Genomic DNA, 43,759 nt, shown 5'->3' on the forward strand with positions numbered 1-43,759 from the left:
GTCTGTTCCAGCCCCAAGTACAGCCTTTTATGGGACGGTATGTCCTTGCTGCCTTTCCGTAAACATTATCCGGAGCCCGGGGGCGGCCGCCGAACGATACGACCGCATTTTATTGCAGCTCTTGGGCAGAGACCCCCACTGGCGTCCATAGGTGAAACCTGTTTGGTTGCGGCAGTCAGGCCGCCTTAGGAGGTCATGGGATCTGAGGATTCTGTTCGTTCAGGTCCCCGCCGGATCAGCATGCCGGCATAATCCTCCTTCTGTTCCCAACGGATAATGCGATCCGCGGTTCGCTCCAGGACCCGAGGAAAGTTTTTCTGAACACCGGGGTCGGTAAACAGGACCTCCAACACCTGGCCCGGCTTCATGCGCACCAGCCAGCTCTTTGCCTTGAGAATGCACCAGGGGCAACTCCACCCCCGTAAATCGAGAACTCTGTCGGACGGTCTTTTACCCATGGATGCCATCGCACAAAAAGAAATGCCTGTCTTCCTCTTTGCAAAGCCGGTGCCAATCGCATTGGGAAGGATCTACTTGTTAACTAATGGATATTATATATAATCATCTAATGCGTTTTTTTATTGACTTCCCGATGCCAATCGTTAACCTTAACAGGTGTTAACATTGATTTACGAATGATCAATCTGCAATTCACAATACTTGATGCGGAGAAGATAATGGAAGGGGCGCTTGATCAGGAATACAGCCAATACTGGGAGACCGTGGTACAGACCATGCTGGACGGTCTCATGATCGTGGATCCGGAGGGGGTCATCCTTTCCGTCAACAATGCCATGGAACAGCTGACCGGATACAGGCAGGAGGAACTCATCGGTCAGTCGTGTAAAATACTGAACTGCGACAGCTGCTTTGGGGCCCTGGCCCGCGGGGGCGACAAACATTGCGCCCTGTTCAAGGACGAAGTGGTTCGAAACAGAAAATGCACCCTGAGCAGAAAGGACGGGAGACCTGTTTATGTGATCAAGAATGCGGCGATTCTCAGAGATAAAGACGGGATTGTGGTGGGAGGGGTGGAGACATTGGCCGATTGCACGGAACTGGTGGCCAAAGAGGAGGTCATCAGCTCACTCCGAAAAGAACTCAGCATCGAAGACAGCTTTGAAGGGATCATCGGCAAGTCGATGGCCATGCAGCAGGTGTTCGATCTCATCCGGAGCGCTGCTCAGTCCGATGCACCCGTAATCGTATACGGTGAGAGCGGTACGGGTAAGGAGCTGGTGGCTGCAGCCATTCATAGGCTCGGATCCCGATCCAAGGGGCCATTTATAAAAGTCAATTGCGCGGCCCTCAGTGAATCATTGCTGGAAAGTGAGCTGTTCGGCCATGTGAAGGGGGCATTTACCGGCGCGGACCGCACGAGGGTGGGGAGATTCGAGGCGGCCAGCCATGGGGATATTTTCTTGGATGAGATCGGGGACCTCCCCCTTTCTACACAGGCAAAGCTGCTGAGGGTGCTCCAGGAAAAAGAGATAGAAAAGGTGGGGGACCACACCCCCGTCCGGGTGGATGTCAGGATCCTGTCCGCCACCAACAAGGACCTCAACAGACTGATGGAAGAGGAACGGTTCCGGGATGACCTCTATTATCGTATCGGTGTGATCCCGATCCATCTCCCCCCTTTGAGGGATCGGCCCGAGGATATTCCATTGCTGGTCCATGCCTTTATCCAGCGCATCCATATCAAAACCCAAAAGCCAATTCAGGGGATTGACAGGGATGCGCTCGGCGTGCTCTCCCAATATGACTGGCCCGGCAATGTCAGGGAGTTGATCAATGTAATCGAATACGCCTTTGTGCTCTGCACCGGAGAAGAAATCCTGCCGAGCCATTTGCCGGCCAGCATCACCGGCGGATCTCGATCCTTTTCCGCGGTCACGCCGGCGGACCGGCCCCGGCGCGACAGCGAGAGCCGGGAGGTTTTGCTGGAGGCCTTGAAACAGAGTCACGGAAACAAATCCGACGCGGCCCGGTTGCTCGGGATCAGCAGGGTAACCCTCTGGAAGCGGCTCAAGGCATTCGGTATTCACGTGGAAAAGACGGTCCAGACATAGGCGTCATGAAAAGGCCATGGGAATTGACATCGTTAACAGTTAACAAAAGTATAATTAACATCCGTTAATAAGTATCCGAACGGAAACCCGGAAAATCAAGAAACAGTGAAATATGAGAAGAGGTTCTGTTAATGTAAATTTTGTTCCATCAATTTTCAATTTTTCAATTCTTGGATATTCAATTGTGCCTGAATCACGCCAAGGCGTGATTTTCGTTCAGTCACTGATTATGAACATGGATATTCCCCGAGCAGCGCATCCGCCATGCACCCTGTAAATTCAAGAAAGACGATGAACATGGTCCTGAATCCGCTGAAATTGCGCGGCAAGACCCAGAAAATCTTTTCCGGCCCTGACATGCGGCATGAATTATGCTTATTCTATAATCAAGGGCATCAAACTTGGCATAACCTCCTTTTGCTGATTGCCCCCTTCAACATGCAATTGGCCCCCGTGGTTGACCACGGGGGCCAATTGCATATGGAGGGCCCGCAAAGGCACTTGAATCCCGACGCATGCCAGGAAAGCCCTGAAATAATGACCGCCCTATCCGGACTGTGTTGCGAGTCTCGCCGGGGAATCGGGGCCAGGGTCGGTGAGGGGATCTGAATCGTCTGATCGCAAATCATGGTTGCGAACGAGGAAAGGTAGATCGGGCGGGAAGTGAAACCTTTTTTGCCGGCCGGTCTCTTGAACCAATAACACATAAAGGAGACGAAACCATGAAACACGCCATATCGCGAAGAATGTTTCTCAAAGGGAGCCTGGCTGCGGCAGGCGCTGTGGCGGCTTCCTCTATTCCCCTTCCGACCGCTGTCAGGGGAGAGACCGGCGACGAACTGGCCACCCTTATCGACATCCGCAAATGCATCGGGTGCGAGGCATGCGTGGAGGCCTGCAAAGAGGTCAATGCGCCCAAGTTTCCCGAACCCAAGAAACCCTTTCCAAAAATGTATCCCAGCCGGGTCAAGGTCTCTGACTGGTCCGACAAGAGGAATGACATGGACCGGCTGACGCCTTATAATTGGGTGTTTATCCAAGAAGCCACCGTAACGGTGGACGGGAGGGAAGAGACCTATACCTTTCCCCGTCGCTGTATGCACTGCCAGAACCCGCCCTGTGCGGATCTCTGCCCGTGGGGCGCCGCCCGAAAACTGAAAAACGGGATCACGCGGATTGACGCGGATATCTGTCTCGGCGGGGCAAAATGTGAAAAGGTATGCCCGTGGCATATCCCCCAGCGTCAGACGGGCGTCGGGCTCTACCTGGAGGTCCTCCCCGCGCTTGCCGGGAACGGCGTCATGTACAAGTGCGATCGCTGTTACAACCGGCTGGAAGAGGGAAAGCTTCCCGCGTGCATCGAGGCATGCCCGGAAAATGTGCAAAAGATCGGCCCTCGGGATGAGATCATTAAAGAGGCCCATGCCATTGCAAAGGAGATCAACGGCTATATCTACGGAGAGAAGGAAAACGGCGGGACCAATACCCTATACGTGTCGCCGGTCCCTTTTGAAAAACTGAATGCGTCCGTGGAAAAGGGCCCTGGCAGGCCTGGACTGCAGCCGGTGAAGGACGCCATGGCCCATGCCGACAACCTGGCAAAGGCGATGGTCATCGCCCCGATCGCCGGCATCGCTGCAGCGGCGGGAAAATTTTTTGCCGCATCCAAAAGGGCGACCCGACATGAGGAGGGAAAGAAATGACATCACATGTCTATGAACCAACAATGGGTAGGAAAAGGCTTAAATGGGCCTACATCGGGATCTTTATTGTCATGGCCTTTACCGGATTCGGGCAGATGCCCATCTTTAAACGCTACTATATCTCCGATATCCCGGGCCTGGGATGGTCTGCCGACTTCTATGCGACCCACTATATCCATTATCTGGGGGCGATCCTTCTGTTGGGGCTTTTGGCCTACTGGATTGCCGATTACTTTCTAGGGGGGAGGCGTGAATTCCATCTGACCGCTTCCGCCTATGTAAGGATCGTTCTGCTGGGCGGGATTGTCGTCACCGGGATCTTCAGGGTCCTTAAGAATCTGCCGGATGTCACCTTTTCACCGGGGTTTACCCTGCTGATCGATATTGCCCATCTGGGCTTCATGATGGCATATCTTCTGGCAGCGCTTATTTTCGTGATCCTCAAATCCGGATGGACCCAGGGGATTGATGATTGACGATGGTTGATCGTTGATTGGGAAAACCACACATAGGATAAGGCGCAATATGGACTGCAAATATCATCAGGGACGCCGGGCCGTTGTTCAGTGCCAGAAAATGATGATCGGCTACTGCCAGGAGTGTCTTGAAAACTGTGAGGCCTGTACCGATCCCTGTACCTACTGCAAATTCCGGGGTCAGTGCATTATCTGGGAGATGTGCCGCAAGAGTGAAAAAAGATACCGGCTCGAAAGAGCGGCAAAAGGAGAGACTATCTGAGCTCCGGTCCGGTTTTCAAATCACCCATTGTCCAGGGCGCCGGAACCGGATTCTCCAGGTTCCTCTATGAGGCGTCCCTCAAGAGGGAGTAGATCCGCAGCGGGGTGTCGATTCCCTTGAGAAGGACCTGTCCCCGGTCAAACACCGGCCACAGGCCCTCGATCAGCCCTTTGGTGGTTTCCCCGATGAGGATATCGCCTCCCGTTGCATAATCCGCCAGGCGGGCGGCCAGGTTCGTCACCGGCCCGCTGGCGGTATAGGTCATCCGGGTATCCAGAGACCCCTTGAATGTGGTCATGCCCAGAAGGGCAACCCCCGAATTGATCCCCATGTTAACGTTGATCTCTCCGAATTTCCCGCCGAATTCCTGGTTCAGCCCCAGATTCCGCGTGCGGATGTCAAAGGCGGCCTTTACCGCGTTCAAGGCATTGGTCCCGGCATCGTCGTTTTTGAAGATGATCATCAGCCCGTCTCCGGCCGTTTCGTTGATATCCCCGCCGGACCGGTGGATCGGGTCCACAAAGCTGGAAAACATCTTTTCCACCAACTCATTCACTTCGGTTTCCGGCCGATGTGAACTGAGCCGGGTATACCCTTCCAGATCCAGAAACAGGACCGTGACCTCCTTCTTCTCCTTTTCCTGCGTCAACATTTCGGGGTGCTTCTCCACAATCCGTCGCACAGACTGGGGGACAAAGGGGGAGAGATGGGCAAGTTTCTGCGTGATCTCGATCTTTTCCTGTGTGATGGCCCAGTGCCGCTTTGCAGCCATAATCGCGTTCCCGGCAATCTCGGAGAGGTCCTGTATCAGATAGAAGTCTTTTCGGGTAAAACGGGTTCCGGGCCTGGCCACCACACTGATGACCGCCAATATCTTATTGTCTACAAAAATGGGAATGGCTGCTTCGGGTCCGATGTTTACCTCTTCGCCTTCATGACGGACGATGGCCTCGCTCCTGGCGACCACAATCCCCTTTTTCCGGGCAATGGCCTTCTGGATCGCAGGACGCCTTCGCTTGCACAAAATACAGTTGACCGGTCTATCATACAGGGCGCATTGAAGGGGACGGGTATATTTCTGCGCGTCCGGATCCAGCATGAGGATACATGCCTCCATGGCCACGGGGATCATGTTCCGGGTCTCTTCTCTGAGCCGTTCCAGGATCTCGTTCACCTCCATGGTGGAGGCCAGGGTCTTGGAGACGCGGCGCTGGGCCTCAAATCGCTCCTTATAGTACTGGTTCATTTCAAGCCCTCTTTACAGTCGGGGACATGGAGACGCCCGCCCCCGGGAGTGAATATACGGATGGAGATTCAAAGGATTCTGCCTCCCCCGATATTTTTCCATGTTTGGCCAGTGCCGCTAATCCGTCAGGATCCAGCAGGCGGATACGCCTGCCGCTTACCTCGATAAGCCCCTGGCTGCTCATCTTTGAAAATATCCGCGAGAGGGTCTCAGGGATGGTCCCCAGCAGACTGGCAAGATGTGCCTTTGAGATGCTGAGCCTGATCAGGCCCTCTTGCTTCTCTTCATCAGCGAGGTAGAGGAGATAGGCGGCCAGGCGGCCGGGGACCTCCTTGAGAGAGAGGTTCTCTATCTGCACCGTGAATTGGCGAAGCCGCATGGAAAGGACCGCGAGCATATTGAGGGCGAGGGAGGGGTTGGCGGTGATAAGATCGACGAATGCCTTTCGAGGAAAAAAGAGGATGCGGGACTCGGAAATGGCCTGAGCGCTTGCAGGGAAATGCCTTCCGGTAAACACCGGGACCTCGCCGAACGGTTCTCCGGGACCGAAGATATGAAGGATCTGTTCCTTTCCCTCCAGGGACAGCTTGAATATCTTGACGAGCCCGGTGGCCACCAGATAAAAGCCGTTCCCCTTGTCTCCTTCCGAAAATATGGCGGCACCCTTTTTGAACCGCATGTCCTCCACAATGCCTTCGATCTCCCTGATCTGGGCCTCAGGGAGGCCTTTAAATAGAAGGGCCGTCTCGATAAATGCCGTCAGGTTTTTTCTCAATACCCCGCTCCTTTCCATGGCCAAACAGGAGGGCCTTTCAGAAGGTCCTTCTCAAAAAGGCCATAGACAACAGCCTCCCGCGGTGAACTCTCCCTCGCATGAGGCCAACTGGCCTCTATACTTCACGGCCCTGTTTTGGACCTTATCGGCCACCCGTATGAGCCATTGCTTTTTGGCGTAGGTCTTTCTGTTAAACCCACCGCGACCTTCATGATATGCCAGGTAGAGGTTGCGGGCATCATTCTTGGCGATCCCGCAGTGTTTTACACTCAGATAGCAATACCACCCCACAAAATCGATGGCATCGCCGAAATCATCCCTGTCGGCCCATGAATTGCCCGTGCTTTTCTGGTATTCCTCCCATGTCTCATCTTTGGCCTGGGCATATCCATACGCCGAAGACGGTCTTGGGCCCGGGAAAATCCATAGACAGGTGGTCCTTGGGGGCCTGGCATCGCCCACATACTTGGATTCCTGGTGGAGGAGGGCCATCATAACGGGTATGGGGATGCCCCACCGCTTGTACGACTCAGCCGCATCTTCATACCAGTCGGAATGTTCCCTGAAAATCTCGCACACATTATCGATCCGTTTGGGCGGAGCCGTCGTAGCGCATCCGAAGGACACCAACATCATGAAACTCGTCAGGACCTTGAATGTCAACCATTGGAAATTCATGAGCTTTGAGCGGGGCCTGCGCAATCGGTTAGCTCCATTTGTCCCGAACGAGAATGGCGGACCGCTCCTTCACCTCTCAAGCGGTTGACTCCGACCCTCCGGGCCCTGACCCGTTAATCTCTGAACCCGTGGGCGGTGAGCGTTTACACCTTGACCTATTGCCAAATGATCTTTACCATATAAACCTTTATTTGGAAAGTCCTTCATCGTCTTTGGAATTTTTGGTTGTAATCCCGCCTTGCGGGACACCCTGCGGAGAAGTCGGCGCCATATCAATCAGCGCTCAATTTGCCGGGAGTTGCACCAATACCTTTTTGGTTGCGGCGGTCAGGGGCCTTGGCCCCTTATCTTCGAGGCGACACAGGGGAGTGTCATGGGATCCTATGATATCATCATCAGGAACGGCAGCATCCTGACCATGGACGCAGACAATTCGGTGATAGAGGACGGCCGGGTGTACATCAACGGCGACACCATCGTCCGGGTCGGGCACTGCGACGATGAGGCATCTGATGCAAAAAAGACGATCGATGCCCAAGGCGGCCTGATCCTTCCCGGTCTGATCAACGGTCACACCCACGCCGCCATGAGCCTCTTCAGGGGTCTGGCCGACGACCTCCCGCTCATGGAGTGGCTGAACCACTACATCTTCCCGGCAGAAAAGAGAATCGACGCTCGCTTTGTCTACACCGGGACCCTCCTGGCCTGTGCCGAAATGATTCTATCCGGCGCCACCACCTTCTGCGACATGTATCTTTTTGAGGACCAGACAGCAGAGGCGGCGTCACGGGCCGGAATGAGATGCCTGGCAGGCGAGGTCCTTTATGATTTTTCCTCTCCCAATTACGGGGATCCGGAGAACGGATTGGCGTATACCGAATTTCTGATCCGCAAATGGGAGCACCATCCCCTGATTTCCATCGCTGTGGAGCCCCATTCTCTGTTTACCTGCAGCCCGGATCTCCTCATCCGGGCAAACCAGATCGCATCGGACCACCATCTGCCGCTCATTATTCATGTGGCTGAAACCCTCCCTGAGGTCATGGAAATCAAGGAGCGGTATGGTAAGACGCCGGTTGAGCACCTCGAATCCCTGGGGCTTTTGGGCCCCAGTCTGATAATGGATCATGCCGTGCATCTGGATACATGGGATATCGACCAGATTGCGGAGCATGGCGTCAAAGTGATTCATAACCCTGAGAGCAACATGAAACTTGCCTCCGGCATCGCCCCCATACCTGAACTGTTGAACCGTGGCGTGACCGTGGGGATCGGAACGGACGGCTGCGCCTCCAACAACAACCTGGACCTCTTTACAGAGATGGACATGGCGGCCAAGCTTCATAAGGCCCGGGCCATGGATCCGACCGTCATGGATGCGGTCACCGTGCTGAGAATGGCCACCATTGAAGGTGCCCGGGCCCTGGGTCTTCAGGATCTCATCGGTTCCATCGAGACAGGCAAAAAGGCGGATATCATCATTGTTGAGACAAATAGGCCTCATCTGACGCCCATGTACAATCCCTTTTCTCATCTGGTATACGCTGCCCGGGGAAGCGATGTCAGCCACGTTGTCATTAACGGCCGACTGGTCATGGCCCATGGGAGACTGCTCACCATGGACCTGGAAGAGATCATGGGACACGCCAGAGAGAGTTCAATGAAAGTCAGAGAATGGGTTTCGAACGGATAAGCCCGCCGGATGACCTTAACGTCGCCTTTTTTTTGGTCGGGCGATCCAACTGCCGGGCACTGTAGCGGGGATAGGCGAGGATGCATCCGCGCCTCTATGTTTAGATCCGGAAAAACGGGTGCACGCATATGCGCCGCAATCGGTGGACAAACACATCTCCGCTGAAAAACCAGGATTGAGAGCCATGGTTATTGCAGACAGAAGATTTGTCTCATTGGGAAGCCGGTTGAAAGGGGTCCCGGAGGTAGAGACGCTGGGGGTCAGACCCAATTTTCTGGACTATACCCAAGAAGAAAGGGACCTTATCCTGAATGCCGACCTGGTGCTTTTTCCCACCCTCAACTATGCCCAGTTCCTCAGCACGTCGGGCAGAAAGATCTTCCCCAGCCTGGAGACCTATCTTTATGCCGACGAAAAGATCAAACAGACGACCCTCTTCTACATGTTGGGGATCCCCCATCCTCGCACCCGGATCTATTTTCGCCGCCATCATCATGATATCCTCAATGACTTCACCTTCCCTTTTGTGGCCAAGATCCCGAGGTGCTCGGCCCGGGGGCGGGGGGTCTTCATGATCGACGGCAAAGAGGCGCTCGAGGCCTATCTTAAGAGTAACAAAATCGCCTATATTCAGGAGTATATCCCCCACCAGCGGGACCTGCGGGTGGTATTGATCAATTATCAGCCCATACTGGCCTACTGGCGCATCCCCTGCAAGGGTAACTTCAGAAGCAATCTGGCGCAGGGGGGGACCATCGACTTTGATCATATTCCCGAAGAAGGGGTAATGACGGCCCGGGACGCTGCCCGGAAATGCAGGCTGAATGATGTGGGCATCGATCTCATCCACTCCAGGGGCCTGTGGCATGTTATGGAAGCCAATATGAAATATGGACGCAAGGGGTTGACCATGAAAGGACTGGATCTCAAAGAGATCATCAGAGAAGCGCTTCTGTCAGGAGAACTGGGGTGAAGCCAAAAAATGTAAGTCTGTTGAACTGCCAAGCTCATCAGCGATTGCGTTATTGGCACTTGCCCCCGCTGATGAGGTATCGGCCGGCACCCAGTAACCAGTATCCGGTAACGAGCAACCAGCAACCAATATGAAACGAATCCTCATCATTTTTTTCCTCATTCTGATCCTTGTCCCCTGCGGATTCCTGGGTTATTTTTATTATAAGGTAAGCCGGGAAGCGGCTACGCGTATCGAGCGGGGGGCCATTGAGCAGGTCATTGCCTCTGAAAGCCCTGCCTATTACTCGGACGGCCGGACCCCCATCGGGGTCTTCTTTGAAATGACCCACAGTAAATACATCCCCTACGAGGAGATGCCCAAGGTATTTGTCAAGGCCCTGATCGCAGCGGAAGACAGTGGCTTTTTCCATCACATGGGGTTTGACATCAAGGCCGTTGTCAGGGCCTTTATCGCCAACATGAGGGCAGGCCGGGTGGTGCAGGGCGGCAGCACCATCACCCAGCAGACAGCCAAGAATATATTCAAGCGGGAAAAGCGATCCTACGTATCTAAGCTCAAGGAGGCGATGCAGGCCTTTCTCCTGGAGAAGCGATACACCAAGGAAGAAATCATCGAGATGTATGCCAACCAGTTCTTTGTAACCGGGTATGGAAAGGGCCTCTGGATCGCCGCCCAATACTTTTTTGGAAAGGACCCTCGGGATCTCGACCTGGTGGAGGCCGCATTTATTGCGGGTTCGCTGAAAGGGCCGAATCGATACAACCCCTTTATCAAGAAACGCCGTATTGAAAAAGAGGAAGCGCGACGGCTGGCCAAGGCCAGGAAGGATTATGTATTGGCCAACATGCGTAAGCTCGACTTCATCACCAACCATGAATACGCCGAGGCGTTGAAGCAGGAGGTCCCTTTTGAAGAGGGAAAGGTCACCTATCGGCTGAATGTGCTCCTGGATTACATCCGGAATCAACTCGAATCCGATTATTTCAAGGCTATTCTCGAGGAACAGGGCGTTGACAATATCGCCACGTCCGGGATCAGCATCTACACATCGGTGGACAAGGATATTCAGAATGCGGCCCTCATGAGCCTCCGCACACGTCTCCCCCTCATGGATGTGCAACTGAACGGCTACCGACCCTGTCAGGAAGGGGATATATGCGGGGAACTCGTTGAAAAAAGAGGAAAAGAAACAGAAGATAACCTCCCTTTTCTATCTCAGATTACCTCTATTAACCCGGACAGGGAGAACGGCCACTTGGTTGTGGCTTGGGACAATGGGGGCGGGATCATCGGTTTTGATGGATTCAAGGCCATAGGGAGCGCATGGGTCAAGGCCAAGGCGGGAAGCTGGGCCGTGTTCGACCGGAAACAGGTCCCGGACTTTCTGAAGACCTTCCGCGTGGGAGACCGGGTCCCGGTCCAGTTTCTGACAGACCCTGATGCGGATCCAGAAGAAGACCCAGGGCCGCAACTCATGCTCACGACAGTGCCGGAATTGGAAGGCGGGATCATAGCGCTGCAGCGGGGGATGATACGGGCCATGGTCGGGGGGTATTTTGACCGCTATTTCAACCGGGCCGTACATGCCAAGCGGCAGTTGGGCTCCATCTTCAAGCCGATCGTCTATGCTGCGGCGCTTATGCTCAAATGGAATAATCTCGACCCCCTCAAAAACAGGCGGGAGGTCTATCAGTTTGAAGGGACATCCTATGTGCCCCGGCCCGATCATGAACCCAAGAGCGACACCGTGTCCATGACGTGGGCCGGCGCCAAATCGGAAAACCTGGCAACGGTCTGGCTCCTCTATCATCTCACCGATCACCTCAATATGAGCGAATTTCGCCAGGTCGTCAATCTGGTAGGACTTGGAAGGGATGAAGGCGAGTCTTATCAGGCCTATAAACAGCGGATCAGGGACCAATTCGGCGTGATTGTTGACAGAGGCACCCTCATGGAGGCGGCCTTTGAAGAATCCAAGCGCCAGGCAAGAGGCGACATTATATTCTCAGGCCATGAGTCTGTCCTGGAAGACGTCACCCGGCTCTATTTTGATCTTGATAATCGCATGCCCGAGATGGAGGATCCAGAGGCCCGCCCGATCCTGAGATACGATTTTCAGAGGCTTCGCCGCCTTGACCTGGAGATGCGCACGCGGCTTAGGAGGGCTTTACGGAAGCTGCATACTCCCGGGTCGCCGACGGATACCGGCATCCACCGGCTCCTGCCTGAAGACCTCGGCAATTTTTACAGGGTCCCTGAACCGGGAGGCGGGACCCGAATCGTCTACACAGACCATCCCCAGCGACTCGCTCCGGCCACACCGCTGCCGATCACACTTGCATGGCTTATGGAAAAGGGCGTGGATGCCGACATGGAAAAGCAGGTGTGGATTGACAATCTGATTCCTGCCGGCGTATTGGAGACCCTGGAAACCCACTTCCAGACCCATTATAAAAGATTGCTCATAGATGAACGGTACAGTCTGGAGATCCTCTCCAGGATCAGGGATTTCAGGACCCTTGTCAATCTCACCTTTGTGGTATATCTTTCAAAAAAAATCGGCATATCGACTCCGCTGGACCCGGTTCTCTCATTTCCCCTGGGCCCCAATTCCATCAGCATCATGGAGGCGGCCCTGGCTTATGAGACTCTGGTGACGGGAAAGAGGGCCCCCCTTTCTCTTGAGGAAGACGCTGCCATGGTTCCGATTATCACAAAAATCGTCGATAGGGAGGGAGAGGTCATCTACGAATTTGCCCCCGAGCCGGAAAGGGTGCTGTCCAAGAGGGTTTCCACACTGACCACCGAAATCCTGAGAAAGGTAATGGAGGCCGGAACCGGACGAAAGGCCAGGGATGCCGTCCGTATGTTCGACATCCCTATCCCCACTTTCGGGAAGACAGGGACTGCCAACCGGTTCACCAATTCCAGCTTTGTGGGATTTATACCCGGACGCGATGTGGAAACCAATCAGTTTGACATGGCGGACGGATACGCGATTGCCGCCTATGTCGGCTATGATGACAACCGCCCCATGAAGGGGAAACATATAGAAATATATGGGTCATCCGGGGCCCTTCCCCTCTGGATCGACACAGCAAACGCCATCATCAACACCCCTGAATTTCAGAAGGGCATAGAGCCCGCTGATCTGGTCTTCAGCGGTCCATTGGTGGGGCCTGCGGCCGGAGAGGGCGATTTACGCAGCGTGCCGGTATCCCCCGTAACCGGTCTACCGTTGTCGCCCTGGGAAACCCATCGGCTTTCCCAGGGACCTTCTGTTGTCACTGAGGCAGCGCCCCATGGGGGAACATGGGAACTCAAGAGGGAGTTTGATCCGTTTTAATGCTCAACAGGACACCAAATACCATCTCCGGATGAAATTGACATCGCTGCAAATAGAAAACATCACCTCCGTTTCCGTCGGAGGCATCCGATGACACACGGAAAAGGCATCCTTTGGCTTGAACCTTGGAACCCTGGACGTCTGAACCGATTCATGGTAAAGGGATAGCATGAAATTACTGAGTACGCTTCTGTTGGTTTTTTTTGGGGCATGGGCCTCGGGGTGCGCTGCCCCCCCGAAGGGCCGGGTTCCGGTTGCGCCGGAGGCCGTGGAGCATTCCGACCTTCTCATCGACGACACGCTGATCGATCAAAAGATCCATTTCCTGAAAAGCGTACTGGCGGACCGGGACCTATCAGAAAGAGACCGGGAAACCGCGGCAGCAGTGCTTATTGCGTATCAGCAACTCAAGGAATCGGCCTCCTCCCGTCCCACGGAAACAGACTACCAGCGGCTCATCCTCTCTCTGTTCAGGGCCGTGAGCCTGATGGATGAGACATATTATGGTGAAGGGGAGGTCCGCAGGGACGATGCAGGGGCATTTGCCCTTTTTGCTGAGAAACGTCAATCGATCATCGATCTTTATCTGCGACAGGATTTCAAGGGGGTCATCCAAGCGACGCGCAATCTTGAAAGCATCTTCGGACCGGATGCACTGACCCGCGAGATCGGTCTTCTGTTTGCCCTTTCCCTGGCAGAGGAAGGGGATCTGGAACAGGCCGTCCAGGTGGGGGAGGCGATCGCCGATGAACTTGAACCGGTCCCGGATGTCATGCTGCTCCGCTCAAGGATTGCCCGCTGGCAGATGGCATTGGGCAGGAAAGCGCGGGCACTTGAGACCTATGAGAGGCTGACCGACAATCAGGATGAACGGGCCGCCCTTGTGAGCGAGGTCGGCCGGCAGCTCAGCGCAGCGGAAAAGGAGAGGCCCCCTTATCCTCCTGAAAGTGCCGGGCCGGCAACGGCCGAAGGGCCTGGCGACCTGTGGCAGGAAGGCGGGTACACCATGGATCGGCTTCTCCAACAGGTGCGATCCCTGGTCCAGGAACATGCCTACAGCAAGGCGCGAATCCTTATCCTGAGGGAGCGGATACGGATGGGGGAAGGCCCTGAAAACGAGCTGCTGGACAGGGAACTGGAAGAGATCGACCGGCATGAGGCGGAATTCCAGGCCCAGAAGCAGATGCGGGACGATTATCTGAAGGAGACCCAGGAAACGGCCAGGGAGATGATCGAGAAAGAGGACTATGAAGCGGCAATCGATGCATTCAGCAGGGTGGAGGCGTCCCAGGAACTCGATCCTGAGTCAGTTGAATTGAAGAAACGCGCGGTGGAAAGCCTGATCAACAAGGAAAGGAACCGGGCCGCGGAACTCTTCCTGGCAGCAAAAAAGGCCGGCGACCCTTCCAAAAAGAAGGAACTCCTTGATTCAGCCTACGCCATACTGAAGACCCTTATCGACAAGTATCCGTCATCCCCCCTGAATCCAAAGCTTAAATCGCATATGGCCATCGTACAGAACGAACTGGACAGGCTGAAATAACGCCCGGCGCAGGTTACCTCTCGAGCATACTCTCCGACGCTTTCACGCGCATATGCGCCACAAATCGATCCGCGTCCTCAGGAGAGGCGATGTGCTGAATCTCGTATCCATCAACTGCGGTCAGATCTGCGCAGGCGATTTCGCACCCCTGGACCGCAACCACCAGATCAAAACACCCAGCGTCAGAAGACGCCCACTCCACCATCCCGCTCAAACGCGCTTTCATCTCTTCCACTAGGGCCACCCGGTCATAATTGGGGTTGCACCCTCCGCAGTACTTGATCCGAATGCGCGGCCTCACCCGCTACTCCTCGATGCCGCAGAGTCTTTTGGCAGCCTTCTGTTTTTCCGCCAGGTTTACCCGGCGGGAGATCATGATCCGCTGGGCCTGGGGCGACCCTGCGCCGTGCATGGATTCGGTCAAATAGCCCACTGCGGCCGTGCCCAGGGTCAGATTCTCGATCAGCCGCAGGATGCGCATCCGGTCCTCGGTGCCCACACCGGGATTGGCCTTGAAGTATTTATCGATCCATTTCCCGGTATCAGGAGAACGCAGGTCCTTTTCCGAAGGGAGGGTGACCATCAGCCCGCCGGCAATATCCTGTGCCAGGCGGGAAAGTTCAAAAGGGAACCGGGTGACGTTGTGCTTGTGCACATTGGCCAGGAGGATATTCACGCAATAGGTCCCGCTCGGTTCCTTGTGACCTTCTGAGGCGCAGGCGATGCATCCGCAGTAGAGGGTCTCGTTCAAGTGGTTCATCTCAACGATCTTGTCGCGCACATGTGAGGCCTTTTCAACGCCGTTGTACTCCGCAGCGGTCTGGGCCGCGCCGATCAGGACATCCCCCACCCCTACCTTGCAGGCGTAACTCTGCCGGTGATAGGCGGCGAATATCTCCACAAGCTGTCCGGCAAAGTCATATTCCCGGTACATGAAGACCCGGTCCCAGGGCACGAAGACATTGTCAAAAATCACCAGGGCCTCATGGCCGCCGAAAAGGATATTCCCCTGGTCCATGGAGCCCCCTTCCAGTTTCCGGGTGTCGCAGGACTGACGGCCCATGATATAGGTGATCCCCTCCGCGTCGCTCGGCAAGGCAAAGGAGACCGCATAATCCGCGTCTTCCTTGCGCATGGACAGGGTGGGCATGACCACGATCTCATGGGAATTGACCGCACCGGTCTGATGGGCCTTGGCCCCCCGCACCACAATGCCGTCCTCCCGTTCCTCGACCACGCGCAGGAACGCATCCGGGTCGGGCTGCTGGTGGGGGGAGAGCCCCCGGTGGCCCTTGGGATCGGTCATGGCGCCGTCCACCATCAGGTCGTTCTCCTGAATATACTCCAGATATTTTAGAAATCGGGGGTAGTATGTGGTGCCGTGTTTGCCGTCGATATTGTAGGTGACGATGGAGAGGGCATTCAAGGTATCCATACCCACGCATCGCTGAAAACAACACCCCGTCTCGCGGCCCAGGAGCCTCCCCATCTTGCTCTTCTTGACCAGATCGCTGACATTCTGGTGGATATGGGTAAACCGGTTGATCTTCTTTCCGGTGATGTGGGATGTGGCCGTCATCAGGTCTTCGTGTTCAGGCGAATGGGCCAGTTCGTAGGTCTTTGCCACGGCATTCATGGAGGGCCGGATAATCGGGTTGTCCACCACATTCTCTATCCTCTCGCCGAACATGTAGACCTGAAGGTTTAGCTTCCTGAGACTCTCCTCATATGCTTCCGCCGTCATCATAGCCATTGGATATCCCTCCTGTCGGTTCACCCCATTGATTCATCGTTCCGGTTTTCGTCACACAGGGGCACAGAGATCAGAGAATAAAACATTAGACCGTTTACTCTGGAGCGCCCCGCTTTTCTTTATCTTTGCGTCGGGCCATTCGGGTCCCTGCATGTCCGGGTCAAAATTGCCCCTATGGTCTTTCCAGGATCACGGCGGTTCCCATTCCCCCGCCCGCGCACAGGGTCGCCAATCCTCTCTTGGCATCCCTTTTTTCCATCTCGTACAGGAGCGTCGTCATGATCCGGGTTCCGGTACACCCCACCGGATGCCCCAGGGCGATGCCGCCGCCGTTGACGTTGGTGATCTCCCGGTCGAGCCCCATCGCTTTTTCGCAGGCCAGATACTGGGCTGCAAAGGCCTCGTTGACCTCGATCAATTCCATCTGGTCCAGTTTCAGCCCGGCCTTTTTTAGCGCCTTCTCCGTGGCATGGACCGGACCGATCCCCATGATATCCGGACCCACCCCCACGGTCGCGGTCGACACGATCCTCGCCATGACCGGCACCTCCAGTTCCCTCGCCTTTTTGTCCGACATAATCAGCACGCCGGAGGCCCCGTCATTGATGCCCGAGGCATTGCCGGCAGTGACGGTTCCGTCTTCTTTAAAGGCGGGCTTCAACACGGAAAGCCCCTCCAGGGTGGCATCGCGCCGGGGATGCTCATCCGTATCGAATAAAACGACCTGCTTCCTTTCCTTTACCTCCAACGGAAGGATTTCATCCCTAAACCGGCCCTCGTCAATGGCCCGGATCACCCGCTGATGACTCAAAAGGGAAAAGGCGTCCTGCTCCTGCCGGCTGATGCCGAATTTCTCGGCCAGGTTCTCGGCCGTGATCCCCATGGCCGGCCCGATGCCGAGGCTGGTCAGGGAATCCCACATGGAGTCCCGCATCTCCGCATGTCCCAGCCTCGACCCCCATCGCATCTTTTCCACGGTATAGGACGCATTGCTCATGCTGTCGGTTCCGCCCGCCAGGATCACATCCGCCTCCCCGCACCGGATCTGATAGTATCCCATCTGCACCGCGGACATGGAGGAGGTGCAGTTGCGGTGCACCGTAATCCCCGGCACCGAGATCGGGATCTCCGACTTGACCGCAGCCACCCGGGCCAGGTTGTTTTCCATATAGGTCTTCTGGTAATTGCATCCCCAGATCACGTCGTCTATGAGTCCAGGATCCACATTGGCCCGTCTCATGACTTCCTGCATCACGGGAATGGTCAGACCCAGGGCGCCGAGCCCCCTGAGCCCCCCGCCGTGTTTGCCTATGGCCGTCCTGCATGCACTGACGATCACCACATCATCCATCTGTCTAACTCCTCGATAAAATAAGATTCGCAGAATAATGGCTGAACCGAATTGTTCAAAAGACAGGACGGACCTTCCTCACTGCCAGCTTCCTTGACAGAAGGCCTCATTCTTCAAACGAAATAGATCGCTTTTGAATCTTTCCCGCCGCCGTTTTAGGTAACTCCTCAAAAAACTTGATGATCCTTGGATATTTGTAAGGGGCTACCTCCTGTTTAACGAACTGCCTTAGCTCGTCTTGAGTCACTTTCGATCCGGGCTTCAAAACAATAGCCGCAGCAATTTCCTCCCCCAGATCCTGATGTGGAACGCCCACCACCGCTCCTTCCGATACCGCTGGATGGGTATAGAGGACCTCCTCTACCTCACGGGGATACACATTGTAGCCCCCTCTAATAATCATGTCTTTCTTCCGGTCTACGATATAGATATAGCCATCCTCATCCATGCGCGCCAGATCGCCGGTGTGGAGCCAGCCGTTGCGGAGCGCCTCCCGGGTCGCCTCTTGTTTGTTGAGGTATTCTTTCATCATGGCGGGACCGGACACGATAAGCTCTCCCACTGTGCCTGTTGGCACATCTCGATCCTCTTGATCCACAATCCGTGCCTGAAATGGGGGGATGGGCAGCCCGATGGAACCCGGCCGGGTCGGTCTTCCGAAGGGGTTCTCGACGCATGTGGGTGAAAACTCCGTAAGCCCATAACTCTCATGAATAGGCGCACCGAAGGCTTCTTCAAATCGATGGAGGATCTCCACCGGAAGAGAGGCGCCGCCCGATATTACAAAGCGAAGTCCGGAGCGTTTTGGCGGACGGGCGAAAGATGCCTCCACCAATCGGTTCACCATCGTGGGGACCGCATACAGGATGGTACTCTCTTCCGATTCGATTGCGGACAGGACCGCATCCTCATCAAATGCACTCCACATGCGGATGGTTAGCCCGAGATAGACAGAGATGTTGAGCGCATGGGTCATCCCATAGATGTGAAAAAGAGGGAGCACACTCAAAACCACATCATGGGGCTCGGTATGCCGAACACTTGCCACAGCCTTGGCGTCGCTCATGAGGGCCTTATGGGTCAACACTGCACCTTTGGGTTCCCCTGTGGTCCCACTGGTGTAGATAATGGTAAACGGGTCTTCTGGGTTTGTCGGGTAGACCGCAAACGTTTCTTCGGAATGGAACATGTCTCCAAGGGGGATAAAACCCTTGGGCAGATGATCCCCTGAGGCAATCCGGATCTTCAGGTCCTGCGTGGAGCCCATGACGTTCATCGGTTCCTGCAGATAATCGCTATGGCCGATGAAGGCCTTTGGCTGGGCGTCTTGAAAAATATAGGCAAGCTCTTTATGACGATAGAGAAAATTGATGGGTACGACAACGGCCCCCACCTTGGCCAGTGCATAATAGACCAGTGCCCAGTTGAGGGAACTGGGCATCATGAGCATGCAGATATCCCCAGGGTTCAACCCCAATGCTGCAAGGCCGTGGGCCAGGGCGTCGACGCTGCAATTCATCTCCTGATAGGTGAGGGTCTCTCCCCCAAAATGAACGGCAGGGTGATCCGGAACGCGGGTCGCCGTCGCAGTCAAGAAATGAGCTACGTTCATATCCACCTCCCTCTCGTCAGATCCTCTGGTTGGGTTCAGATTCCCAGGTACTTTTTCATGATATCGGGCCTCTCCTTCAGCTCCATGGCATTCCCGCGCCAGACAACCGCGCCCTTTTCCAGTATGTAGGCCCGTTCGGAAAGTTCCAGGGCAAAGATGGCGTTCTGCTCGGTAATCAGGATCGTCATTCCCTCCCCTTTAAGGAGACGGATCTGGTCACCCAATGTCTTGACGATAAGGGGGGCCAGACCCTCGCACGGCTCATCCAGCAGAAGGAGGAGCGGGTCACCCATGAGGGTCCGCGCAATGGTGAGCATCTGCTGCTCTCCCCCTGAAAGGGTTGCCCCGTCCTGGCTTTTGCGCGCCTCAAGGATGGGGAAGAGCTTATAGACCCGTTTGAGGGTCCACTGGGGTTGACCTTTGGTCCCGCTTTTGATACCTAACTCCAGGTTCTCTCTTACGGTGAGGTTCGGAAAAATGATTCGGTCCTCGGGCACGAACCCGATGCCCATCCTCGCAATCTGGAACGATTTTTTCCCTCGGATGGATTCGTTGCGAAAGGTCAGATTTCCTCTCCGAGCGGGTGAGAGGCCCATGATGCTCCTCATGGTGGTCGTCTTACCCACCCCGTTTCTTCCGAGAAGGCAAACGGTTTCCCCCTCCTTGACTTCCAGCGAGACCTCGAACAGAATATGGCTGAGTCCATAAAAGGTATCCATATCGCTAATGTGTAAAAGCGTCATGCCGTCTCCCCCAGATAAATCCGCTGCACCTCCGGATTGGACTGGACCTCTTCGGGATTTCCTTCCGCGATAATCCTGCCCAGATGCATCACCCGTATCTTTTCCGATATCCCGAAGACCACGCTCATGTCATGCTCGACAAACAGAAGGGTCAGTCTCTGTTCTCGTGCCAGTTTTTGGATCAGATGTGTGATGGTAACGGTTTCATCGGGACTCATGCCGGCCGTGGGTTCATCCAGGAGGAGGAGCCTTGGCCGGGTTGCCAGGGCAATCCCTATTTCGAGTCGCTTTTGATCGCCGTAGGAGAGATATCCCGCGAGGTTGTCCCGCTTGTCTTCGAGGCCCACCCTCTCCAGTACCTGATCGGTTTCCGCCCGGCATTGCCTCCCGGCCGGCAGGGCCAGATTTCTGATCCGTTTCTGCTCTGAAAGCACGGCGATCTGAATATTTTCAAAGGCATTGAGGCGCGGGAAGATATTCTGCCGTTGAAATGATTTGGACATCCCCTTTCTGCACACCTTGTGGGGCGGGAGTCCGGTGATATCCTCTCCTTGAAACAGGATCTTTCCGGAATCAGGCCGGAATTTTCCGCCCAAGAGGTTAAAAAAGGTGCTCTTGCCGGCGCCATTGGGGCCGATGATGGAACTCAACTCCCCTTCGTTTATCTGAAGACACACATCGCTGACAGCCTTCAGTCCGCCGAATGACTTGGACAACCCCTCAACCTCAAGTATCATCTGTCGCCTCCGCGTTCCCCCTCTGGCTTATATAGCAATCTACTGGATAAGAATCCCGCGATGCCCCCTCGCAGAAAGAGCACCGACAGGACAACGATCAGCCCCAGCACCATCGGCCAGTACTCCGTGAAACTGACAATGATCTTGTCCAAAAGGATGTACACAACAGACCCCAAGATAGGGCCCATAAAGTGAAACATGCCGCCTAAGAGGCAGACCACCAAAATGTCCGCACCCTTGGACCAATGGGCGTAAACGGGAAAGACATTGTGGTTAAAGCCGCAGTAAAGGGACCCGGCGGCGCCTAAGAAAAAAGAGGAAAGCACGAAGGCGGCGAGCTGGTATCTTCGGACATGAATGGCAATGAATTCGGCTCGCTCGGGGTTTTCCCGAATGGCCTGAAGGGCCTTTCCGAACGAGGAGTTGGCGATCATCCACATGAGGCCTACGCAGACAGCGGATGCGGTCAATGTGAAATAGTAGTAGCTCTCGATGCCCGACAGAATGCCCGGCGTCTTGATACCCACGATGCCGTTGTCGCCCCCGGTGAAGCTGTACCATTCAAAGACAATGGTGTATATGATTTGAGAAAAGGCGAGGGTCAGCAGGGCAAAATAGACCGCTGTTCGCCGAACACAGAACCAGCCGATGAGTACGCCGGCCAGGGCCGCCGCGATCGGACCTGCTATCATGGCCCATCCAAATGGGACGCCAAACTTCACGATGAGGAGCGCCGTGGCATAGGCCCCCGTGGCATACAATCCCGCCGGACCAAAGGACACCATGCCGGCATACCCCATGATGAGGTTGAGGCCGCACGCCGCCACACCGAGAATCATCATTTCAATGACCAGGCTCAGGTAACCCAGGCTGATGATCCTTGGGAGTACCAGGAAAAAAATCACCGTCGCGACCGACCAGAACAGCCGTTGTCCCCGGATCCGGTTCAATAACAGATGTTTCTTCATTGCAGTATGCCTCATCCCTATTCAGGTTTCCCGAGCAGACCCCATGGCCTGATAATCAAAATGACTGCCATGATGAAGAATCCGATGCCGATGGCCAATTTGGGGGCCACGAGAATGCCCAGGGCATAAGAAAGCCCAAAAATTACCGCGCCGATAAAGGCGCCCAATGTGCTCCCCAGACCCCCAATGACTACAATGATGAAGCAGTCGATGATAACAGCCGCATCCATTCCAAGGGAAACCGCAGTCATGGGTGCCACCAGGGCCCCGCCCAGGCCTGCGAGCCAACACCCGAACATAAATACAAGGGTAAAGGTAAGGGGTACGTTGACGCCCAATGCCCCCACCATCTCGGGATTAAAGGTGGCGGCCCGGATGACCCTCCCGAGTCGTGTGAAACGGAGCAGTATCACGATACCAATCAAGATAACCGGTCCAAGCGCCATGACGAACAGGTTATACGCAGGAAAATAGACGCCGAGGACCTCTACGGGTCCATCCAGGGGCCAGGGGGGCGCCACCATATAATAATCGACCCCCCACAGGAGCCTGCATAGGTCCCCGATAAAGAGTATTAGTCCGAACGTCAGGATCCATTGGTACATCATATCCAGGCCGTAGATCCGGCGCAGGAGAAGAATCTCGATGATACCCCCGAATAGGGCCGCCCCCAGCGGCGCAACCAGAAGCGACCACCAGAAGATCCCCGGCACATCCCCCAGCGACGACGTCAGCCAGTAGCAGAGAAAGGCACCCAGCATGTAGATGGAGCCGTGGGCCATGTTCAGCACCTTCAGGGTGCCGAAAATAAGCGAGAGACCTACGGCAATGATAAAGACCACCATACCCAGGCTGAACCCGCTCAATAATTGCCTGATCAGATTCTCGGCAAACATTCTCACCTGCCTCTATACATGAAATGATGGATGACAGGATTCCGGGTGATTTGAGCTTCTCCTCATGAAGTCAAGACCGGAATCCTTCAGCCTTGGGATCAAGAGGACGATCACGGGAAATGCCTATTTTTCCCAGGTCCTCAACCCTTCCTTTTTGGCTTGGTCGCGAAGCTTTTGAATCTCGGCACAGGTCCGATAGGTGGTTTCCGGATCCTTGGCCACGGTGATCTGTGTCAAAGCCGGGAAAGAGACATCGTCTCGGAAACCCATGATCCCCACCCAGGTAGGGAGCATCGCCTGATGATCGCAGGCCCGGATCTTGATCTTGTCAAGGGGCGGGTCAAAGGGTGTGCTGATCATTTTACCTTCAAGCGCATCGATAATCTTCTCGGTATCCACAGATCCCACCTCTTTGATAACGTCGGCCAGGGCGTAAACGGCGATATACTGATCCAGGGCGGCGTAGTTGGCGGCCACCTCGGATTTCTTGCCGAATTTCTCAACGAACTGCTGGCTCTGGGGATTCTTGATGGCATAGTAGGGATATCGGCAGGTCGCAACGGCATTTTCGGGATAGGGCTCCCCCTTCTTTGCCTTGTACCAGGTTTCGGCATCTCCTGCGCAGGAGGCCGACACGTGCATCTTCTTAAAAACGCCCATCATGTAGGCCTGCTTGGTAAAGGCCAACTCCATTCCGCCGTAGAAGGAATGCTGAAGCAGTTCAGCCCCTGATCCCAGTATGGTTGAGATGAAGGGCGTGTAGTCATTGGTGCCGAGAGGAACCCAAACCTCGCGGACGACCTCGGCATCGGGGACGAATTTTTTGTAAATCTCCACAAAGTCCCTTGCGGCCACCTTTCCCCACTCATAATCCGGTCCGCACACACACAGCTTTTTTGAGCCCCACTTTTTGGCTGCATACTCGGCAGGGATCCCATGATAGGGATAGGAGTTGGTTGAGATTCGGAAGACGTACCGATGTCCCATCTCCTCGGTGGTTCTGGAGGACTGGGAATTGGTGGTGATATAGATCTTCTTGATGGATCTGCAATATTCAGAAATAGCCTGCGTCACAGAACTGCTGATAGCCCCGGTAAGAAAATCCGCCTTTTCCTCCAAGACCAGAGACTTGGCCTCCCTGAGTCCCACCTCGGGGTTAAGTTTGTCGTCACGGCTGACGAGTTTCAACTGCCTTCCCAGGACGCCGCCGGCAGCGTTGATTTCCTCTACTGCGATTTGTCCTCCAATTTCACTGCTCTTGCCATACATGGCAACGGGTCCGCTCAATGTATGAACAAAACCAATCACAATCGGTTGATCCGCTGCCGCCGCCGGGCTTACAATAATCCCCAACATCAGACAGCATAAAAGACTAAGAAAAGATGTGACCAATCTCAATTTCTTCATGGCATTTCTCCTCGACAGATAAGGTTTCGAGCCAAACGACAAATTATCCCCGGTCTATTCAAAATGTCCTTTTAGCCTGTTTTATCACCTCCTTTTCCGCAAAAATACCATGTGACTCAAATCCCCACGCCACCATGGCCGTCATAGATCGATGAGTTACGAGATTATCTCAAAAGCTGATTGGCAATGATGATCCGCTGCACCTGATTGGTCCCTTCGTAGATCTGCGTGATTTTTGCGTCCCTCATCATCCGCTCCACCGGGTATTCCCGGATGTATCCGTATCCGCCCAGCAGTTGGACAGCATCGGTTGAAACCGCCATGGCTGCATCAGAAGCAAACCACTTGGCCATCGACGACAACCGGGGGATATCTTTTGAATCCGGTTCGGCATCAATGGTGGCGCAGGCCCTCCACACCATCGTCCTGGCAGTCTCCACCTTCAGCGCCATCTCTGCCATCATCCATTGGAGTCCCTGGAAATCGCATAACCGCTTTCCAAACTGCATCCTCTTCTTGGTGTAATCTATCGCTACGTCAAGCGCACCCTGGGCAATCCCCACCGCCTGGGCCCCCACGCCGGGTCGTGTATAGTTCAGGACATCCATCAGTATCTTGAATCCCCCCCCGGGCGATCCGATCAGGTTTTCCCGGGGGACAAAACAGTCTTCCATGATCAATTCGGTGGTGCTGGAGCCCCGAATTCCCATCTTCTTTTCGTGCTTTCCTATTGAAAACCCTGGTGTGTCGCTGGTCACCACAAAAAGGCTGATCCCCCTGTGCTTCTGTGATTTGTCCGTATAGGCGACGATGGTGAAGATCTCGCCCACCCCCCCGTTCGTAATAAACACTTTGCTCCCGTTGAGCGCATAACCATCCCCTTTCGCAACGGCCGTGGTCTTGATCCCGGTCACATCAGACCCTGCGTCAGGCTCTGTAATGGCTACCCCTCCCAGAACATGCCCTTCTGCCAGCGGCTTGAGCCATCTGATCTTCTGCTCGTGGGACCCTCCCAGCAGAATGGGGTCTGCCCCAAGTGCCTGGTTGGTAACGATGATGGAGGACGAGGTGCAAACCCGGGCGATCTCTTCGATGACCAGGCCAAGACTGATCATCCCTGCTCCGGCCCCCCCGTACTCCTCAGGAATGTGAATGCCCAGGAGTCCGTTTTGTTCCAGTATGGTCTTATGCTCCCAAGGGAACGTCTCCTGCTCGTCTATCTCCGCTGCATGGGGGGCGAATTCGTTTACACTGATTTTTCTTACACTCTCTCTCAGCATCTTCTGTTCAGACGTCAGATTGAAATCCATTGCACCGACCTCGCTCGTTCTTGGCTATTTGTGATGGGTGTAAGACAGGTGGTTGTCATCCTTGATGGGCCGCCCCCCTGTCAGCGCCCATTGTCATTTTGAAGCAGCCTTGGAATCCGAATACTGTGTGAATGGCATCTTGCCATGATTTTTCGCGGCTCGGAAGCCGCTCCCACATGGCTATTTTTCCACAATGAGAATTGCTGGCCAGCGCCCTCTCATCAGGCGATGCGCGGCCTGGCCCCATCGCCACCCATGAGCCCATTACAGGTAAACTGAAAGATGAAATCAGCCAGTTGATCGACGCTGGCGCCCTTCTTGGGATGAAACCAGACCCTGCTCCGGGTGATCATGGAGGCGATCATGAAATCGACCAGTTTAACGTCTGTTTCATGGAAATATCCTCCATCGATGCCGCGTTGGAGCACTTTTCTCAGGACGCGGTCGTACAGGTCGCGGTACTCAACAATCACCTTTCTCCTGGGTGGCGACAGCTTGTCTAATGTTGCATCGAAAAGCAGCCCTGCGGACCGTCGATAGCTCAGCGTGATTTTGAGATGGACGTGAATGATTTCTCGGAGTTGCTCCAGGGGCGGCGTCTTCGTGTCGTCCTCGAGGTGACGAATCGGATCCACGATTTTCTCCATCTCTTCCCGAAGGACCTGATAGAGGATCTCTTCCTTGTTGGTGAAAAAATTATAGATGTTGGCGGGTCTGCATCCATAGGCGCTGGCGATGTCCCTCATGCCCGTGGCGTTGTAGCCCTTATCCCAGAAAAGCTTCCTGGCCACATTCAGCATCTTGGCCTTCTGGAAGCCGGATTTTGATCTCGTGGCAGGCATCGATACCCCCTCAACTTTTACATTCCGGAGTGTTCCTCAGCGAAATTTAGGCAGGCTATGATATTTTGCGAATGCTGGTTAATGAACGATCGGTCATTAAATATAAATTCTTAAAATTATCTAATATCTCCCAAAATGGATTTATGGTCCAAATGAATCGCCTCAGAGTCATAATTAGTCTTCTATATTCGGCATATCATTAATGAACGATCGTTTATAAATATTTTTATCATTTCTTGTTGTCAAGAAAATAATTCGGTTTGGCAGTTAAAAAATGGCGCGCTATGAACGCAGGACAATAGACCGCTTGAATTGCCGGAGAAATTTTTTCTTGAAATCGGGAGGGAAATTGTTTTAGAATGTAAAACATACTTTCGCTATGCAAAATACCATGGAACACCGATACTACATTTACTCCTTGGGGCGAGGCCTGAAAATGCTTGAACTGCTTGCCCAGAGCAAGGTACCCATGACCTTGAGCAAGATATCAAAGTCTATGGGACTCACCCTCCCGACCGCCTACCGCTTCCTGTTTACCCTTGAATCGCTGGAGTTTATCGAAAGAGATCCGGAGACCAAGACCTATCGTGTAGCCCCCAAGGTGCTGGGTCTGGGATACGGACTGTTTCAGTCCTATGATCTGTGGCAGACGGCACATCCCTATCTTGTCCGTGCCAGCAGGGAATACAACGAAACCTTCAACTTAGCCATCCTGGACGGCGCTGATATCCTTTACATCGACAGGATTAAGACACGGAAAATCCTTACCATCAATCTGGAAATTGGATCCAAACTGCCGGCATATTGCACCTCCATGGGAAGAGTCCTTCTGGCATCTCTTCCGACCGAGGCGGCGATCGATATTCTTGCCAAATCACCGATGGAACAGATGACGCCTAAAACCATTGTCTCCCCTGACGGCCTGAAAGCGATACTTGAAGAGGTGAGGGAGAAGGGGTATGCTGTAAATAACGGTGAACTGGCCCTGGAACTGATCTCGGTGGCGGCCCCTGTACGGGACAGGGACGGAAAGGTGGTGGCTGCACTCAACATGGCGGTCAATGCGGCCCAGCACGACACGGGACAGGTGGATGAAACACTGGCCCCGATCGTGAAACAGGTGGCACTCAAGATCAGCCATGCTATCGGCTTCTACGAGGAGGCACCCGATGATGACGGATAGCCATGTATTTCACCGGCGGCTGGACCGCGCCCTCCCTACCGCGGTCCGCGGCGAGGGCGTGTGGATATATGATGCCGATGGCAGGAAATACTTAGACGCCAGCGGCGGCCCCATCTGCGTCAATGTGGGGCACGGCAGGTCGGACGTGGCGGATGCCATTTCACGACAGGCCCGCAGGGTCAATTATGTTCACGGCACCATGTTCACCACAGAGACCCTGGAGAAACTCGCAAAACGCCTCAGTGGGCATACCCCTCCACGAATCGACCGGTTCTACTTCTGCTCCAGCGGAAGCGAGGCGGTTGAAGCCGCCATGAAGCTGGCGCGTCAGATACAGTCGGCCAGGGGAGAGGCCGGCCGGTTTCGTGTGATCTCCCGGTGGCATGCCTATCATGGATCCACCCTGGGGGCACTTTCAATGACGGGAAAACCGAGTATGCGGGATCCATTTCTTCCCATGCTCCCGCCCGCCATTCACATACCGCCGCCCTATTGTCTGCGGTGCCACTACAGACTGACCTATCCCGGTTGCGGAGTGCGCTGCGCCCATGCCCTGGAGGATGCCATACATCTCGAAGGGAGCCGGACCATCTCTGCCTTTCTCGCGGAAACCGTGTGCGGGGCAACCATCGGCGCCGTGGCGCCCCCGCCCGAATACTATGAAATCGTGGCCGAAATCTGCAAAAGACACGGCGTCCTCCTCATTCTGGATGAGGTCATGTGCGGCATGGGCCGGACCGGAAAATGGTTTGCAGCGGAGCATTACGGCCTTGAACCGGACCTGATGGTAATGGGAAAAGGGTTGAGCGGTGGGTACGCGGCCCTGTCCGCAGTGGGCTGCCGGAAGAAGCATATGGACCTTCTCCTCCGGTCGCCCGGGAATTTCATTCACGGCCACACCTTTTCCCATCACCCGGTGGCGGCCGCGGCCGGGCTTGCCGTGGTGGATATCCTTGAAAAGGAGGACCTGGTGCAACGGGCCCACGACCTGGGGAGGTATCTGGGAGAGGTCCTGAGACCCCTGGAAAAGCATCCCCATGTGGCCCAGGTACGGGGCATCGGCATGATGTGGGCCGTGGAATTTGTCAAAGAAAAAGAGACCCTCAAACCGTTTCCCAGGGCGGAAAAGGTGGCGGAGAGGATCTGGGAAGCCCTCATGGCATCAGGAGTCATCACTTATACGTGCATCGGTTTTGCCGGAGGAGAGGGAGACGCCATTATGTTCGGCCCTCCCTTCGTCATAACACGTGAGGAACTGGATTGGGTGGTTGCCACCCTGGAATCGGTCCTCGAAGAGGTATTGGGTCCAAGGGAACCCTGACATCCGTCTTTCAGGGTGACGGCCGACACCATCCATGTGGATGTCCGTTTCCGTATGAGGGATCGGATGCGCATCAATAACCAATTTAGCGGCGAGGAGGAAATGACATGAAGAGACTGACATTTGGAATCTGTGTATTGTTTCTGGGTCTGGGCCTGGTAGTCGGCGCGACCCCCGGTGTGGCAGCGGATACCATTAAGGTGGGCGTGGTCGGTCCCCGCACGGGCACGGCCGCAGCCACGGGCAAGGCCTTTGAAGAGGGGATTAAACTGGCAACCGGCTATGTCAATTCCAAAGGCGGGGTCCTGGGAAAGAACCTGGAAATCGTGTTTGAAGACACCGCCGGCGCACCGGACAAGGCTGCTTCAGGCTTCGAACGGCTGGCCACCCGGGACAAGGTGGCCATGGTGCTGGGGGAAAGCCATTCATCCTCTGCCTTGGCGGAAATAGAAGTGGCCAACCGGCTGAAGGTGCCGTTTATCGTGGCCGAGGCATGGGCCGATCCCATTACCGCAAAGAACTACAAGTATGTGTTTCGCGCCGGCCCGTCCAATTCGGGTGTGGTGAATCATACCATCGCCAAGTGGGTGGCGCATGAAAAATTCAAAAAAGCCTATATTGTTGCTGAAAATACCGATTGGGGTCTTGGGATCGGGAAACTCTGCGAAGCGGCCCTTGCCAAGATCGGCGTTGTCTACGAGACCCTGGAGACGGAACGGAAAAGTCAGGATCACTATACCGAGCTGGCCAAGATCAAGGCCTTTGATCCGGATGTGATTCTCGCCTTTATTTATGGCACGGGTCTTCACTACTTTGTGGCCCAGGCCGGCGAGATGAAGGTTTCCCCCAAGGCCGTCATCCTGGACGGCGCCGGCCCCCCGAGCCTCTGGCCGGATTTCTGGAAAAACGTGGGCGATTATGGAAACCTGGAGTGTTTTGTCTCTTCCATGCACGAAAAGGTGGAGTTGACCGAACTGGCCACCTATTTTCGTGAGGCTTACGTCAAGGAATTCGGCGTACAACCCACTGACTACAAATCCAGATCCATATTTGATGCGATCCTCATCGCGGCCGACGCCATCAACCGGGCCGGATCCACAGACCCGGACAAACTGGTCCAGGCACTTGAAAACACCAACCTTCTGGTAACCCGGGGGACAGCCAAATTTGATACCACCAAGGGCGGGCCGTCCTATCATCACTGGATGCCGCCCATGCTGGTGATCCAGTGGCAGGACAAGAAGCAGGTGGTGCTTTATCCCCCTGAAGGCGCTACCGGCAAACTCAAGAGGTAAATCGCTTAGGGCACGTCGGGATTCGGGTTGTTACGGGCGCCAAAACGCAGCTGCAACAACCCGAAATCCCCGACCCCGCATAAGCAATACGTCTCCCTAAAGGACGTCGTCTTTCGATATTCAATAGTCATTTTTCATTCTGACAAAGGGGTACCTGAATGTTTTCACTGGCACTGATGAACGGGATTGTCATCGGGGTGATATACGCCCTGTCGGCCCTCGGCGTTTCGCTGGTGGTGGGGATCATGAATGTGATCAATTTCGCCCACGGCGAACTCTATATCCTTGCCGGATATTTCAGCTTCATCTTTGCCGACGCCCTCGGCTGGAACATCTATGTATCCATGGCCGCGGCGGTAGGGCTGGTCTTCCTGTTCGGGATTCTGATCGAGTATTCGCTTATCCGTCCCACCTACGGCAACGACATGTACTCGCTGATCCTCACCTTCATCCTTTCCATCGTGCTTCAGAACGCCTACCTCCTGATTTTCGGGCCCTATCCCAACAAGCCCCCCAACTGGATCAAAGGAGCCACCAATGTGTTCGGGCAGTTTTACTACGGGAATCAGCGACTGGCCGCCCTTGTGGCAGGCGTCATTGTCATTGCGGCCGTGTTTTTGATGCTCAAGAAGACATGGTTCGGCAAAATCATTCGGGCCGCCAGCCAGGATCGCGAGATGGCCGAGTTAAACGGGGTGAATACCAAGGCGCTCAATATGCTCAGTTTCGGTCTGGGATGTGCGCTGGCCGGCGCCGCCGGCGTTATCCTTGCGCCGGTATTCCCTGTGTCACCCACTTCCGGCGTGCCCATCGCCCTGACAGCCTTTGTGGTGGTGGTCTTGGGGGGGATGGGCTCCATGTGGGGCTGTGTCGTGGGCGGACTTGCCCTCGGCCTGGTGGAGAATTTCGGGGCTGCATTTATCAGCACCGGATACAAACATATTTTTGGTTTTATTATCCTGATACTGGTACTGGCGATTCGACCGGTGGGCCTATTTGGACGGAGCGAGACGTGATCCAGGGATTTGCCACTGCCGATTTGCGATTAAAACGCCCAAGTAGATTACCCTCATCCGCGGAGAGGAACCCGGAAGTTTCTTAAAGCCGTATCCATCTCCCTTTGCCGGAGGATTCAGTTGAAGAACAAGACATTCTACGTCACGCTGCTCCCGTTCACTGCCCTGTTCTGCCTCTTGCCGCTGGTCCTGGATGATTACAAACTCCATGTGGTGATTGTGAGTCTCTTCTATGCCATGATGGCATCCAGCTGGAACCTGATTGCGGGATACACCGGCCAGGTTTCCTTTGCCCATGCCGCCTTTGCCGGGATCGGAGCATATACCAGCGGCATCCTGGCCGTCAAAGCGGGAGTTAACCCGTGGATCGGCATCGGCATCGGTGTGGTGGCCGCCGCTGTTCTGGGACTGGCCGTGGGGGTCCTCTGTCTCAGAATGGGGGGGATCTATCTCTCGCTCACCACCCTGGGGTTTTCCGAAATCCTCCACATCATTATCACCAACGAATATGAATTTACCCGGGGCACCATGGGGCTTCAGGTGCCGGGACTCATTACCCATTACTCCAAATCCGCCTATTTGTATATTTTTATCGCGGCCACCGTCATCACCCTTGTGGTCATATACCGGCTCATCCATTCCAACATAGGACTTAACTTCAGAGCCGTGCAAAACGATGAACGGGCCGCCTCCTCCTTGGGCGTCAACGTGATCGGCGTGCGGGTCCTGGCGTTCACCGTTTCCAGCGCCCTGGCAGGCCTCGCGGGAGGGTTGTACGGGCATTATCTCCTTCTGATAACCCCTGAAATCCCCTCCCTGAACCAGCAGTTCCTGGTACTTTCCATGACGGTCATCGGCGGGCTGGGGTCTTTTGTCGGGCCCATTGTAGGGGCCTTTGTCCTGGAGGTGCTCTCTGAATATATCCGGGCATACGGCGAGTACCACGTCCTGGTATTCGGCCTGGTGGCACTCGGCATGGCGAGATTTTTTCCCAAAGGCCTCACAGGTCTTGTGCAGCAATATAAGACAAGACAGACCCATGTGATGGGGGAAGCGTGAAAAACAGCAATTTTTGAGCTGTTGCATCATGGGTATTCAGCCCTCCCGGATTAAGACGGGCTTCGAATTCAACTGTGACCACTTCAGCTTGCTATAGGCACTCTTCCCAAGAGGAGGCATATCTTGTCGTTACTTGAAGGTTACCGCATATCCAAGCAGTTCGGGGGCGTCCAGGCGCTCAGGGACGTGGACTTTTCCCTGGAACATGGAGAGATCGTGGGGCTGATCGGTCCGAACGGCGCAGGCAAAACCACCCTCTTCAATGTGATTGCAGGGGCGTTCAAACCTACCTCCGGACAGGTGCTGTTTCATGGAGAAGATATTACCGGTCATACGGCCAACCGGACCTGCCGGGAAGGGATCGCCAGGACCTTTCAGGTCACCCGTCCATTTATGGAGATGACATGCCTTGAAAACGTGGCCGTTGCGGTGATCAACAGTCCCAGACAGGAGGAGCACCGCCAATGGGAGGCGCCGGCCCGGGAGGCACTCGACCATGTGGGGCTGCTGTCCAGCGCATCCACTCTGGCAAGCGGACTGAATCTCATTGACAAAAAAAGGTTGGAAATGGCCCGGGCCCTGGCCACAAAACCGCACATCCTGCTCTTGGACGAGGTACTGGCAGGGCTCAATTCACACGAGATATTGCAGGCAGTCGAACTGATTCAGAAGCTGAGAGAGACGGCCGGTTTGACCATTTTCTGGATAGAGCATGTGATGGGCGCCATCATGGCGGCAGCGGACCGGGTGATCGTTCTGGATCAGGGCGAAAACCTTATGGAGGGCCCGCCGGCCCAGGTGGTGAGCGATCCAAGGGTCATCAAGGCCTATCTGGGTGACTAGCCCCGCTGCCATCGGGTTTCCCGGGTCCCGGAAGGACGGGTCGTGAACCCGATGCGATAATGGAAATGCAGGCGCTTATGCCCGGAAACCCGTGAACACCTGTCAGGAAAGAAACTATGCTGGAAATCTCACACCTGAATGTCTCCCGGGGAGAAACACAGATCCTCTGGGATGTTTCCGTCCAAGTCACAGAAGGCGAAAAGGTGGCGGTGCTGGGAAGCAACGGGGCCGGGAAATCCACCCTTCTCCTTTCCATCATGGGCGTCCTGCCCCCTTCGAGCGGGGAGATCCGTTTTGACGGGAGCCCCCTCTCAGGTCGGAAGGCCTATCAGATCATTCGTACCGGCCTGGCCCTGGTTCCGGAAGGTCGACGGGTGTATGGGGATATGACCGTCTGGGAAAACCTGGAGATCGGGGCCTATCCCAAACGGGGCCGGAAAGATCTGGATCAGACCAGAGGGCATGTGGTGACGCTCTTCCCCATACTGGCAGAGCGGAGGCATCAGAGGGCCGGCACCCTGAGCGGAGGAGAACAGCAGATGCTGGCCATCGGACGGGCACTCATGAGCCGCCCGCGACTGCTGCTCATTGACGAATTATCCCTGGGCCTGGCACCGCTCATTACCAAAGAGATATTTAAGGTCCTGGACGCCCTGGCACAGGAGACCACGATCCTTCTGGTGGAGCAGAACGTGGAGCAGGCATTGAAGCATTCCGGGAGGGCATATATTTTAGAAAGCGGCAGGATAACACGGAGCGGCGCTTCCGAGGAACTGGTAGCGGATGACGATGTTAAACGCGCCTATCTGGGCATGTGAACGGCCCATCACATCTCATTTTGTGAGGTGCAGGATCTCTCTGGCCTCATCCGGGGTCGCCACTTCTCTTCCCACTTCACCGCTCAAACGCACCATCCGTTCCACCAGGGCCTCGTTGGTGGCCAGCTGACCCTTTGTGTAGTAGATATTGTCTTCCAGGCCCACCCTTACATGACCCCCCATTATTACGGCATGCAGATTCATGGGAAGCTGGGCAGGCCCCACACCCGCAACGGTCCAGGTGGCATCGGAGGGGATGCTGTTCTTGAGATGTACCAGATGATCGATGGTCGCCGGGATGGCGCCTTTGAGGCCCATGACAAAATCAAAATGGAGCGGCGGGACCAGAAGGCCCTCCCGGGCCAGCAGGACGCCGTTGTTGATCATGCTGACATCGAAAACCTCGATTTCAGGCTTTATCCCCAGTTCGAACATATCCGTTGCCAGGGCTTTGATCAGCTCAGGGCTGTTTTCATAGACCGAGTTGGGGAAGTTGACCGATCCGGTGGTGAGACTCGCCATCTCGGGTTTCAACCTGAGCCGTTCGCACCGCTGTTCATAGGCCGTTCCCGCGCGGCCCCCGGTCGATATCTGGATGATGAGGTTCGTCTTTTCCCTCAGGCCATGGTAAATTTCTTCAAAAATAGGGTATTGGCTGGATGCGCTCCCGTCCCGGGGGTTCCTGGCGTGAACGTGTATCACCGAGGCCCCGGCCGCCTCACAGCGGATCCCGGTCTCAATGATCTCTTCAGGCGTGACAGGCACATGGGGAGTCATCTCCTTTGTGGGGAGTGACCCGGTGGACGCCACCGTAATAATCAGCTTGTTCATATATTCTTATCCTGAGTCTCTATTCTTGGTTTGTAGGAAAGGCTCAGATCTGATCAATTCCCAAGGCCCGGAGGATCTGCGGCTCGGGGGAGCCGTCAGGATCCCAGCCACGGAGTCTGTAGTATATGGGAAGCATCTTGTCCAACTCACACACATGTCCCTTTCCCGGCCCGTCCGGAAGTGGTTCCCGGGTGATCCGTTCCGGCAGGGAATCGTCTTTGGAATCAAATCCGGCCCTGGTAAGAAAAAGCCGCTCCAGATGAATGACCCGTTCCCCTGCCCTGGCGAGAGAATCCTTGTCATGGTGCGTACCCACTGCGGCGTTGAGGAGCCGTGCGATCCCCTCCGGTCGAATGTCTTCGGTGGGCGTCACCAGGTTCCGGACGGAAAAAAAGACGCAAAGGCCTGCGGAATCGATTGCGGCAAACACATCTTGCCAGTCTTTGACGATCTGTATCTTATCCTTCCACGTAAGGGGATCGATGAGTTTCGGGACCCCCAAAAGCTCTATATAGGCGGAATCGCCCCGCATATGGCTGGCCCCGATACTGGAGGTGGCATAGGCAAGCCCCATCCCTTTTTCCCCCCTGGGATCGTAACCGGCGAATTCCTGTCCTTTTGAGACGATCGCCAGCTCCGGACAGCCGTACGCCCGGGCCAGTCTGAGGCTTCCCATGGCCAGCCGGTCCCCGAACCCTTCTCTGGTTGCGGTCTTCCGGCACATCTCCACCAGGCCTTCGCCGTCCCCGAAGGGAAGCGGACGGCCGATTTCGGACTCCTTCAGGATCCCCTTTTCATACATTTCCATGGCGCAGGCGATGGTGGACCCCATGCTGATGGTGTCCATCCCCATTTCATTGCAGATGTAGTTGGCCTTGGTAAGGGCTGCCAGATCCTCAATGCCGCAGTTGCTCCCGAGGGAATAAATGGTTTCGTATTCCGGGCCCTCCCCTTCTCCCTGAAACGGGCCATCTGCAATACGGGTGACCCGGCCGCAGGCGATGGGGCAACTGAAACAGGCGCTCGGCCTTACAAGGAACCGTTCGGTCAGGGCCTCACCGCTGATCTTCTCCCATCCCTCAAAGGTTCCCTGTTGAAAGTTCCGTGTGGGAAAGACCCCTGCGGTCTGCGTTGCGATGACGGTAATAGCGGTGCCATAGGTTCGAAGGGGCGGGGGCTGACCCTTAAGGGCATCCTTAAAGCGGACCAGCAGCTCTTTTACGATCTTTCTGAAGGCAGCCTCATCTTGAAGAGGGACCTTGAGATCGCCTTCCGCCACTACGGCCTTCAGCCCCTTTGCCCCCATTACCGTCCCCACGCCGGATCTCCCCGCGGCCCGGTCCTTGTCATTCATGATAGCGGCAAACAACACGCCGTTTTCACCTGCCGGCCCGATACACGCCACCTTTGCCTCTTTACCTGTCTCTTCGATCAGAAGATCGGTCGTCTCATGAGTGTCCTTGCCCCAGAGGTGTTCCGCGCTCTTCAGCTGCGCACCTTCGCCGGTAACACGAAGATAGACCGGTGTTGGCGAACGTCCTTCAAAAATAATCCCGTCGATCCCGGCCCGCTTGAGCGCTGCAGGGAACTGCCCCCCTGAATTGGAGCAGGTCACCGCCCCGGTCAGCGGAGACTTGGTCATGACCATGTATCGGGCGCCGGTGGGGGCGGAGGTGCCGGTGAGGGGACCCGTCATCATGATCAGCTTATTTTCTGAAGAAAGAGGATCGCACCGGGGATCCACTTCCTCCAGAAGATATCGCATCCCCAGACCCCTTCCCCCGATAAAATCGGCTGCCCATTCCCTGTTGAGGGGCTCATAATGAACCGCGTGTGTGCTCAGGTCAACGCGGAGGATTTGACCCATATACCCCATATTGTTTTGGACCTCCTTCCTTCAAAAATACACGAGAGATCAGCTTACCCAGTCTGTTCCCAACCCTATCATATATTTTTTTCCTTTGCAATTTAAATATGATATAAAGGATTATGACGAGTTGGAGAAAGGGAGGGGGAGGGAGCGATCCGTGCGCATCAGGGTAAACGGCTACGCCACCATGAAACGGTTTACAAGACATCTACCCGATGGCGGGGAGATGGAGGTCCCGGATGATTCAACGGTCGGAACTGTCTTGAGCATGCTCCATGTGCCGGTCAGGGTTGAAAAAATCACCATGGTCAACGGCCGTCAATGCGACATGGATCACGTTCTTGAGCCGGGTGACCAATTGGTCTTTTTTCCACCGCTTGAGGGGGGATGAATCAGGGAAGAACGGCTTATCTTGAGCGTGCTCAGCAGTGATGATCGGTCTCCCATGTTCGATTGGCCAGAACAACTCCAACAAAAAAATAGGCAAAAACAAAGTTAGCAGGCCGTTGCGGATTCCTGCCATCCGACCGGCGCATCCGTCCGGTTGATCAAAAGCCCCAGTTCCTGCAGCCTGATGATCATGGCGTGCAGGGAGACATTGGTGAATCCGCCTGCCTCACACATCATGGCGGCAATACGGGCCCAGTTTTCCACGCAGGGATCAACAAACAGACTCGGCGGCCCAATGGTGCTTTTCCGGTTGTGCAGTACAAGGGCATCCTTTTCAAAGGCTGCCCGAAATGCCTTGACAACCGCCTTCTGCGGCATCAGAAGGCACCCCGCAAAGTAATCGGCCTGCCATTCAATCCGTTCTCTGGCGTTCCCTGTGCGGCATACAATAACGTCCCCGTCAACGGCCTGTCTCGTCGCTACCTCGGCATAGCGCCGATGCAGGATCCAGTGACCGACCTCATGGGCACAGGTAAAGATCAACCTCCCCTCCGGGCCCTGTTCCAAAAGCCGCTCGTTGATGCAGATGAGCTTGGCCCCCACATAGGTGGCGCCGAGCACCCCCTTTGACCCCAGTATGGTTTCCAGATCTTCAAAGGCAAGCGTGAGTCCGAGCGATCTTTCAATCATATCTTCCACCGGAATCGGAGGCGTGATCGGATATCCGGCGATGGCCTCGTAATCATCGATAAGCCCTGAAGCCGCTTCGGCAATCTTCTGTTTGGCCAGCCATGGCACCCTCATTTTTCGCCCTCCCCTTTCCCGAGTTTTGCGATCTCAGCCAACTGCGAGAGCCTGGACCAGTCGTCTTCTCCGTAGCCCCTCTCTTTGGCGGTTCTCAAAAAGTCGGCAACTCGGGGTTGTTGCGCCACGTATTGAGACAACTCGGGATCGACCTTTCTGGCAGCCGCCAGCAGCCGCTGTTTATCCATGTTCAAGGCCCTTGCCATATCCACAATGACTTTTTCAGAGGGCGGGGCTGCCCGACCGTTTTCCACATCGCTCAAGTACCCGGGCGACGTATTGATCATCCGGGCCAGTTCCCTGAGCCCCACACCCGTCTCCAGCCTGAGATCCCTCAGTATGTCGCCAAATCCCTTTTCCATACATTCCTTTCGCAGCAGACAGTGTTCTATATAGTCGAACACCCCCCGGCTGTCAAGAGGAATTTCTTGAAATCGTGAGAGATACCATGGAGAATTAGGAAGGAAGGTGATTGGAATGCGCCGGAGGCGAACAAGCCTCCGACACCCTGCTCCCAAAGCAACTACGCTGAATTTATGGAACGATGCTAACCCACTAAAATATATGATTTTTAAAGAAGTTCTCCTTTTCACCAATTCCTGATAGTAGACGTTATTTCGTCTACCATAACCGATTTTGAGTCAATTCGTCTACCAAATCGTCTACCACATTTCTGTGTTGAAGTGAATCACTCATTACCCACTCTTATCCTTTTTTCCTATGAAAACTTGAGCGAATTAAAACGGTTTCTGAAAAAGGGTTGAAAAAAATTTAAAATGGGGACAGGATATGAGGGAATGTCTCACTATTATCTATTTGACTCCAACAACAAAGAGAATTGATCAAAGACCATTGCCAAAAGCCTAAATTTCCAAAAACCAAACGTAAATCGGCCCGGCCCTAACCTGCTATAAATTCAGACTGATCTATAAAAACCTTGACAAAAACCCTTATCTAACAGCGCCGAAAGCAACGTAGAGGGCCATTAAGCTTCCAAACCCTACCCATGTATTTAAATTTTGGGAGAGAGCCTGAGCTTTGATCTAAGAGAAACAAAACGGACACTTGATAAGATACCAAAGAGGAACCTGTAAGGGGTATCAAAGATCGACAAGAGAAACCCAAGAAAACCCTATAATAGAAAACCCCTTCCCTGGAAGAAAAGTCTGAGGGGACACGATATCAACATCAGCCAGAAAAAACTTGAACCACCTGGAGGGAGAGACCCACACAACAAACCCACCATAAAGGGGCGGATACCTTGATACCTGGAAACCATAAAATCCCATATAAAACCCCACCGGAAGGAGAAAAATCATGAAGATCACAAAAACCGTCGGATTTTTTGCTGCCACATTGTTGCTAACCCCGGCCATTGCATGGCCTGCCTATTGTCCACATGGCGTTTTTCATGTAGGCGATTCAGTAACGCAAGTGCTCAAGCGATGTGGCGAACCACAGCACAAGACCGTAAGCAAGATCGGCTTATCATCAAGGGAAGAGATTTGGCATTATGATTTCGGAGACAAAAGAATCCCCTTTTCTGTGACCATACGAGACGGGAAGGTGATTAAAATCCAAAACGATTAGGGGGAGAGGCCCACACGACAAACGCCCCTATAAATGGGCGGATGCCCTGAGACCTGAAAACCGCAAGATCCCAAGTAAAACGCCACCGAGGCGTTTTTTCGGAGCAAGCTTTTTGAAAAAAGGGAGAGTTGAGAATGGCACTGATAAAATGCTCTGAATGCGGGAAAGAAATTAGTGATAAAGCGGAGAAGTGTGTTCACTGTGGTTGTCCCGTTGAGCTCACAAAGGCTAAGTGCCCTAACTGTGGATTTGAACGGAGTCCAGAGGATCAGGAATGCCCTAAATGTGGAATTATCTATTCTAAATTTGAGACTGTAGCTGCCAAAAAGAGAACTGCCGAACAAATCCCACCAAAGCAATCAACCCTTGCCGAACAAACCCCACCAAAACAATCAATGCTCACTAAGCGAATCAATATCGATAAATACGTGCTGCCGATTGTGGGTGTTCTGACATGCGCCTGGATCTTGATTTATGTTTTTTCAGATCCGGCTATCGATAAGACTGATAAACATCAAGCCAATATTACACCCGTTCAAAATATTTCAGATGAGATAAAGGAATCTGCCATTTACGAAATCAAGAGAAATCCAATGGTGAAAGATGCTGCGATAGTCCAAGACGGAAAGGATATAAGGCTTGCTATTATTGTAGGCTATGCGACTTCTGAGAGGAAAGCCAAAGAACTTGGAGACGGGTTTATGAGATTGGTTAAGGGTCTAAGTGGTGATAAGTTTCCGGGAAAAGAGATCGGTACTGGAGAATATGATTATATGATCGGAGTTTATTATCCAGATAAAAAGAGAGTTGCACTTGGAGCAAAAGTAAGGAGCTCCCCTCATATCACATGGTAACAAGGACTGAGAAGGGTCCTGAACAACAAACACCAAGAAGAAACCCACCGGGACGCTTTTTCTTGACGACATTTTGGAAGGGGGGGACCTGATAAAATGTATTTATTAAAGTGTTTTTTGGTTTTCTGTCTGTTGCTGTTTTGTCCATTAGACGGATTTGCAAAGATGTATAAATGGGTTGATAAAGACGGAAAGATTTATTTTACAGACCAAAAGCCCCCAGAAGAAGCAACGGAAGTGAAAGAGTATGGGAAAGATGGGATAAAGAAAGAAGAACCAAAAGAGGAACCACAAGTATCAGAGGACGGGCTTACCCTGAAAGATGTGGATTTAATAATTGTTTCTCCGTACTACAAAGATGGAGTGTTAAGAATTAGTATTTTTCAAAAAAATAGATACATGGATAAATTAGTTACTTGGGAAGAAGGTACAGTGAGTTGTGAATGTGAAATTTATCAAGATATAGGTAGAAGGACAAAAAGAAAAGGCAATAAAATTTGCAGTGTAAGCCATGAATTAACACGTTGGGATCAGAATATTTACGTTGATGCTCCTAAAAAATACTTTGAAAATGGAAAAAAGGTAATCATCGAATGTTTAGTTGATACTGGATATAGAAAACTGAAAGCAACCTCTAACCCTTCTTTTGGTACCCAAAAAGACTCCCCTGGGGGAAAGATCCGGGGGGGAGCCTCATCCCAGACGCTGAACTAATACCCACCGCCTGAACGCCTGAGAGCAACGGAGAATCATTTCTCCCCCCTCCCCCTGCCATTGGTATTCAAAACAAAAGGCCCCTTTCCCTGGGGGATCTTAGGGGGAGCCCTACCTAATCTCTGAACCCAAAACCCTGCCTCTGATACTCCATGATAGATCTAACGAACATGTTAGATTCTTACAAATTGAGTCTGAGAGTTTATCTCTCAGAACGTTTAAGCGGCTAATAATTCTGTTATTTTTTCAATATAGTCGTCAGCCTGATGGTATGCTTTTTCAAGCTTACTGTTCGGCATGAACAAGTTGTTGGGCCGGTGATGAAAAAGACTGTTGGCCAAAGGGCCGAATAAGCGTTTATGAAAAAGAGTGAACATGGTGGCCACATTGACACCTTTCTCGGTAAGCAGATATGAATATTGTTGGCCATTTCGTTTCACAAGACCATGCGCTTTCATTTTTCGCAGATCATAACGCAATTGGTTGATTGTATAGTTTCGCAATTCAAAGGCTTCGAGAATAGATTTGTGGATTAGGGCAGAAGACCAGCCGTTGAGGCAAGCTCCAGTATGCATCATGGTTTCCATGAGTCGAATCATGCGGGTATCTTGAATTTTTATTCCAGCTATCCGGGTGTTGCCGCACGTGATGGGCAATGCGAGCCTTTGCAGCAAGGGGAAGTCAAAATGGGCATTCAAAGAACGGGATTGAATCTCGGCAAAACGGTCAAGGATCTCCTGTGATGTTGCTTTGACTTGGTCGAGATGTTCAAGTGACTTTTTGATGTGTAAGTCGGGAAGATTGTTGCAGCAGATTTCCATTCGAAGAAATGTTCGAAGTTTTTCGTATTGTTTTACAAAGGAGTTTTTGAAATAGGCTCGGAAAGTATGATGGGCCTGATCCGTACGTTCCAAAATGGTTTGTAATTTGCCTCTGAATCTTTTTGTGATGCGCCAACCAAAGATGTTGGATATCTTATCGCCGGTCATTGATAAGAAACTGAGTTCGCAGGATCTTTCAAATAGCTTTCGAATCGGGAAATGGCGACGGAAGATGAAGTTTTGACAATATTCGATCTGTGAAATGGCATAAAACCGTCGCAAGTTCATTTTCTCTCTTTCGCGCTTGGAAAATTTAGGACTGACAATAAATGACCAATATTCAATGCGATCACGGATGATGTCGTGGTTTAATCTATCTGCTGCTGCCTGAAGGAGAGTTGGATCTTCTACCGAAACAAACGCATTATCGTTTTTCTTGTACCTGACGCCAGCTTTTGACAGTTCCTGTTCAATAAAGTTGTGTCCATTCAGGTAACAGGTGACATGAAAAGGCAAATATGAACCAACACGGATCAGCATGGGACCGCTAGATAGGTGGCACTTCAAAATCATATATACCATATAACAACTTGGCAACTTTAATAATAGGTTTATCTTAGACCAAAACCTTAATACTTTTAAAGCTGATAGAGCACACAATTGATCAGAAATCAATTCGGCCTCTCATCAACAGCCTGTGATACCGAGTCCCTATAATTAACCCTAAATTTGTCGAAAAGGAGTTCAAAGTTTGCATAAAATGATTTATGCCTTAGAACCTTGCCTCTAATATCGTAATCAGCATTCCTATTAAACATGCATTCAAATACCAGTTTATGATACGAATCGTTTTCTAAGTATTGGAAAAGATCTTTTTCGCTAAATTCTTCTCCAAGCCATTGACAAAAAACACCGTCGCGGCATTGAACTTCACCGCTATAAATAAAATTAGCCAACTCATAGAAACTCCTCACAGGATGATCCAGAACACGGTATCCGGAAAACATTCGATTTCCAATGACTATGCAAGTGGATATAGTATCTACACTATCAAGATCCCAATTAAGTCTATCTGAGAGATATTTCTTGAACTGATTATTTCTAAAAGACTCTGATATCTTAGAAAGCTGATTGGCAGCCTTATTCACATGATCATGAATCGTTCTGATTTCATGTATACTCCCGGAGAGTAAAGACCGTTTTCCTTCAAAAATGAACACAGTACTGTTTTTTTTTGCTATTATATCAATATCTCCTTTTAACTCACGGAAATTATAATCAATCTCATTTTCAACCTCTGGAAAATGTTGTTTCAAAAGTGCCGCTAAAGAAGATAGCATAGGGTCTTCCTTATTATCTTCAAAAAATCGTCTTTTTACTAAAAACAACGTATTTCTTAGATAATCGGAAAAGAGGAATAAATGCATGGGAAGAATGAAATAGTCATCAGCGAATAATATAGGCTGATACTGCAAATCGAGCACCCCTCCACCTTTTGGATTCCATGAAAAAAGGTTAAAAAAACTTTGAACCTTCTCCTTGTCGATTACAATTTCAAGGATCTCAGAAAAAATGTCCTTTTGATATACTGGAAGCAAAGATCGAGCAACTATCTCCGGTTCTGATTCGAAAAACTTTTTCAAATGCGCGCAAAAAATGACTACGGTGACATGAAATAGTCTATGGATCTTCACTAGATCAAAAAAAGTGAGACTTTCATAAACATTAAATGATCTGAGTGTATCAAAATGTATGAAAAGCTCTCTACAGCCCTCTGCCAAGAAAGTTGATTCTTCAAAGAAAAGCTTTTCCGAATTCAAAATTTGATGGTCTCGTAAAAAGTAAAAGTTAATTAAACGATTGAAATAATTGTAAATAGACTCATTTTTAGCTTGCTTTTTGCCCTACATTTTGGTATAGAAATAGACCAGTTGTTAACCCATTGTAGGTGAAAAGCATGA

At 53.3% G+C, this 43,759-nt stretch carries 40 protein-coding genes; 19 read left to right on the top strand and 21 right to left on the bottom strand.

The window, feature by feature from the left end:
• Window positions 1–185 precede the first annotated feature (185 nt).
• A complete protein-coding gene (locus tag K9N21_18630; GenBank protein MCF8145928.1) occupies window positions 186–458 on the bottom strand; it encodes a sulfurtransferase TusA family protein in 273 nt (90 codons plus the stop codon).
• Window positions 459–677: 219 nt separating this feature from the next.
• Between K9N21_18630 and K9N21_18635 the strand changes: the two genes are divergently transcribed.
• From K9N21_18635 to K9N21_18650, 4 genes are all read left to right on the top strand, one after another.
• Window positions 678–2,072, top strand: a complete 1,395-nt coding sequence (locus tag K9N21_18635; protein ID MCF8145929.1) for a sigma 54-interacting transcriptional regulator — start codon at window positions 678–680, stop codon at window positions 2,070–2,072.
• Between the two features lie 722 nt (window positions 2,073–2,794).
• On the top strand, window positions 2,795–3,775 hold the full coding sequence (locus tag K9N21_18640) for a 4Fe-4S dicluster domain-containing protein (GenBank protein ID MCF8145930.1): 981 nt from the start codon (window positions 2,795–2,797) through the stop codon (window positions 3,773–3,775).
• A gap of 23 nt (window positions 3,776–3,798) precedes the next feature.
• Window positions 3,799–4,251, top strand: a complete 453-nt coding sequence (locus tag K9N21_18645; protein MCF8145931.1) for a FeS-binding protein — start codon at window positions 3,799–3,801, stop codon at window positions 4,249–4,251.
• A gap of 49 nt (window positions 4,252–4,300) precedes the next feature.
• Window positions 4,301–4,513: a hypothetical protein gene (locus K9N21_18650; GenBank protein ID MCF8145932.1), complete on the top strand. Its 213-nt coding sequence runs from the start codon at window positions 4,301–4,303 to the stop codon at window positions 4,511–4,513.
• 64 nt (window positions 4,514–4,577) lie between these two features.
• Here the strand turns inward: K9N21_18650 and K9N21_18655 are convergent, their stop codons facing one another.
• The 3 genes from K9N21_18655 to K9N21_18665 are packed head-to-tail and all read right to left on the bottom strand — an operon-like array spanning window position 4,578 to window position 7,212.
• Complete coding sequence (locus tag K9N21_18655) at window positions 4,578–5,759, bottom strand: GAF domain-containing protein (protein MCF8145933.1); 1,182 nt, start codon at window positions 5,757–5,759, stop codon at window positions 4,578–4,580.
• A 1-nt stretch (window position 5,760) separates the two neighbouring features.
• Window positions 5,761–6,552: a Crp/Fnr family transcriptional regulator gene (locus tag K9N21_18660; GenBank protein ID MCF8145934.1), complete on the bottom strand. Its 792-nt coding sequence runs from the start codon at window positions 6,550–6,552 to the stop codon at window positions 5,761–5,763.
• 33 nt (window positions 6,553–6,585) lie between these two features.
• Window positions 6,586–7,212 carry a hypothetical protein gene (locus K9N21_18665; GenBank protein ID MCF8145935.1) on the bottom strand — a complete coding sequence of 209 codons (627 nt, stop codon included), beginning with the start codon at window positions 7,210–7,212 and terminating at the stop codon, window positions 6,586–6,588.
• A gap of 373 nt (window positions 7,213–7,585) precedes the next feature.
• Here K9N21_18665 and K9N21_18670 point away from each other — a divergent pair, with 373 nt between their 5' ends.
• From K9N21_18670 to K9N21_18685, 4 genes are all read left to right on the top strand, one after another.
• On the top strand, window positions 7,586–8,905 hold the full coding sequence (locus K9N21_18670; protein ID MCF8145936.1) for an amidohydrolase: 1,320 nt from the start codon (window positions 7,586–7,588) through the stop codon (window positions 8,903–8,905).
• A 184-nt stretch (window positions 8,906–9,089) separates the two neighbouring features.
• On the top strand, window positions 9,090–9,878 hold the full coding sequence (locus K9N21_18675; protein MCF8145937.1) for a RimK family alpha-L-glutamate ligase: 789 nt from the start codon (window positions 9,090–9,092) through the stop codon (window positions 9,876–9,878).
• Window positions 9,879–10,008: 130 nt separating this feature from the next.
• Window positions 10,009–13,227, top strand: a complete 3,219-nt coding sequence (locus K9N21_18680) for a transglycosylase domain-containing protein (protein MCF8145938.1) — start codon at window positions 10,009–10,011, stop codon at window positions 13,225–13,227.
• A gap of 169 nt (window positions 13,228–13,396) precedes the next feature.
• Window positions 13,397–14,770, top strand: coding sequence for a hypothetical protein (locus K9N21_18685; protein ID MCF8145939.1), 1,374 nt, complete (start codon window positions 13,397–13,399; stop codon window positions 14,768–14,770).
• A 13-nt stretch (window positions 14,771–14,783) separates the two neighbouring features.
• On the opposite strand, the gene K9N21_18690 is transcribed toward K9N21_18685, so the two are convergent.
• The 11 genes from K9N21_18690 to K9N21_18740 form a co-directional block, all read right to left on the bottom strand.
• Entirely contained in the window at window positions 14,784–15,071 is a 288-nt protein-coding gene (locus tag K9N21_18690; GenBank protein MCF8145940.1) for a hypothetical protein, read from the bottom strand.
• A gap of 3 nt (window positions 15,072–15,074) precedes the next feature.
• Window positions 15,075–16,523, bottom strand: coding sequence for a 4-hydroxyphenylacetate 3-hydroxylase family protein (locus K9N21_18695; protein ID MCF8145941.1), 1,449 nt, complete (start codon window positions 16,521–16,523; stop codon window positions 15,075–15,077).
• A 172-nt stretch (window positions 16,524–16,695) separates the two neighbouring features.
• Window positions 16,696–17,874 carry a thiolase family protein gene (locus tag K9N21_18700; protein ID MCF8145942.1) on the bottom strand — a complete coding sequence of 393 codons (1,179 nt, stop codon included), beginning with the start codon at window positions 17,872–17,874 and terminating at the stop codon, window positions 16,696–16,698.
• A 106-nt stretch (window positions 17,875–17,980) separates the two neighbouring features.
• Window positions 17,981–19,486, bottom strand: a complete 1,506-nt coding sequence (locus tag K9N21_18705; GenBank protein ID MCF8145943.1) for a long-chain fatty acid--CoA ligase — start codon at window positions 19,484–19,486, stop codon at window positions 17,981–17,983.
• Between the two features lie 35 nt (window positions 19,487–19,521).
• Window positions 19,522–20,229 carry an ABC transporter ATP-binding protein gene (locus tag K9N21_18710; protein ID MCF8145944.1) on the bottom strand — a complete coding sequence of 236 codons (708 nt, stop codon included), beginning with the start codon at window positions 20,227–20,229 and terminating at the stop codon, window positions 19,522–19,524.
• Window positions 20,226–20,963 carry an ABC transporter ATP-binding protein gene (locus K9N21_18715; protein ID MCF8145945.1) on the bottom strand — a complete coding sequence of 246 codons (738 nt, stop codon included), beginning with the start codon at window positions 20,961–20,963 and terminating at the stop codon, window positions 20,226–20,228. Before K9N21_18715 ends, K9N21_18710 begins: the two co-directional genes overlap by 4 nt.
• Window positions 20,963–21,934: a branched-chain amino acid ABC transporter permease gene (locus K9N21_18720; GenBank protein MCF8145946.1), complete on the bottom strand. Its 972-nt coding sequence runs from the start codon at window positions 21,932–21,934 to the stop codon at window positions 20,963–20,965. Before K9N21_18720 ends, K9N21_18715 begins: the two co-directional genes overlap by 1 nt.
• A 17-nt stretch (window positions 21,935–21,951) precedes the next feature.
• Window positions 21,952–22,830: a branched-chain amino acid ABC transporter permease gene (locus tag K9N21_18725; protein MCF8145947.1), complete on the bottom strand. Its 879-nt coding sequence runs from the start codon at window positions 22,828–22,830 to the stop codon at window positions 21,952–21,954.
• Between the two features lie 123 nt (window positions 22,831–22,953).
• Window positions 22,954–24,237: an ABC transporter substrate-binding protein gene (locus K9N21_18730; GenBank protein ID MCF8145948.1), complete on the bottom strand. Its 1,284-nt coding sequence runs from the start codon at window positions 24,235–24,237 to the stop codon at window positions 22,954–22,956.
• 164 nt (window positions 24,238–24,401) lie between these two features.
• Complete coding sequence (locus K9N21_18735) at window positions 24,402–25,547, bottom strand: acyl-CoA dehydrogenase family protein (GenBank protein MCF8145949.1); 1,146 nt, start codon at window positions 25,545–25,547, stop codon at window positions 24,402–24,404.
• A gap of 221 nt (window positions 25,548–25,768) precedes the next feature.
• Window positions 25,769–26,389, bottom strand: a complete 621-nt coding sequence (locus K9N21_18740; protein MCF8145950.1) for a TetR/AcrR family transcriptional regulator — start codon at window positions 26,387–26,389, stop codon at window positions 25,769–25,771.
• 436 nt (window positions 26,390–26,825) lie between these two features.
• Between K9N21_18740 and K9N21_18745 the strand changes: the two genes are divergently transcribed.
• The 7 genes from K9N21_18745 (at window position 26,826) to K9N21_18775 (ending at window position 33,924) form a co-directional block, all read left to right on the top strand.
• Window positions 26,826–27,572 carry a helix-turn-helix domain-containing protein gene (locus K9N21_18745; GenBank protein ID MCF8145951.1) on the top strand — a complete coding sequence of 249 codons (747 nt, stop codon included), beginning with the start codon at window positions 26,826–26,828 and terminating at the stop codon, window positions 27,570–27,572.
• The gene (locus K9N21_18750; GenBank protein ID MCF8145952.1) at window positions 27,559–28,893 is read left to right on the top strand and encodes an aspartate aminotransferase family protein; all 1,335 of its coding nucleotides are present in this window, start codon (window positions 27,559–27,561) and stop codon (window positions 28,891–28,893) included. The genes K9N21_18745 and K9N21_18750 overlap by 14 nt, the downstream gene beginning before the upstream one ends.
• 107 nt (window positions 28,894–29,000) lie before the next feature.
• Entirely contained in the window at window positions 29,001–30,188 is a 1,188-nt protein-coding gene (locus tag K9N21_18755; protein ID MCF8145953.1) for an ABC transporter substrate-binding protein, read from the top strand.
• Window positions 30,189–30,346: 158 nt separating this feature from the next.
• Entirely contained in the window at window positions 30,347–31,204 is an 858-nt protein-coding gene (locus tag K9N21_18760) for a branched-chain amino acid ABC transporter permease (GenBank protein ID MCF8145954.1), read from the top strand.
• Between the two features lie 120 nt (window positions 31,205–31,324).
• Window positions 31,325–32,263: a branched-chain amino acid ABC transporter permease gene (locus tag K9N21_18765; GenBank protein MCF8145955.1), complete on the top strand. Its 939-nt coding sequence runs from the start codon at window positions 31,325–31,327 to the stop codon at window positions 32,261–32,263.
• 120 nt (window positions 32,264–32,383) lie between these two features.
• Window positions 32,384–33,106, top strand: coding sequence for an ABC transporter ATP-binding protein (locus K9N21_18770; GenBank protein MCF8145956.1), 723 nt, complete (start codon window positions 32,384–32,386; stop codon window positions 33,104–33,106).
• Between the two features lie 116 nt (window positions 33,107–33,222).
• The gene (locus tag K9N21_18775; protein MCF8145957.1) at window positions 33,223–33,924 is read left to right on the top strand and encodes an ABC transporter ATP-binding protein; all 702 of its coding nucleotides are present in this window, start codon (window positions 33,223–33,225) and stop codon (window positions 33,922–33,924) included.
• Window positions 33,925–33,939: 15 nt separating this feature from the next.
• On the opposite strand, the gene K9N21_18780 is transcribed toward K9N21_18775, so the two are convergent.
• Window positions 33,940–34,755 (bottom strand): 3-keto-5-aminohexanoate cleavage protein, encoded by an 816-nt coding sequence (locus tag K9N21_18780; protein MCF8145958.1) that lies wholly within the window; start codon window positions 34,753–34,755, stop codon window positions 33,940–33,942.
• Between the two features lie 43 nt (window positions 34,756–34,798).
• Window positions 34,799–36,631 (bottom strand): aldehyde ferredoxin oxidoreductase family protein, encoded by a 1,833-nt coding sequence (locus tag K9N21_18785; GenBank protein MCF8145959.1) that lies wholly within the window; start codon window positions 36,629–36,631, stop codon window positions 34,799–34,801.
• A 121-nt stretch (window positions 36,632–36,752) separates the two neighbouring features.
• Between K9N21_18785 and K9N21_18790 the strand changes: the two genes are divergently transcribed.
• Window positions 36,753–37,016, top strand: coding sequence for a MoaD/ThiS family protein (locus K9N21_18790; protein MCF8145960.1), 264 nt, complete (start codon window positions 36,753–36,755; stop codon window positions 37,014–37,016).
• A 104-nt stretch (window positions 37,017–37,120) separates the two neighbouring features.
• On the opposite strand, the gene K9N21_18795 is transcribed toward K9N21_18790, so the two are convergent.
• Window positions 37,121–37,819, bottom strand: a complete 699-nt coding sequence (locus tag K9N21_18795; protein ID MCF8145961.1) for an ImmA/IrrE family metallo-endopeptidase — start codon at window positions 37,817–37,819, stop codon at window positions 37,121–37,123.
• Window positions 37,816–38,181 carry a helix-turn-helix domain-containing protein gene (locus K9N21_18800; GenBank protein ID MCF8145962.1) on the bottom strand — a complete coding sequence of 122 codons (366 nt, stop codon included), beginning with the start codon at window positions 38,179–38,181 and terminating at the stop codon, window positions 37,816–37,818. Before K9N21_18800 ends, K9N21_18795 begins: the two co-directional genes overlap by 4 nt.
• A 955-nt stretch (window positions 38,182–39,136) precedes the next feature.
• Here K9N21_18800 and K9N21_18805 point away from each other — a divergent pair.
• From K9N21_18805 to K9N21_18815, 3 genes are all read left to right on the top strand, one after another.
• On the top strand, window positions 39,137–39,409 hold the full coding sequence (locus K9N21_18805; GenBank protein ID MCF8145963.1) for a DUF2845 domain-containing protein: 273 nt from the start codon (window positions 39,137–39,139) through the stop codon (window positions 39,407–39,409).
• 134 nt (window positions 39,410–39,543) lie between these two features.
• Entirely contained in the window at window positions 39,544–40,263 is a 720-nt protein-coding gene (locus tag K9N21_18810) for a zinc ribbon domain-containing protein (protein MCF8145964.1), read from the top strand.
• A 165-nt stretch (window positions 40,264–40,428) separates the two neighbouring features.
• On the top strand, window positions 40,429–40,977 hold the full coding sequence (locus K9N21_18815) for a DUF4124 domain-containing protein (protein MCF8145965.1): 549 nt from the start codon (window positions 40,429–40,431) through the stop codon (window positions 40,975–40,977).
• Window positions 40,978–41,195: 218 nt separating this feature from the next.
• Here K9N21_18815 and K9N21_18820 read toward each other — a convergent pair whose 3' ends face one another.
• Both K9N21_18820 and K9N21_18825 read right to left on the bottom strand, forming a co-directional pair.
• Window positions 41,196–42,338, bottom strand: a complete 1,143-nt coding sequence (locus K9N21_18820; protein MCF8145966.1) for a hypothetical protein — start codon at window positions 42,336–42,338, stop codon at window positions 41,196–41,198.
• A gap of 131 nt (window positions 42,339–42,469) precedes the next feature.
• Window positions 42,470–43,618: a hypothetical protein gene (locus tag K9N21_18825; GenBank protein ID MCF8145967.1), complete on the bottom strand. Its 1,149-nt coding sequence runs from the start codon at window positions 43,616–43,618 to the stop codon at window positions 42,470–42,472.
• Between the last annotated feature and the right edge of the window lie 141 nt (window positions 43,619–43,759).

It is taken from the genome of Deltaproteobacteria bacterium (genome assembly GCA_021737785.1).
Taxonomy (GTDB): Bacteria; Desulfobacterota; DSM-4660; order Desulfatiglandales; family Desulfatiglandaceae; genus AUK324.

Bases quoted from the DNA above. Each gene is read 5' to 3' on its own strand.
- K9N21_18700 (MCF8145942.1), bottom strand. From the start codon at position 17,874: ATGGATGATGTGGTGATCGTCAGTGCATGCAGGACGGCCATAGGCAAA.
- K9N21_18655 (MCF8145933.1), bottom strand. From the start codon at position 5,759: ATGAACCAGTACTATAAGGAGCGATTTGAGGCCCAGCGCCGCGTCTCC.
- K9N21_18815 (MCF8145965.1), top strand. From the start codon at position 40,429: ATGTATAAATGGGTTGATAAAGACGGAAAGATTTATTTTACAGACCAA.
- K9N21_18685 (MCF8145939.1), top strand. From the start codon at position 13,397: ATGAAATTACTGAGTACGCTTCTGTTGGTTTTTTTTGGGGCATGGGCC.
- K9N21_18630 (MCF8145928.1), bottom strand. From the start codon at position 458: ATGGGTAAAAGACCGTCCGACAGAGTTCTCGATTTACGGGGGTGGAGT.
- K9N21_18705 (MCF8145943.1), bottom strand. From the start codon at position 19,486: ATGAACGTAGCTCATTTCTTGACTGCGACGGCGACCCGCGTTCCGGAT.
- K9N21_18785 (MCF8145959.1), bottom strand. From the start codon at position 36,631: ATGGGGTATATGGGTCAAATCCTCCGCGTTGACCTGAGCACACACGCG.
- K9N21_18680 (MCF8145938.1), top strand. From the start codon at position 10,009: ATGAAACGAATCCTCATCATTTTTTTCCTCATTCTGATCCTTGTCCCC.
- K9N21_18805 (MCF8145963.1), top strand. From the start codon at position 39,137: ATGAAGATCACAAAAACCGTCGGATTTTTTGCTGCCACATTGTTGCTA.
- K9N21_18755 (MCF8145953.1), top strand. From the start codon at position 29,001: ATGAAGAGACTGACATTTGGAATCTGTGTATTGTTTCTGGGTCTGGGC.
- K9N21_18730 (MCF8145948.1), bottom strand. From the start codon at position 24,237: ATGAAGAAATTGAGATTGGTCACATCTTTTCTTAGTCTTTTATGCTGT.
- K9N21_18665 (MCF8145935.1), bottom strand. From the start codon at position 7,212: ATGAATTTCCAATGGTTGACATTCAAGGTCCTGACGAGTTTCATGATG.
- K9N21_18810 (MCF8145964.1), top strand. From the start codon at position 39,544: ATGGCACTGATAAAATGCTCTGAATGCGGGAAAGAAATTAGTGATAAA.
- K9N21_18675 (MCF8145937.1), top strand. From the start codon at position 9,090: ATGGTTATTGCAGACAGAAGATTTGTCTCATTGGGAAGCCGGTTGAAA.
- K9N21_18780 (MCF8145958.1), bottom strand. From the start codon at position 34,755: ATGAACAAGCTGATTATTACGGTGGCGTCCACCGGGTCACTCCCCACA.
- K9N21_18745 (MCF8145951.1), top strand. From the start codon at position 26,826: ATGCTTGAACTGCTTGCCCAGAGCAAGGTACCCATGACCTTGAGCAAG.
- K9N21_18635 (MCF8145929.1), top strand. From the start codon at position 678: ATGGAAGGGGCGCTTGATCAGGAATACAGCCAATACTGGGAGACCGTG.
- K9N21_18650 (MCF8145932.1), top strand. From the start codon at position 4,301: ATGGACTGCAAATATCATCAGGGACGCCGGGCCGTTGTTCAGTGCCAG.
- K9N21_18640 (MCF8145930.1), top strand. From the start codon at position 2,795: ATGAAACACGCCATATCGCGAAGAATGTTTCTCAAAGGGAGCCTGGCT.
- K9N21_18660 (MCF8145934.1), bottom strand. From the start codon at position 6,552: ATGGAAAGGAGCGGGGTATTGAGAAAAAACCTGACGGCATTTATCGAG.
- K9N21_18735 (MCF8145949.1), bottom strand. From the start codon at position 25,547: ATGGATTTCAATCTGACGTCTGAACAGAAGATGCTGAGAGAGAGTGTA.
- K9N21_18695 (MCF8145941.1), bottom strand. From the start codon at position 16,523: ATGGCTATGATGACGGCGGAAGCATATGAGGAGAGTCTCAGGAAGCTA.
- K9N21_18720 (MCF8145946.1), bottom strand. From the start codon at position 21,934: ATGAAGAAACATCTGTTATTGAACCGGATCCGGGGACAACGGCTGTTC.
- K9N21_18760 (MCF8145954.1), top strand. From the start codon at position 30,347: ATGTTTTCACTGGCACTGATGAACGGGATTGTCATCGGGGTGATATAC.
- K9N21_18795 (MCF8145961.1), bottom strand. From the start codon at position 37,819: ATGAGGGTGCCATGGCTGGCCAAACAGAAGATTGCCGAAGCGGCTTCA.
- K9N21_18725 (MCF8145947.1), bottom strand. From the start codon at position 22,830: ATGTTTGCCGAGAATCTGATCAGGCAATTATTGAGCGGGTTCAGCCTG.
- K9N21_18800 (MCF8145962.1), bottom strand. From the start codon at position 38,181: ATGGAAAAGGGATTTGGCGACATACTGAGGGATCTCAGGCTGGAGACG.
- K9N21_18710 (MCF8145944.1), bottom strand. From the start codon at position 20,229: ATGACGCTTTTACACATTAGCGATATGGATACCTTTTATGGACTCAGC.
- K9N21_18775 (MCF8145957.1), top strand. From the start codon at position 33,223: ATGCTGGAAATCTCACACCTGAATGTCTCCCGGGGAGAAACACAGATC.
- K9N21_18740 (MCF8145950.1), bottom strand. From the start codon at position 26,389: ATGCCTGCCACGAGATCAAAATCCGGCTTCCAGAAGGCCAAGATGCTG.
- K9N21_18670 (MCF8145936.1), top strand. From the start codon at position 7,586: ATGGGATCCTATGATATCATCATCAGGAACGGCAGCATCCTGACCATG.
- K9N21_18645 (MCF8145931.1), top strand. From the start codon at position 3,799: ATGGGTAGGAAAAGGCTTAAATGGGCCTACATCGGGATCTTTATTGTC.
- K9N21_18750 (MCF8145952.1), top strand. From the start codon at position 27,559: ATGATGACGGATAGCCATGTATTTCACCGGCGGCTGGACCGCGCCCTC.
- K9N21_18820 (MCF8145966.1), bottom strand. From the start codon at position 42,338: ATGCTGATCCGTGTTGGTTCATATTTGCCTTTTCATGTCACCTGTTAC.